Raw genomic sequence first — 57,671 nt, 5'->3', positions numbered from 1 at the left:
CTATTAAAAATTGAGAACGGAAATTTATTAAAATTATTTTAAAAGTTGAGACTCAACAAAATTGAGAATATCTTTTGCTACATCATCCTTGGATTTCAGATTGAATTCCTTCTTCTCTGTTTTGGTAAATATCTTGATTTTATTGGTATCATTTTTAAAACCGGCTCCTTCATCGCGTAGAGAATTGAGAACAATCATATCCAGATTTTTCTTTTCCAGCTTTCCCTTCGCATTTTCTTCTTCATTCTGGGTTTCCAGCGCAAATCCTACCAAAAACTGATGGGTTTTCTTTTCTCCCATAGTTTTAAGAATATCCGGATTTTTAACCAATTCTATCGTGAGGTTTTCATCATTCTTTTTGATTTTTTCCTTCGCAACTTCTTTGGGAGCATAGTCTGCTACTGCAGCACTGGCAATTCCTATGTCTATGCTGTCGTAAAATTCAAATACTTTTGTCAGCATTTCTTTGGCTGAAGTCACTTTATGAAGTTCAACGTTCGGATCATTGATGGTTTGAAAACTCGGTCCTGATATAAGAATTACTTTGGCTCCTCTTTTTGAAGCTTCTTCTGCAAGAGAGAATCCCATTTTTCCAGATGAATGATTTCCGATGAATCTTACCGGATCTATAGCTTCATAGGTAGGTCCGGCAGTAATTAATACCGTTTTTCCTTCAAGGCTTCGGGGATTGTTTGAATTAAAATAATGTTCAACATCATTAAAAATTGTTGCCGGCTCTGCCATTCTTCCCTGTCCGATCAGTCCGCTGGCCAGCTCTCCGTTTTCTGCAGGAATAATCCTATGTCCAAAGCTTTCAGCCAGCTCCAGATTTTTTCTTGTAGAAGGGTGTGCATACATATCAAGATCCATGGCAGGCGCAACGAATACAGGACATTTTGCAGACATATAGGTGGCAATAACAAGGTTATCACACATTCCGTGAACCATTTTTGACAGTGTATTGGCTGTACATGGGGCAACGATCATCACATCCGCCCAAAGCGCCATTTCCACATGACTGTTCCACGTTCCGTTATCACTATAAAAATCCGAATACACCGGTTTTTTGGATAAGGTAGACAGACTTAGTTTCGTTACAAAGTTTTCTGCATCAGGAGTCATTATAACCTGTACTTCGGCACCTTTCTTCACAAAGTCTCTGATCAGAAAGTGGATTTTGTAAGCCGCGATTCCTCCAGAGACAGCGATAAGTATCTTTTTACCGGAAACACTCATTTAGTTCTAATTTTTTGAAATACTAAAGTACTTATTTTTTCCCACACAATGAGGCTTTAAAACAACAAAGGTCATAAAAGAAGTGAATTCCTTTATGACCTTGATTTATTAAAATACAGAAGATTACTTTCTCTCTTCTGTTTTTCTGAAATAAACATCTTCGTTTAACCATTCTTCAATAGCAATTGAAGTTGGTTTTGGAAGCTTTTCGTAATGTTTAGAGATCTCAATTTGTTCTCTGTTTTCGAAAACCTCTTCTAATGTAGAATTGTGAACGGCAAATTCATCCAATTTGTTGTGAAGTTCCGTACGGATCTCCGCATTGATCTGCTCTGCTCTCTTTCCCATGATAACAATAGCTTCATAGATTGAACCTACTTTATCTTCAATCTTATCTTTGTCGTAAGTAATAGTATTTACTTCTGCTTTTGTATCTTTTACACTCATTTTGAGAAAATTATTTTTATTTTAAGATGGCAAATTTACGAATTATCTTTGAATTTTGAAAGTCGCCGCAGGAGGAGGTGTCTTAAGTGCTGCACTGTCCCTCTGTAACTGCATTGCTTTCTTTTCGTTGCTGATCTGATCTTTGATTTGCTGCTCAGTTTTATCTTTATCTGCCAGTTTTTCAGCTTCTTTTTTCTGTCTGGCAGTTAAAGCCGCCATTCTTGCCTCCGTTTGTTTTTTAACAACTACGAAGTTCTGTTTTTCTTTTTCCAGCTTTTCTCTAAGATCTACCGCTGTTTTAGAATATTCTGTGTTGGGAAGTTCTTTCTCTACAACCTTTGTATAGGTAAGTGCACTCTCAATACGCTCATCTTTAAGATTATATATGGATTTCATCGCTAATTCATAACGTGATTTCATGATATAGTCATAAATTTTAGAACGAAGTTTTGTACTTGGAAAATCTTCCAAAACATTTTCAAATGCTACAGTTGCTGCTTTATATTCACCCATTTTGTAGTATTGTCTTCCATTCTCATAAGCTTTAAATTCAAGCTTATAGGACAATTCATCAATTAACTGGCTGATATTTTTAGATCTTTCAGAGTTGGGATAATTATTCAGGAATTCCTGAAGTTCATTGATGGCCAATTCTGTACTTGACTGATCCAGGTTATAATCCATTGACCCTTCATAGTAGCATAATGCAGACATATAAGCTGCTTCTTCTGCTCTCGGATCTTTAGGGAAACTGACTGCGAAATTTTTAAACTGATGCCCTGCCAGTTTATAACTTTTGTCATAATAGTTGGCATAAGCTGTGTTGAAACCTACGTTAGGAAAATCATCTGTTCCTGCCACAAGATTGGCAAGCCTGTCGTAAAGAGCCAATGCATTTTTCCACTTTTTCTTAGCAAAATTTTCATTAGCTGCTTTTAAGATAAATTCTTTATCAGCACTTCTCATTGCTCTTTCCTGCTGGCTTACACAAGAAGTAACCACCGCTACAGCAAAAAGACCTAAAATATATTTTTTCATATATAAAATTCAACAGTTTTCGGATTATACAGCCGATTTACTAATTTGCAAAAATATAACTTTTTTGCCAATAGATTTTTTTTTATGAATATTTAACGTAATTTTAGTCTGCAGCGTATCCCAAAATCGCAAAAACACTTAATAAAAGATTCATTCTCACCTTTTTTTCCGCTTCTTTGGCATAGGTTTCCTCATTTTTGCTCGGAACATAGAGCTCATAGAAATTTTTATTCCTTATAACAAATAAAGTAGACCCGATGATCATGGTAAGAATGTCTTCAGGTTTGGGTGTAAAAGTGAAAACTCCTGATGCAACACCTTTTTTTATGACTTCATCCAGTTTTTTCACAAATAACTGATAGAAATCCAGCAGTTCATCTTTCAGATTCTCTGTATGGCGGAGTTCCTGGGTCACAAAACCATGGAAATAATTATACTTGAAAAGCTGAGAAACGATATACTTTATCATTTCCCGCAATTGCATTTCAGGCTTACCTTCCTTGATGGTATCTGCAAATTCTGAAAAATTCTCTCTGGTTTTCAGTACTCTGTACTGATAGAGATAAGACATCATTTTCTCTTTAGAACCGAAGTAATAAGAGATCATGGCGACGTTGATATTTGCTTTAGAACAAATATCCCTTACAGAAGTTCCCTCATATCCTTTCTTCGCGATAAGCTCTTCTGCAATATCCAGTATGTGAATCTGTTTTTCTGTAAATTTTTTTTTCATGAAGTGTACTTTGAGTAAAGTTAAGAAATTTTTAACACATTTATAAACGATCGTTTAATAATTTTAAATTAATTCTGAAAATACTTACTTTTGAATATGGAATTTTTTGATTTTCATCATCATAAGAACTATATAATAAACGGGATTTACAATCTGAACAAAGAAGAAAATCCGCCCGGCATCCCTTATTCTATTGGAATTCATCCGCAGGATATTGATGTTAACAATCTTGAACAGCAATTTTCATGGATGAAAAATATGATGTTTCAAAACTGCTTTGCTATTGGTGAATGCGGCTTGGATTCTCTGGTTTCTGTTGATCAGAAAATTCAGGAAGAAGTTTTTTTAAGACAGATTAAAATAGCAAATGAGGTAAAAAAACCTATGATCATTCATTGTGTGAGAAAATTTTATGAGGTGATTTCATTTAAAAAGAAGGCCGAACAGCCTATGATTATTCATGGTTTTAATAAAAAACGTCAAATTGCTGAAGACCTTCTTGCCAATAATTTTTACCTGAGTTTTGGAAAAGCTGTTTTGTATAATTTATCTTTGCAGGATATTTTGAAAAACACTCCACTCAATAAAATCTTTTTGGAAACTGACAATGAAGACTTTAACATCGAAGAATTGTACCTTAAAGTTTCCGAAATAAAAGAAATGTCTCTGGAGCAACTTAATGAACAAATTTTAGAAAATTTACACAGAATAAAAAATGGATAAATACTGGCTGGAAAGAACTGAACTTTTGATAAAAGAAGATGGATTGGATAAGCTGATCAAAGCCAATGTGCTTGTAGTAGGCTTAGGCGGAGTAGGTTCTTTTGCCGCAGAATTTCTTGCAAGAGCCGGCGTAGGAAATATGACTATTGTAGATGGTGATACGGTAGATATTACGAACATCAACAGACAGCTTCCTGCTTTGCATTCTACTGTTGGAAAACATAAAGTAGAGGTTGTCGCTGAAAGGCTTCTTGATATCAATCCTGAACTTCAATTAATCAAAATAAACGAGTTTCTGAATCCGGAAAGAATGGATGAAGTCCTTGATTCAGGAAAGTTTGACTATGTCCTTGACTGTATCGACAGTGTTACGCCAAAAATCTGTTTAATAAAAGCTGCCAGAAGAAGAAAAATCAAGATTGTAAGTTCTATGGGTGCGGGAGGAAAAATAGATCCGAGTATGGTAATGGTAAGAGATATCAGCAAAACCCACAATTGTTTCCTAGCCAAACAGGTGAGAAAAAGGCTGAAGAAAGAAAAAATCAATAAAGGGATCAGGTGTGTATTCTCCAATGAAATTCAGAAGGAAGAAAGTCTTAAAATGACCGATGGAAGTAACTTCAAAAAGTCTTTCTATGGCACCATTAGTTTTATTCCAGCTATTTTTGGTCTGTACGCTGCTGCTGAAGTAATTAATCATTTAGTGAAAAAGACAAAAGATTAATGCAGAACTTTACTTATCCAAGAGCAGAAAAGCTCAAAAAAAACACAGAGATCAGTTTGCTTTTTGAAAAAGGCAAATGGAGAACGAGTGGAAATCTTAGAATCATTATTCTGAAAGACAAACCCAACCTTCCGATAGAAGCTCCAAGGTTTGGAGTTTCTGTTTCCAAAAGATATTTCAAAAGAGCCGTCCACAGAAATCGTATCAAAAGATTACTGAGAGAATGCTATCGTCTGAATAAAGATCTTTTCAGGCAAGCCTTTGGAGAAAAAACGATGGCGATGCTCTTTTGGGTTTCTCCTGAGATGCCTCCGAAATTTCAGGATGTAGAGGCTCAGTTTATAAAGCTTTGTGAAGCTCAGAAAAAGTAATTTTTTTCCTTAAAATAAAAAGATCTGTGAGGCATTTTCTTAAAGATCTTTTCATTTTCCATAGATCGCAAGATTGTCACAGATAAGTAGATATAAAATATTTTTTACTCCACAACAAATCACGCATTGTAAAGCTCAAAACCTCGTACCCGCATCGCGTATCTGGAGCTTCGAAATCAACAACACTTCAAATATCATATAGTTTTTGTATTTTTAGGGAAAACAATAAATCTGAAAATTAATATGTTAGACAATATTCCCTACTTTTCTTATATAATCAGTGCATTTATTGGTATCGGATTGGCAGCGGCTACAGGCTTCCGGGTATTTCTTCCCATGTTTATGGTAAGTCTTGCGTCTTACTTCAACTGGATTCCTATGAATGAGCATTTTGAATGGCTTGCGGGACTTCCTACGCTTATTACCACGGGAATAGCAACTATTATTGAGATCCTCGCTTATTATATCCCTTTCGTTGATCATTTACTCGATACGGTTTCCATCCCTATGGCAACTGTTGCCGGCTCCCTATTATTTGCCAGTCAGTTTGCTGATCTTGGAACTTTCCCGCAATGGGCTTTGGCATTAATTGCCGGTGGGGGTACAGCAGCTACGATCAGCTCTGGATTTGCAGGAATAAGGGCCGCTTCTACTGCGACGACCGGAGGTCTGGGAAATTCAATGGTTGGAACAACCGAGACAGCAGGGGCAGGTATTATGTCTGTTCTCGCAATGGCTGCACCGGTTATTGCAGCAATATTTACCATCATCACATTAATTGTGGTTATTGTATTTGGGCGAAAAGCCTGGAAAAAATTAAGAAGTAACAAAGGTACTTCTCAGAAATTATAAAATAAAAAGGTACTGATTTTGAACAGTACCTTTTTTATTTTTAATTTTTACTTCTGAAGTCTTTAATATCCTGAATTTTGGATTCAAAATATTCTTTTTTCTCCGGACTCTTTTTGATAAGTATTTCAAACGCTTTTATGGCCTTTGTATAAAGTTTCTGTTCAAAATAAAGATTAGCCAATGTCTCTGTCATCAGATGCGAGATATCATCATTCTTTTCTTTTACCACATATGTACTTTCTTCTTTTAACTGACTGATTCTAGGATTATTTTCAATAAAGGTTTCTATAGCCTTTTCTTTAATTTCTGATTTTTCCTTTTCAACCTCCTCTGTTCTGTCAATCTTAAGCCAGCTCTGCCATGTATTGATAAAACCCGGAACATTGCTGTCTATGGTCGATTGAGTCGTATTTTTCATAGGAACCTCCTGTACTTTTTCCACAGGTTCTTCTTTCTTTTCTTCCTGCTTTTCTTCAACCTTAAGGGTAGAAATATCTGTTCCAAAGAAGGAAACATTCATGACAGGAACATCTTCTTTTATAGTTTCAGTAAAAGCCTTTCCTTCTTCAACAGATTCAGAAAGATTTTTTTCAGCTTCAGAAGTTTCTTTCTCCAGCGGCTGAATATCTTCCTGAGCAGCTTCCGCAATAATTTCAGGGGCCTCAACTGAATTTGGCTCTTCAGTGATCACTTCCGGTTCTTTAACAAGAGCTGACTCTACTGCCGGAGATTGTATTTCAGGAGATAATGACTGTTCAGATTTACTGATTAAAGAATCGGGCATATTGGATTCCACACTCATTGGTTTCCATACAGCCTGGACTTCAGGAGCTTTTTCTTCTGTTTTTTCTGCAGCTTCCGCATTAGCTTCTTCTACCGGAGATTGGTCTTCAACAACTTCTTCCTGTACTGGCTCTTCTTTTACTTCTTCAGGTTTATCATCACTTGTCGACCAGAAATGGAAGCTTTGAGTATCAGCGAAGCTGATTTCATGATCTTCAACGTTTTCGGGTTCTATTTCTTCCTCTTGCGGAACAAGTTTAGTTTCCTTCATTTTTTTCTCAACCTCTTCAATCAGGCGTCTCATTTCCTCCTCGTGCTTATTGACATTCGGTTGGGAAATTTCAGCAGGCTCCGCTATCTCCTCGCTGTTAGTCTGGATTTTAACGTCCGGCATAAACGATTCTGTTCCGTGGAAGCTGACTTCCGCATCAGATAATTCTACAGAAGACAACTCTTGATCACCATTTCCATCTTCTTTTTGGATAGAAATCTGATCTTTATCGATGATCGTTTCTGGAGTAAAGCTTTCTCCGGCCTCCTCTTCTGCTTCAGCTTTTATTTCTTCGTGGTGAACAGATTCTTCCCCGGAAACCAATTTTTCTTCATGAGCTGCTTCTGCAGGATCTTCTGCTGTTGCCTCATTATTTATTTCCGGTACTAAAGGTGCTACTTCATGGAAGCTTGTATTTTGTTCTTCTTCAATCTTTTCTTCCTCATTTTCTGAAGAAATCTGATCTTCGTGAATGATAGTTTCCGGTGTAAAGTTCTCTCCGTCATTCTTCTCAGCTTCAACTTGTCCGGATTCTACTTTCTCCTGAACCGGTTCTTCAGCTATAGGCTCAGTCTTCTGGGTTACCAGAGTTCCGGATTCAAGGGTAGATTCAATATCTATGGTCTCGGAATTTTCTTCATCCAGGAAGTTTTCTTCTCCTTCAAATAAAATTCTGTTTCGTTCACCGTTTACATAAATGTGCTTCACATCCTGTAAAGTGGGTAAAATACAGGTATTCTCTTTTTCCTCTGATGGTCTTTCCAAAGAAATCTCTTCTTCTCTTTTGATAGGGAAAGATTTGGCTTTCGGGATTAATTGAGCTGGTTTTTCAATTGTTTTAGAGATTTTTTTCTCTTCAACAACCTCTGATTTGAGCTCTTGTTTGATCTTTCCATTGATCAGCTGATATAAAATCTTTTTATCAGTAGTATATGCTGCTGTAGTAGAAAGCTCTTTCTGATAGTTTTCTTTTTCGTACAGGTGCACACCATACAAGTGAAGTGCCCTGATATTCTGAATATAAGGAAAAGTGTGAATCTCTTCTTTCAAAAGACCAAGGTCTTCTAACTGAATATTTTTCGGATTTTTTATTAATTCTAAAACTCTCGGATTCATCTTACCAATTCGCTACAATGTCGTTAAATATCTTATTAATAATTCTATCTGTTACCAGTTTTACCTGCTGGTCTTCGATCTGACTTAGGGATACATCACTGTTGAAAGCTGCTTCGTCAGAATACGTTCTGTCAAAGCTTGCATCCGGGTGGATTTTATTTTCATAATGTACCTTTACTGTAATCGTAAGTTTATTCTGCGCCTGCTGAATCACTCCACCGGAAGGGTTGGTCTGGGTATTGGAACTGATTGTGGTAGGGGTAATGGAATAGTCTGTAATTTCTCCTTCTATCAGGATATCCGGATTTTCTTTTGTTCCTTTCAAAGTGGTTCTCTGAAGGAATCTGTTTTGTATTGCAGTAGAAAACTGTTGTGATAACGCCGGGTTTACAAGAGGTGCATTATTGGGAAATTCATTTATCTGAACTGTTTTCTCGTCTGTAAGGGACGATCCCGTAAAGCTGTAGCATGAATTTAAAACTCCCAGCAATGCAAAAAGCATTCCCGTGAACAGTGATTGTTTCAAGCTGATATTGTTAATTTTAAAGTTCATTTTTAGATCCGATTTCAATAATTTCATCATACTCAATCTGTTGAATAGCATCTTCATAAGCAAAATAGTTTGCCGTGTATAAGAACGGTAAGGTAAGAAAAATTCCTATCCCGCAGGCAATAATACCAATCTGAGCCAATATACTTACTACCAATGAGAAAAGAAAAATTGACAACAAATTTCCTTTAGTCATTATCTTTGAAATATTCCAAGCTTCTTTTATTTCTTTGATTCCTTTAAGACTGATTAACGGAATGATGTAAAAGCCTTTTAGTACAAAATAATATATAGCTGCTATTATTAAAAATACATAGGGAAACACAAATAATGCAACCATTGGATTAGGTTCATCCCTTCCCGAAATTGAACCTGATATACCCAGGACAGCAAATAAAGGAATGTAAAGCAGTAAAACACCACCAAAAACAATTAACTGCAGCATAAAATAAGGCATGAAGTCTTTAAAATCAAAAATATCTCCGGGACTTGCAGGCTGGTTTCTGTTCAGCCTTTGAAGGTATTTGTATAAATTACCCATTGCTAATAATCCGCAGAATGGAATAATAGACATGATAAAGCATACTAAAAATGCTATAAAAATATTCCCGAAATCTTTCTTTAAAAGTTCGAAACCTTTGTTTATATATTCTCCGAGTTTAAAATTGATCGGCTTAGGTGTTAAATTGACTTTCATTATTTATGTTTTGTTAATCTTCCAGGTTATATTGTTTTATTTTTCTGTATAAAGTTCTTTGTGAAATTCCCAGCTCATCTGCAGCTCTGTTTCTACGTCCTTTATGCTTCTCCAAAGCCTTGATAATCAAATCTTTTTCATTGTTCTGAAGAGAAAGAGATTCTGGCCTGTTTTCCTCAATTTCGATATCTTCAATATCTTCATAGCTGTCCTCAGGTGTCGAAATAATTGTAGGAGTCTGAACTGCCGGCGTATCATTATTATTTTCAAAATATAACATTGATCCGGAATTCACCTGCGGCTGACTATCAGAAGTATAAATCCTGTTGATCAGGTTTTTCTCATGGTTGCTCAGATCTGCTGTTCCTCTGTTCTTGATCAGTTCCGAAGTTAAGGATTTTAAATCATTAATATCATTCCTCATATCGAACAGAATTTTATACATGATTTCCCTTTCATTTCCGAAATCGCTCTGCTTAGGCGTGCTTTGTGTATTGACCACCATTGGAAGGTGTGTTTCCATAGGAATATATTCGGCAAGCTTCTCAGCAGTGATATTTCTGTTCCTTTCCACAACGGTCATCTGCTCTACTAAGTTTCTTAGCTGGCGGACGTTCCCCGGGAAAGAATAACTTTCAATGTAATGAACAGCACTCTGCTCCAGTTCCAGTTCCGGCATTCTGTATTTTTCTGCAAAGTCTATCGCAAATTTTCTGAATAGCAAATGGATATCTCCTTTTCTTTCTCTCAAAGGCGGCATATCAATCTGAACGGTATTCAAACGGTAATACAAATCCTCACGGAATCTTCCATCATGGATGGCTTTCATCATATTAACGTTGGTAGCGGCCACAATTCTCACATTGGTTTTCTGCACCTGCGAAGAACCTACTTTCATAAATTCACCACTTTCCAGCACTCTTAAAAGACGAACCTGAGTCTGCAGAGGAAGTTCTCCCACCTCATCCAAAAAGATGGTTCCGCCGTCTGCTACTTCAAAATATCCTTTTCTTGTCGCTGTAGCTCCTGTAAAAGCTCCTTTTTCGTGTCCGAACAATTCAGAGTCTATAGTTCCTTCCGGAATCGCTCCACAGTTTACGACGATATAAGGCTGATGTTTTCTTCTGGATTCTGAATGAATGATTTTCGGAATAAATTCTTTTCCTACCCCACTTTCTCCAATCACAAGTACAGAGATATCTGTAGGTGCCACCTGGATAGATTTTTCGAGGGCACGATTGAGTGCAGGAAAGTTTCCGATAATTCCGAAACGGTTTTTTATGTTTTGTAGCTCGTTGCTCATAAGTAAATTTTTGATTATTGACTGAATGTTAATCTTCTACAGCGCTTCAATTTCTTTTCTGTAGACTTTGTTAAAGTGATGAGTGTAGACATCTTTCATAGTCTTTCCTTCATCATACGTTTGCAGGGCTAACATTTTTAAATCCAAATAATCTTTGTTTCTGATCTTAGAAACTTTACTTTTAAAGTATATATTCTCGGCAAAGTCGTACTCTTTGCTTTGTTTTTCAAAATTTTCCAGGGCTCTGTCATATCTTCCCAGCTCGAAATAGGTAACTCCCAGCTGATAATGATCGAACATTCCCTTCACATAACCTCTGGTAGCCAAAAGTCTTTCTATAATCCCAGCCGCTTTTTCTTTCTGTCCCAAAGCACTGTAGGACATAGCTCTTACTATGTCCAGATTATAGTCTCCGTCCTGAGATCTTCCTAAGTCTCCGGGCTCATATTTTTTTAATCCTTCTAAATCCTGAATGGCTCCTTTATAGTCTCTTAAGAACTGAAACTTTGTCCGGCCCCGGTAGCTAAGGTGCATTTTGGGATTTAAAGCAACGGCTTTATCAATTAGAATCTTCCAGGTTACAAAATCTCCTTTTTTAAGAAATGGAATGGCTTTTTCCATGTAACCATGGGAAAAATCGGGACGTAGCTCTAAGGCATTAGCAAAGCCTTCCTGAGATTCTGCAAAACCTTGTAAATCTGAAGCCCAGTTGTATAACTCACACGCTTTTTTACAGTTCTCACCCTCTACTGCATTACAGCTGACCTGTGCAATAGTATTGGTGTAAACGATAAGTAACAAAAAGCTAAGGTAATACCTCTGAAACTTTTCCATTTTTAATTTTATAGGTTAAATACTGATAGTAAACTACTTGTAAACCTTCTATCTCTTTCAGACCTGGGCTTATATACCATAATCTGAACAGTACTGTCTTTCCTTCACAATTTACTAAAAATCTTACGGTAATATACCCGTTGATCTTTTTTTAAGAATATATATTTTCTTTTTTTAAGTTTTTCAGTGATGGTAACTTAATTTTATTCCGCTGTTCTCCCTAAAAGTGTGCCTTGTGTATTGTCATACACAAAAACGTTCACAATGTCACCTATTTTCTGTCCTTCCAGTTTATCAAAGACACATACCGCATTCTGAGAGTTTCTTCCTTTCCATTGATTTTTGTTCTTCTTGGAAATACCTTCAATCAGAATCTGATGCTCTCTTCCTACATAGGATTTCATTCTTTGTTTTGAAAGCTCACCCTGAAGTGCAATAACTTCAGCAAGACGTCTCTGCTTCACATCAGCCGGAATATTGTCTTCCATTTTCTTGTGAGCCGGAGTCCCCGGTCTTTCAGAGTAGGCAAACATATAACCGTAGTCATATTCTACTTCTCTCATCAGGCTTAAAGTATCCTGGTGATCTTCTTCAGATTCATTACAGAATCCAACAATCATATCCTGAGAGAATGCTACTTCCGGAACAATTTCTTTTGCTTTTCTGATCAGATCAAGATATTCTTCGCGGGTATGCTGTCTGTTCATCGCTTCAAGCATATTATTGCTTCCGCTTTGTACAGGAAGGTGAACATATTTACAGATATTGTCATACTTTGCCATCATTTTGAATACATCCAGACTCATATCCTGCGGATTTGAGGTAGAGAATCGGATTCTCAGTTCCGGAACGGCTTTAGCCACTAAATCAAGAAGCTGAGCAAAATTAACGGCTGTTGCTTTCTGCATTTCAGAAGCTTTGGCAAAGTCTTTTTTAGGTCCTCCTCCATACCAAAGGTAGGAATCTACGTTTTGCCCTAAAAGGGTAATTTCTTTATATCCGTTGTTGGCAAGATCTTTACATTCTTCAATAATAGAGTGTGGATCACGGCTTCTTTCTCTTCCTCTGGTAAAAGGAACCACACAGAATGTACACATATTATCGCAACCTCTGGTAATGGTAACAAATGCGGTAACACCGTTTCCTCCTAAACGAACAGGGTTGATATCTGCATATGTTTCTTCTTTGGAAAGAATTACGTTGATCGCATCTCTTCCATCATCGGTTTCTTTTAAAAGGTTCGGCAAGTCTCTGTAGGCATCCGGGCCAACAACAAGGTCAACCAATTGTTCTTCTTCTAAGAACTTGGTTTTCAATCTTTCTGCCATACATCCCAGAACTCCTACCGTCATATTCGGTCTTTCTTTTTTCAGATTTTTGAACTGAGAAAGACGCATTCTTACAGTCTGCTCTGCTTTTTCACGGATGGAACAGGTATTTAAAAGAATCAGGTCAGCTTCTTCAACTTTCATTGTTGTATTATAGCCCTGTTCATTAAGAATGGATGCAACAATCTCAGAGTCAGAGAAGTTCATCTGACAACCATAGCTTTCTAAAAACAGCTTTTTAGAGTTCTCCGGTCTTTCTGCAATAGCAAAAGCTTCGCCCTGTTTTGTTTCGTCTATATATTTTTCCTGCACGATAATCGATTTAAGGTTCGCAATTTTAAATTACGAACGAATAAGTTTGCAAAGATACAAAATATTGTGACAGAATGTCAGGATTATCTTTCAGTAAATGTTATTGAAAACTGTACCGGAAATGAAATCCTTTCCACAATCGGAATATCTTTATAAAAAGCTGGTATCCAGGTCTTTTTCATCCTTGCGAGAGTCCGCATAAAATCAGTATTAAAATTTTGATTGTAAACTTCAGGATAAACTCTGGGATTAATAATATGACCGTCTTTGCTGATATAAAATTCCAGATTTACCTTTCCGTTAAGCTGATAATCTGAAAAAATCGTCATAAAATTATCATGAAATAAAGTATGAAAAACTTTCGATCCTTCAGGGTATTTGGTATGCGCTACAAATTTATTGGCATCATAACCCGGCTGGTAATTACTCATTACATCTTTTGGATATAAAATAAACTCGGTAATAGCCCCAATTTTCCAGCCTTTGGCTTCAGCCGGCTTCCATTTCTTAAGGTTTTTAAGAAGCTCCCTGGACATATTGTATGCACATTTGTTCCTTGCAATATTAGCCGTATCAGAATCTTTGATGAATTTAACTTCAGCTTTTTCTGTTACAATAATTCTTGGCTGATAAATCTCTTTTTCATCACACTCCTTAAATTTATTATTAACAAGATATTCATGAACATCTTTGTAAAAATTAACCATTCCTCCTTCATAAAAGCTTTGTTTCTCCGGATATTCATCAAGTATCTGCGCTTTATACAGAGAGACAAAAGCCAGAAAAAATAAAAAAAAAGTATTTTTCATTATTGTGTTTGTATTATTTAATCAATATCCACGGACATTGAAGAGAAGTTCATTTTAACTTTAATCTGTGAAGCTACAGGCTGTCCGCCACAAGATGCCGGAGTCCAGTTTTTCTTTATTCTTCTTACCACATATTGCATATCATCAAAAAAAACTTCACTGTTCTGTACTTTAGGCATTCCTTTCACATCTACTACTTTTCCTTTAGCATCAAGCACTAAGGTAAATGTAAAATCTCCGGTCAAAGCATAGAAATCTGAATTCAGGTAGGCATACATATATTTGTTGAGAATTTCTTTATAGGCCACGACACCTCCTTCGAAAGCAGCAGGTTTAAAATCATTACATTTTACAGCCACCTGCATAAAAGGTTCTTTGATGTCTATTTTCAGAACATTTTTATTGCTCTCCCTGATGAAAGAATCATCGCGGTCTTCCTGATCCTGCGCCAATGAAAAATTCATTACACATAAGGCTAAAAATAAAAGTACCGTTCTCATAATCTTGTTTACTAATAATAAACAAAGGTAAATATTTAGCTTATTTATAAAAAACAAAACTTCACGCAAAGCATGAAGTTTTATAATTTAAATATTGTGAATTCAAGGCAGGTTTTAAAATTATTGCACCTTAATCCTATAGCAGACCCTTAATGTGTTTATAATTGCTTTTGACGGTTTCAAAAACCTCATCCATTTTCCCTCCCAGCATCAGCTGTGCCATAGATTTGCTCATTCCCATGATCTGGTCAAATTCAATCTTGGGAGGAAGAGCCAGCGCATTGGGATTGGTGAAAATATTCAGAAGATAAGGCCCGTCATGATCCAGACATTCTTTGATAGCACCTTCTACTTCTTCGGGAAGATGAACGTTTTTTCCGGGATAGCCCATTGCATGTGCTACCATAGCAAAATCCGGATTAATCATATCTGTTTCATTGTCGGGCATTCCACCAACCTCCATTTCCAGTTTTACCATTCCTAACGTTCTGTTGTTGAAAACAATCAGTTTCACAGGGAGTTTATACTGAAAAATAGTAGCCATATCCCCTAAAAGCATAGACAATCCTCCGTCACCACATAGAGCAATTACCTGTTTCTCAGGATGCGCTAAAGCTGCCCCGATAGCCATTGGCATCGCATTCGCCATTGATCCGTGGTTAAACGATCCCAGCATTTTCCTTTCGCCTGTTCCTGTAATAAATCTTGCTCCCCAAACGCAGCACATTCCGGTATCTACGGTAAAAATAGCATCATGTTTAGCAAGTTTGTCTAAAGTGTGGGCCACATATTCCGGCTGAATAGCATTCTCTTTTCCAGAATCTTTTACATATTCCAACTGGCTTTCTTTCACTTTATCATAAAATGCCAGCTGCTCGTTCAGGAAATGAACATCAGTTTTTTCGTCAAGTAAAGGTAATAATGCTTTAATGGTTTCTTTGACATCTCCGGCAAGTCCTAGCTCGAGTTTTGCTCTTCTTCCTAATCTTTCAGGACTTTCATCAATCTGGACTATTTTATTTTTTACAGGCATGAATTTCTGATAAGGAAAATCCGTTCCCAGGAGAATAACGAGATCAGCTTCATGCATAGCGTGATAGGCTGAAGGAAATCCTAACAGCCCTGTAAGTCCCACTTCATTTGGGTTATTGGGGTGAATAGCCATTTTTCCCCTAAATGAATATCCTACAGGTGCTTTTAACAGATTGGACAAAGCAATCACTTCATCGCGTGCTTCAGCGGCACCTATTCCGCAATAGATTGTTACTTTTTTACTGTTATTTATTAATGTTGACAAGCTTTTCAACTCGTCATCCGAAGGTCTTATGACAGGATTGGTTTTAAAAATCTGGGTGGAGGTAGAGCCTTCTTCGGCATCTAATTCAGAAACATCTCCCGGTAGGCCTATCACCGCAACTCCTTTTTTGGAGATCGCATGTTGGATAGCCGTTTGCACAGTTCTCTGCACCTGCTCCGGCCGGGTAATCATTTGATTATAGTAACTACAGTCGTCAAACAGTTTTATCGTATTGGTTTCCTGAAAGTAGTCCATTCCCATTTCATCACTGGGAATCGTTGAAGCAATCACCAGCATTGGAACATGAGAGCGATGTGCTTCATACACTCCATTGATGAGATGAACATGTCCGGGACCGCAGCTTCCGGCACATACTGCCAACCCATCAAGCTCAGCCTCCGCAGCGGCAGCATAAGCTCCTACTTCTTCGTGTCTTACATGAATCCATTGAATACTGCTTTTTTTGACCGCAATATTCAGATGGTTAAGACTGTCGCCGGTTACTGCATAAATTCTTTTCACATTGGCATTTTCGAGCATTTCAACAATCTGCTCTGCTATGTTTTTCGCCATAATTAGTCTGTTTTGGTGGTTGTTTTTGGTGAAAATAGTATTTGAGAAGAAGAAAATCTTCCTATCTCTATCAAATTTAGCTAATAAAGTTGAGACTCTATCCCTAACTCGATGTTAAAAAATTGTAATTTAATTTTGAATTCTTTTTCTATTAAAACCTCACGGGTTTTCAAAACCCGTGAGGTTTAATTCCCCTGTAAAACAAAACAGCCACCCAAAAGGCGGCTGTTTATATCGTATGTTTCAGATTTTACATCACTATTTCAATCTGATTTCTCAACAGATCTTCAAATTCATCTCTTTTACGGATCAAATGAGCTTTTCCATCTAAGAATAATACTTCAGCAGGTTTTAATCTTGAGTTGAAGTTTGAACTCATTTCAAAACCGTAAGCTCCTGCATTATGGAAAGCAAGGATATCTCCTTCTCTTACTTCATTCAGCTTTCTGTCCCAGGCAAATGTGTCTGTTTCGCAGATATTTCCTACTACCGTATAAATCCTTTCTGCTCCTTTGGGATTGGAAAGGTTTTCAATCAGATGGTAAGAGTCGTAGAACATAGGACGGATAAGGTGGTTAAATCCGGAATTCACCCCAACAAAAACAGTAGCCGTCGTCTGCTTGATCACATTAGCTTTCACTAATAAATATCCACTTTTCCCCACCAGGAATTTTCCAGGCTCAAACCATAATTCGAATTTTTTTCCTGTAGATTTTGAAAATTCAGAAATTACTTTCTCTACTTTTTTACCTAATGTTTTCACATCAGTTTCTTCTTCACTATCCTGGTAAGGGATTTTGAAACCGCTTCCCATATCAAGATATTTAAGGTTCGGGAAATGCTCAGAAAGTTCCAGCATAATCTCCAAAGCCTGAAGGAATACCTCCGGATCTTTTATTTCACTTCCCGTATGCATGTGAAGACCTTCAACATTCAGGTTAGTACTTTTCATCACTCTTTCGATGTGACGAACCTGGTGAATGGAAATCCCGAATTTACTATCGATATGCCCCGTTGAGATCTTATAATTACCGCCGGCAAAAATATGGGGGTTGATTCTTACTAAAATAGGATACGTATTTCCATATTTATTCCCGAATTGTTCAAGAATAGAAATGTTATCAATGTTAATATGAACTCCAAAAGTCATTGCTTCTTCTATTTCCGCCAGGTCAACACAATTGGGAGTAAACAATATCTTTTCTTTCGAAAATCCTGCCTTCAATCCAAGTTTAACTTCGTTTATAGATACACAATCCAAAGATGCACCCAGGTTCTTGACATACTTAAGAATATTGATATTCGTTAAAGCCTTCGCCGCATAGAAGAACTTCGTATGTTTTAAAAATGAAGAGGTAAGTTTTTCGTATTGAATTTTGATAGACTCAGCATCATAAACGTACACTGGTGTGCCAAACTCATTGGCAATTTTTAATAATTCTTTTGAATTCATAATTTCATTTTAACATAAAAAAAGGCAGATTCTTCAGAAAAGAGCCTGCCACATTGATTATTTTTTATGCAAGACAACTCTTTTAAATATTCCAAACCTTAGAGAACTTTACAGTTCCCTTTTTTCCAGTTTTATTTTGTTTAAAATTTTGCATTGCTTATATTTATTTTTTGCAAAAATACTACTTATTTTTTACTTTTTAAAAATTGATTTTACGAGTATTGCCTTCAAGACAACTTGTAACGTATAGACATTCTTTTACTTGGGCAACGGTAATGTCTCAAAATCCCCGCGAAGCAGGGCCAATTGCAATTCGTTATTCAGATCTGTGGAAGATAACGGAAGATCAATTTTCAACTTCGCCAGTTTACTGAGTGTCTGAATCTGCGTAAACAACTCATAGAATCCGAACGAAACCACTTTCCCGTTTTCTATGATTAAAAATAACTTTTCTCCTAATTTTCTTCCTGGTCCCAGCCAGAGTTCATTTCTTTTTCTGAATTCAATTTTTTGTTTCAAGACAGCAAAATCCTTAAATTCTTCCTGAGATCCAATAAACTGAACAGCTTTTGTTCCCTGGGTAAATGACCTGAATTTCAAGACCGGTTTCTCGGTTTTATTGAGTTTATTTTTCTCAACCACATATTTATTATTCCTGAAATATAGCCCGAAAGGCAAAACTTCTTTCTTTTTAATATTCTTCGAATTCAGGATCAGTTTGGCAATAATATCTGTTCCGGTAAGCTCAAAATTAATCTGTTCAACATCTTTCTGAATCTGTTCCCATTTTTTTGATTTGGAATTGAAAACCTTTTTGGAAAACTTGTTGATATCCTGAACATAATCTGAGAACATAATACGCCCGGCTTCATCCTGAAAGTATACAAAACCTTTATCATTAGGAAGATCCTGAGTCAGTTCTTTGATCTTATTGATATACGTTTTGGCGTTAGACTCATCGTGTTGCTTCTGAATAATCTCATTTTCAGTATCCTTTGAAATCAGAAGCTTGAAAAGTTCTAATGTAGCTCTTGCATCGCCTTCTGCCCTGTGATGGTTGGTCAATGGGATACCTAATGATTTTACCAGTTTTCCCAGGGAATAACTTACTTCGTCAGGAATCAGTTTTTTTGCTAACGGAATTGTATCTAAAGTATTGATTTTAAAATCATAACCAAGCCTTTTGAATGACTGGCGAAGCATCCTGTAATCAAAATCAATATTATGACCTACCAAAGTTGTATTCTGAGTAATTTCTATCACTCTTTTGGCAATTTCATGAAATTTCGGAGCAGTTTTGACCATTTTCGGGGTAATACTGGTCAGTTTCTGTACAAAAGGAGTGATATCACCTTCAGGGTTTACCAGCGATATAAACTGGTCTATAATTTTCTGACCGTCATATCTGTAAATGGCGATATCTATAATGCATTCATTTCTATAACCTGCACCATTACTTTCTATATCTATAATTGAATACATGAATGTGTGTTAACTGCTGTTTTTCTAGTTTAATATTCAAAACCGGCCTCCTATTCCCCAATAAAATGCGGCTCTATTTTTTACTGTTAAGTAAAGATAACCTGCTAAAATAACAAAAAATATATCAAAACACAGCAGGTTAACTTTCAAAATTATCTTCTTCTGCCTCCCAGACCAAACATTCCAAGAATTGCTTTTGCCCCTTCTCTCATTAATGTAGAGGTAAAAGTACGGCCAGCTTTACTCTGCAATACCTGTTCAAACATTCCCGGTTCTTCTTTTACAGGTTTTGTTTTTTGGGTGGGTGAAGGATTTTGTGCTGCCTGTTCCATCCTGTTGGTAAGCATTTCGTAAGCAGATTCTCTGTCAATGGCCTGCTCATATTTTGCAACAAGTGCTGATCTTGAAGTCAGATCAGAAATTTCCGCGTCATTCAAAACATCCATTCTTGATTCCGGAGAAATTAGGTACGTATGCACTAATGGTGTCGGAATCCCTTTTTCATCAAGAGCCGTAACAAATGCTTCTCCAATTCCCAGATTCTGGATCAGACTGGAAGCATTATAGTATTCTGTCGTAGGATAGTTTTCAACGGCTTTGGTAATTTCTTTTTTATCTTTTGCGGTAAATCCTCTTAAGGCATGCTGTATTTTTAACCCTAATTGGGAAAGAACATTTTCAGGGACATCACCTGGAATCTGTGTAATGAAATAGATCCCTACTCCTTTGGAACGGATCAGCTTTACCATCGTTTCAATTTGTGAAAGAAGGGCTTTGGAAGCTTCATCAAAAATCAGGTGGGCTTCATCAATAAATAATACCAGCTTCGGCTTTCCGCTATCTCCTTCCTCCGGAAATGTCATATAAATTTCAGCAAAAAGCGAAAGCATGAATGTGGAGAAAAGCTGTGGCTTATTCTGGATATCTGCCACTCTTAAAATATTAACCACACCTTTTCCGTCTCTTGTTTCCAGTAAATCATGAACATCAAAGCTCAGCTCACCGAAGAAGCCTGCTGCTCCCTGTTGTTCCAGGGCCACAATAGATCTTAAGATAGCGCCAAGAGATGCTGGTGCAATAGATCCGTAATTGGCTGCAAGTTCAGCTTTTCCCTGTGCGTTATCCGTCACATATTGAAGTACTTTCTTCAAATCGTTAAGATCAATCAAAGGAAGTCCTTTATCATCACAGTATTTGAAGACGATAGACATGATACTTTGCTGTGTATCATTTAATTCAAGGATCTTGCTTAATAAAACAGGTCCGAATTCTGTCACCGTAGCTCTCAGCTTCACTCCTTTTCCTCCGGAAATACTCATGAGTTCTACCGGAAAACCTTGTGGATTATAAGGAAGCTGTGTTTTGGCATACCTTTCTTCAATAACAGAATTCATCTGGCCCGCTTCTGCAATCCCGGAGAAATCTCCTTTAATATCGAGAACCAAAGAAGGGATCCCTGCGTGAGAAAGCTGTTCTGCAAAGACCTGTAATGTTTTTGTTTTACCGGTTCCGGTAGCTCCGGCAATAAGGCCGTGGCGGTTAATCGTTTTCAAGGGAATGGTTACGTTCACTTCTGTGACTACTTCTCCGTCCAGCATTCCTTTTCCTAATATTATATGCTCACCCTTAGGAGTGTATCTAGCGTTAAGTTCTTCAATAAATTGTGTTTTATCTGCCATTTGCTCGCTTTTTTAACTTATAAATATAAAATTTTTTATAAAATATGTAAAGATATTTTCTGAAGAACTTCTCTCTGTTTCTTTCGAAAATAAATTTGTCCTTCAATAATCAAATTTTAAACCACGATAATTATTTTTTTTGTACCAGGAAGGATACAGGAACTAAACATGATATAAAACAGCATTTACCATTATCTTTATGTAAGGCATTCTTTTTGCTGAAAAAAACAACATATACTAAACGTACGTTTAACAAAGTATTGAAAGAAACTATCAATGGAATTTAACATTTCATTTAGAATTGATCTAATACTTCGTATCTTTAACTCATAAAAAAAAGACCCAATGAAAATTGAACAAATATATACGGGCTGTCTGGCTCAGGGTGCCTATTATATTGTATCAGAGAATGAAGCTGTCATTATTGATCCACTAAGAGAAGTAAAACCTTATCTGGATCGTCTGGAAAAAGACAATGTCACTTTAAAATATATTTTTGAAACTCACTTCCATGCAGATTTTGTATCAGGACATTTGGATTTAAGCAAAAAAACAGGCGCTCCAATTGTTTACGGACCTACTGCTGTTCCGGAATTTGATGCTATTATTGCTGAAGACAATCAGATTTTTGAGATTGGAAAAGTGAAAATAAAGGTCATGCACACTCCCGGACATACGATGGAAAGCAGCACTTACCTTTTAATCGATGAAAATGGTGTTGAAACTGCAATTTTTACAGGTGATACCCTATTTTTAGGAGATGTGGGAAGACCGGATCTTGCACAGAAAGCCACTAACCTTACACAGGAAGATCTTGCAGGAATTCTTTACGACAGTCTTCAGAACAAAATTATGCCGTTGGATGACAGCATCACAGTTTATCCAGCTCACGGAGCCGGATCTGCGTGCGGAAAAAATATGCAGAAGGAAACGGTAGACATTTTAGGAAATCAAAAGAAGACCAACTATGCACTTAATCAACCGGATAAAGAGTCTTTCATCAGAGAAGTTCTGGACGGCTTAACAGCTCCACCGAAATACTTTGGGATGAATGTCGCTTTAAATAAAGGCGGGTATGAAAGTCTGGACGTTGTGATGAACAAAGGATTACAGCCTGTTGAGCCTGAAGATTTCGAAGCACTGGCAGAGGAAACAGGAGCATTAATTTTAGATACAAGAGGAGCTGCGGACTTCCATAAAGGATTTGTTCCGAACTCTATCAATATAGGACTGAAAGGAGATTTTGCCCCATGGGTAGGAACGCTTATTGTAGATGTAAAACATCCTTTATTATTAGTTACTGATGAAGGAACTGAAGAGGAAGTGATCACGCGACTAAGCCGAGTAGGATTTGACAATGTGATTGGATACCTGAAAGGAAGTTTTGAAGCATGGAAAAATGCAGGAAAAGAAACAGATGAGATCAAAAGAATTACTCCTGTCGAATTTGCAGAACAATTCACAGAAGATGCTACCGTAATTGATGTAAGAAAACTTACTGAGTATTCGGCAGAACACATTGATAATGCTTACAATAAGCCATTGGATACGATCAGCGACTGGGCACGTACCATTGATGACTCTGAACACTTCTTCATTCACTGTGCTGGCGGATACAGAAGCATGATTGCAGCAAGCATCCTTAACTCACACGGAATCAGAAACTTTACTGAAATCGAAGGAGGCTTTAACGGAATCAAAAAAACGGAAAAACTTCCAACCACAGATTTTGTATGCCAATCTAAGACCCTGTAAGACATGAAAATTAAGCTTTTCGGATTATTTTTAGCATTGACATTTACGCTAAGTGCCTGTAAGACAAACTCTACAGCAACCGTTTCTAGAGCTAACATCAAAGAAGTGGTTAACAGCTCTGATGTAACATTGGTAGATGTCAGAATTCCGGAGCAATATGCTGCAGGAACAGCAAAAAATGCCATCAACATTCCTTTGGCAGATATTCAAAACAATATAGAAACTCTAAAAGGTAAAAAAGTTGTAGTGTTTTGCAATAAAGGAATCCAGGCAGATCAGGCCATGGAAATTCTGAAGAAAAATGGTGTGGAAGCTTATGATGGGACGAGCTGGAAGAATGTAAAGGCGATCCAGGACGAAACAAACAAAAAAGCAAACTAATAAACGCTAAATTATGTCACAAAAATTTCAGGAAATCATTGATTCCGAAAGACCTGTACTTATCGATTTTTTTGCAACGTGGTGTCAGCCTTGTAAAGTACAGTCTTCGGTATTAAATACAGTAAAGGAAAATATTGGCGAAGGAGCCAGAATTATAAAAGTAGATGTAGATCAATATCCTGCACTGGCAGCTCAGTATGGAGTGCGTGGAGTTCCTACACTGGCCATTTTCAAAAAAGGAGAAATGCTGTGGAAGGAAAGCGGTGTTCATGACGTGAATACCCTCACACAACTTTTACAAGAATATGCTTAAAACTGTGATTTTTCACAGTTTTTTTTAATTCCCACAGATCGCACGGATTTTCACAGATGATTATACTTATTTTATATTATATAGAAATTAAAATCTGTGAAGATCTGCGAAATCAGTGGGAAAATCTAAAATTCAATAGAAAAAGAATCTCTGTCATTCAAAAACTGGAAATGTTTTCTAAAATCTTTCAATTCTTCCATATGGAGTTCTGCAGATACAAGATTTCCCTGTTTCTGAGAAATTTCTTTTCCATCCCCAAAGAAGCAATGAGAGCTCTCCTGATACAACAGATCATTTCCATCGGTCCCGATTCTGTTTAAACCAAATACAAAAGATAAATTTTCAATGGCTCTGGCTTTCAACAGATGTTCCCATGCTCCTACCCTTTTCTCGGGCCAGTTGGCAACATATAAAATGGCATCATAATCATCATTATTCCTTGCAAAGACAGGAAAACGAAGATCATAACATATCTGAAGCAGGAAACGTATTCCTTTATATTCAACGATTACTCTTTCCTTTCCTGGCGTGTATACTTTATCTTCTCCGGAAAATGAAAACAAATGCCTCTTATCATAAAAAGAGATTTCGCCATCAGGCTTTACAAAGAACATTCTGTTGTAAAAATTGCCGTCCTGTTCTACCGGAGCACTTCCGCAAAACGCTGCATTTTTCTCTTTTGAGATTTTTTTCAAAAACTCCAGTGATTCATTATTTCTGTCCGAAACTTCAGAAGCATCCATACAGAAGCCTGTTGAAAACATTTCGGGAAGCAGAAACAGATCTGCCTCCGCATTCAGCAGTTCGCTTTCTATACTAGCAAAGTTCCCAGTTTTATTTTTCCAGATGATATCTAAATTAAGCCCTACAACTTTCATCTTTTATTCTTTTAAATTATTTCATATATGAAGTATAAAAATACAGCTTTTACCTTTACGAAAGTAGAATTAAATAGTTGAATAGATGCTTTAGTACCAAAAACAGGATTTATTTCTTAATATTTATTAAAGTCAACCATTTTTATAATATTGTCGTTCTTTCGGTTTCATTTTTGATAGAAATATTTTTTATTATTATCCTTAAAATTAAAAATTTATGAAGAAATTGTTTTTTATGGTGACGATCTTATTTTTTGGCGCTATGGCTAACGCTCAGGCCTGGACAGGAAAGGGAGATCAGAAAATACAACTGGGGCTGAGTGCCTGGGGATATGGAACCGGGATCACGGGAACTTACGACTATGGTCTCAATAAACTTATTTCAGTAGGAGCCGGGATTAATGGCTACTTTGATAATTATAAAAACAACGATAAGGATAATCGTGTTTTTGTTTTCGGGAGACTAAACTTTCACTTGCAGGAAGCATTAAATCTTCCTTCCAAATGGGATATCTACCCTGGTGTAGACCTTGGAGTTGTAGGGAGAGACTTTGGAGTAGGAGCTCACATCGGAGCCCGCTATTTCTTCACAGAGAAAATTGGAGTCTTTGCAGAGGTCGGTAATAATGGCAGCCTTGGTGTTTCTTTCAATTTATAATCAAATCGTCTTTAAATATGACAAAGCTTCTTGTTTCGGGAAGCTTTTTTATTTGGCATAGTTTTGATAATTGTTACCTTTGCAAATTAAAATCTAAAATTTATTAATGGAAATAGCAATCAAACTTTTTCAGTTCATTCTGAGCATCTCTATACTTGTGCTTCTTCATGAGCTTGGGCACTTTTTACCGGCCATATGGTTTAAGACCAGAGCAGAGAAGTTTTTCCTGTTTTTTGATCCGTACTTCTCCATATTCTCTATGAAGAAAATCAACGGAAAATGGCAGTATAAATTCTTATCAAAGAACTTACCGGATTCTGAAGTAATAGAGGTAAACGGAAAGAAGGAAGAGGTTCCTATCGATATATCAAAACTTCCGGACAACGACTGGAGAAAACACCCTGAACAAACCAAATACGGTATCGGGTGGCTTCCTTTCGGAGGATACGTGAAGATTGCGGGAATGGTGGATGAGAGTATGGATACTGCCCAAATGAAAAAACCGGCAGAACCATGGGAATTCAGATCAAAACCGGCCTGGCAGCGACTGATCATTATGTTGGGAGGAGTCACCGTTAACTTTTTCCTTGCATGGTTAATCTACAGCTGTTTATCATTCTTTAACGGAGAAACGTATACAGATATCACAAAATTCGACAACGGTATTGAAGCTACTTCCGCAGGAAAGAAAATGGGATTCCAGAATGGTGACAAAATCATCAGTGTAGATGGAAAACCAGCGGAAAGACTTGAAAATACTTCAATCAATATTCTTTTAGGAGATCATGTAACGGTAAACAGAAACGGGCAGGAAGTTACTTTTCCGGTGAATGCTGACGGTGTTGCAGATGTTCTTAAGCAGAGAGAAGCAAAATTATATATCACTCCAAGAGTTCCTATGGTTGTAGATTCACTAGCTACTCCTTCTTCTCAGGCATCTGGTCTTGCAAAAGGAGATAAAATTGTTGGGATCAACGGTAAGAAAGCAGCATTCTTTGATGAAGTAAGTGCTCTTTTAAGTGAAAATAAAGGTAAAACAATTTCTGTAGACGTTGAAAGAAACGGAGCTGTACAGACATTACCGGCAGTTTCTGTAGATAAAAACGGAAAACTGGGTATCGCAATTGACACAAAAAGTATTGCAAAAGATATTGTAACGAATAAGAAATATTCTTTCGGTGAGGCTATTCCAAGAGGATTTACCAGAACTATTGAAGCATTAACTACTCAGGTTAAGCAGTTCAAAATTATGTTCAACTCTAAAGTTCAGGGGTATAAAAACGTTGGAGGTCCTATTGCTATTGTAAAGAATATGCCTGTAGATAAAGATGCGGATGGAAGTGTTAAGATCAACTGGGTGGCGTTCTGGAGCTTTACAGCAATGTTCTCCGTATGGTTGGCATTCCTGAACCTTATTCCTATTCCGGGACTTGATGGTGGACACGTTTTATTTACTTTATATGAAATGATTGTAGGGAAACCTGTTCCGCAGAAAGTTTTGGAAAACGCACAGATGATTGGAGTTATCTTCCTGTTAGGATTGATGTTACTGATCTTCGGAAGCGACATCTTCAAAGTATTTATGGGTAAATTATAAAATTTTTTAAATTTTTCTTAAAAATATTTGTAGGGTATAAATATTCGTCCTATATTTGCACCACTTAAAACAAAGGACATTCCTCCTTAGCTCAGTTGGTTAGAGCATCTGACTGTTAATCAGAGGGTCGCTGGTTCGAGCCCAGCAGGAGGAGCAGAAAGACTTACAGAAATGTGAGTCTTTTTTTGTGCCTTAAACTGGACCAATTCTTAACTACACCTAATCCTGCTTTTCTTCAACTTAGATTTAACGCAAAGGCTTTGTATCTGACAGTTTACTTTTAAGAAAGCAAAGACAGGAATCAACAAAGTTGATTCTTTCGAAGTGTACGCATAACCGCTTAAGCTTCATCAGCGACATTGTCGGCATCTTAGCTTTCTTAACAATAAGATAAATGAATATAATCTTTGCGTTTTTACCATAATTAAGATTAATACCTAAAAAAGATCGATATTTTCAAATTACCTTCCGTTTTCATGAAATATTGATCTATTTCATTGAATTTTATAAGTCTTTAAAGCATTTTACCTGTAACTATTTCGCCAATACTCCGACTATTCTTTTTTAGAGTAATTTATATTGAGAAAATTCTCAGAATACAACTACTTCTCTACAATAACAAAGAATAACAAAGAATAATAAAAAAAAATATATCGTATTGTATAAATACCTAATTGTACCATGAAGAAAACTATTATTTCGCTATTCACAGCATTTTCTATTATAGGGATTTCAGCGCAGGAAAAGTCTTATTTTTTATCAAGCCCCTCGTTAAGCTCTGATGGAAAGACAGCTTACTTCGCTTTTGATGGTGATATATGGAAAGCAGATTCCAATGGAGGAAATGCTTCAAGAATTACCGCACTGGATGGGGAAGAAATCAATCCCCGCCTTTCTCCGGATGGGAAATGGCTTGCATTCAGTTCTAACCAATATGGCAATTATGATGTGTATGTAATGCCCGCAGGAGGCGGAACGATCAAGCAGCTGACTTTCCATACTGGAAGAGACGAAATGGAAAGCTGGGCATGGGACAGTAAAACGATTTATTTTACTTCTACCAGAAATAATAATTTCGGAAGTTTTAAAACGACAATTGAAGGAAAAACTCCAGAAAAACTTTTCAATAATTACTTTAATTATACCAATGGACTTGTGGAAACTCCTGCAGGAGAATATCTTTTCACAAGCTCATCTGAAAGTGCCCACCAGGTACAACGTAAACGTTATAAAGGAGAAAACAATCCTGACATTCTTGGATATAATCCAAAAAGTAATTCTTTCAAACAATACACGAACTACGAAGGAAAAGACTTCAACCCAAGTGTAGATAAAAATGGTATTATCTATTTTATTTCTGATGAGAACAATGGAGAATACAATCTTTATAAAATCGAAAATGGTAAAAAAACTGCTTTAACGCAATTTGATACTTCTATTAAAAAACCTTTTGTCTCAGCAGACGGATCCAAAGTTATTTTTGAGAAGGATTATCAGCTTTATACTTATGATGTAGCCTCAAAAAAAACTAGCCCGATCAACATCAGTCTGAATACCAATAAAACCCTCGAAAAAGCTCAGAATTTTAATGTGGAAAATAATATTTCCTATTATGATGTATCTCCGGACGGTAAAAAAATGGCGTTCATAAGCCGTGGTATTATATTCGTTTCTGATATTGAAGGAAAGTTTGCCCAGCAGGTTTCTGACGGTAAAGAGCGTGCTATGGAAGTAAAATGGCTGAAAGACAACCGTACTTTACTTTACAATCAGACTTATAACGGCTATCAAAACTGGTTTACGATTCAGGCAGACGGAAAAGGACAGCCAAAGCAATTAACCGAAGATTTACGAAATAACCGCAGCATCACCCTGAACAGCGACCTTTCAAAAGCCGTTTACTTAAGCGGGAGAGATGAAGTAAGATTATTGGATTTAAAAAGTTTCAAATCCACTACCATTGTAAAAGATGAAATCTGGGCATTCCAAAACTCAAGACCTTCTTTCTCGCCAAACAATGAATATGTTTTGTTCTCTGCCAAAAGGAACTTTGAGCTGGATATTTTCATCTATAATATCAAAAAAGCACAGACTTTAAACCTTACCAACACTGGAGTTTCAGAGGAAGATCCTGTATGGTCTTCCAATGGAAAATATATTTATTTTGCCAGCGACAGAACCAATCCGTCTTACCCTTTAGGCATGCAGAAATCTAACATTTACCGCATGGCTCTGGATTGGTTTGATGAGCCTTATAAATCTGAAAAATTTGACAGTCTTTTCATTGAAGAAAAGAAGGAAGCAAAGTCTTCGGATAAAGAGAAGGATAAAGATAAGAAGGACAAAAAAGGAGAAGACAAGAACAAAGAGGACAAAGAGAAAAAAGAAGAAAAAGAACCGGTAATCAAAGAGCTGAAAGTAAATCCTGAAGATACTCTGGACAGAATTGAGCTGGTTACCGACCGATATGGATATCAGGATGATCCGGCCGTTTTCGCTGATGATAAAAAAGAGATTCTATTATTTAATTCTAATCAGGATAACGGAAAAAGACAACTGTACAAAAAGGTGTTTACCGATTTTGAGCCTGCCAAATCTGAAAAAGTGTTTGATAAAGCAGCTTATTATTTAACCAAAAATGAGAAAAACCTATTTGCTCTGATTGAAGGTAATATCTACAAAACAACCGTTGCCGCATTAAAGCCCGAAAAAATCAATATCCAGTATAGTTTCGATAAAGATCTGGCCTCAGAATTTACGCAGATGTATGCTGAAGCATGGACGGGTGTGGAGGAAAACTTCTACGACGAAAAATTCCATGGGATCGACTGGAAAGCTAAAAAGGAACAGTATGCAAAGTACCTTCCATATGTAAATAACAGAAATGATCTGCGGATTTTATTGAATGATCTTCTGGGTGAGCTTAATTCTTCACACACCGGATTTTCTTCTACCGGAAAGGAGGAAACCGTATTTCTGAATTATTTCACTAACGAAACAGGAATTATCTTCAAAAAAGATCAGCCTTATACGGTAGAAAGCATTCTGAGAAAATCTCCTGCTTACCGTTCAGGAGTTGACATCAAACCTGGTGATCAACTGACTACTGTAAACGGAAAGAAGATTGATCTAAACGAAAATATCGAAACGTATTTCACAAGCCCTAAAAAACAGGATGAACTTATTCTTACCTTCAACCGTGATGGTAAAACTGTAACCACCAAAGTACATCCGATTTCTAACGGGGAATTAAAAGGATTACTTTACGATGATTGGATCTATAACAATCATCAGCGTGTAGACAAGCTTAGCAACAACCGTATTGCCTACTCTTGTATGAAAAACATGTCTACGGATGAGCTGGACCGATTCCTTCTGGATATGGTAGAACAGGAGAACAGAAAAGACGCTGTTATTCTTGATTTACGCTACAACACCGGTGGAAACGTTCATGACAAAGTATTGAATTTCCTTTCTCAGAGACCTTATCTGCAATGGAAATACCGTGAAGGAAAAATAACAACACAACCAAATTTTGCACCTTCCGGAAAACCTATTGTTCTTCTGATTAATGAAGCTTCATTAAGTGATGCCGAAATGACAGCAGCCGGGTTCAAAGCTCTAAAGCTGGGTAAAATTATCGGTCAGGATACTTATCGATGGATTATTTTCACTTCAGCAAAAGGGTTGGTAGACGGCTCTTCTTACAGACTTCCTTCATGGGGAACTTACACATTAGACGGACAGAACCTTGAAAAAACAGGTGTAAAACCTGATATTTATGTAAAAAACACCTTTATGGACCGTCTTCAGAACAATGATCCACAACTGGAAAGAGCTGTTCAGGAAATTCTTAAAGATTTAAAGAAATAAAAATTTCAGAACCATAAAAAATAAGAAGACTTACATTGCTGTAGGTCTTTTTTGTTTCTTTTTATAAAACCAGGCCTAAAAATCTATTGCTTACAGCGTAAAATCTATAACATTCTGAATAACCTCTTCCATCACAGAAAAATATTTAAAATTTAATTTATTGAAAAATAAACCAATAGCTTTTTTCGTTCAATATTCAGGAACAAAAACTTGCTTGGTACGGATATTCCTATTATATTTGCACCACTTAAAACAAAGGAAATTCCTCCTTAGCTCAGTTGGTTAGAGCATCTGACTGTTAATCAGAGGGTCGCTGGTTCGAGCCCAGCAGGAGGAGCAAAAAGACTTACAGAAATGTAAGTCTTTTTTTCATTTTATTCGTTCCTCAAAAAAATACCAAAATCACTCTTAAAACGGATCAGTTTCATCTTCTTTTAATCCCCTGATTATTATATTTTAAGCATTAAAACTTCCCGAGTAATTTTTAACCCATACATATATAATTTTCGCTACTTTTGTCGTTTTATAGGATAGAATAAAAATATTTTATTTTTTCACCTATTTTTTAAATAAACTGCATGCTTTTTGTTTATGCTAAATGCCTGAAGAAACGAATGATGTTAAACAATAACTCCCAAAAACACTATCTTTTATTTTTCTTTCTGATTCTCGCTGGTTCCGTATGTGCTCAAAACAAAGCCATCGGTAAGGTGGTTGACGAAAAGAACAGTAAAGAACTCAATAAAGTTGATATCTTTATCAACGACAGTAAAACACCTGCCCTGACGACAACTTCAGGCAGCTTCATCATTGAGTCTGATAGCATCATCCATCAGTTAAGATTTTCCAGAAAAAATTATACTACAGAAACCTTCGATATCACTCCCGAAAATGCTGACAATATTTTCGTACAGCTTTCGCAGGCTAAAGTGAGCGACATTCAGGAAATTGTTCTTCAAAGCGGAAAAACAAAATACAAAAGCAAGAAAGAAAATCCGGCCTATGCAATTATGCAGAAGGTATGGGCACAAAAAAGAAATAACGGACTGGAAAAATTCGACACCTATTCTTATAAAGAGTATGAAAAAACGCAGTTTGACCTGAACAATCTTGACAGTGCATTCATGAAGAAAAAGATTTTCAACAAACTGGATTTCATTTTCGACTATGCAGATTCCACAGCAAGCGGAAGACTTGGACTTCCTATTTTTCTGAACGAAGCCGTTTACGAAAATTATGGTAAAAACAAACCGGAAAAGGATAGCAAAAGAACATTAGTAGCCCAGAAGACTTCAGGTTTTCAGGACAATCAGGTGATTACAGTTTCTGCTAAAAATTTATACCGTGATATCAATATCTACGACAATACTCTGAATTATTTCGATATCGGATTCCAGAGCCCTGTCGGAAGTGATGGTTTCAGTACGTATGATTATAGCCTTATGGACACCATTACGATTCGTGGGGAGAAAGCCTTCCAGATAAGATACCAGCCGAAGAGAAAAGATGTCCTTGCATTTCAGGGAAACCTTTATATTGATACCGATACTTATGCTGTTTTAGGAGCAACATTGAAGTCAACACAGAAGATCAACGTCAACTTTGTCAACAGTGTGTATACTCAGGTAGAATACGACAATCCTGATGACGCTACGTTTCTTCCTAAAAAACTGGTCACCGAATTTGAAATGAGTCCTTTCTCAAAAAAGAAAGGTGCTAAAAGTATCATCGCCAAAAGATCTGTAGATTATTCCGATTATCAGTTCAACAAGCCTCTTGACCCTAAAGTATTCAAACGTACTGAAGAAGAATACGAAGACAAGTTCACCAATAAGGATGAGGCATACTGGACTAAAGCGAGACCTGACACTTTATCAAAAGCAGAACAGGGCGTTTATAACATGCTTGATCAGCTTCAGCAGACTCCGAAATTCAACCGAATGGTAAAGCTGTTTGAAACGCTTGGTTCACGTTATTATAATGCCTTCAAAGGGATTGATATTGGTCCTATTTTCTCAATTTACGGAAGAAATGAAGTAGAAGGAGACAGAATAAGATTAGGAGCAAGAACCTATTTCGGATTGAATGATACCTGGAGAGCGCAGTTTTACACAGCATATGGGTTCAAAGATCAACAGTTTAAATATGGCGTAGAAGCAAGATATATGTTCAATAAGCTTAACCGCTTTATGATTGGAGCCGGAACCAGCAGAGATATTGTACAGCTTGGCGGGCAGCTTACATCAGGTGATGGTGTTACGCCGCAATCTTCGTCTACCAGTACCTTTTTCGCAAGAGGAGAAAACATTTCCTTAAGCTCTGTAAATAAAACAAGTTTTTTTGCTGCTATTGAACCCTGGAAGAACTTCCAGATCAGAGTAGATGGAGTAATGCAGAGTATTAAATCAGCTATTCCTGAGAAATTCAATCTGATGTATTATAAAGACGGGCATTTGAGACAAACCGTTAATGACTCGCACGTTACCATCAGTTTAATAGCAAAACCTGGCGCCAAGTTCTCTCAAACCGGTATTGACCGTTACCAGGCCAGAAACTTAGCTCCAACTATTGTTTTAAGATATACACGAGGTATTGAAGGTTTATTCAATGCTGATTTTAATTATGACAAACTCCAGTTTATGCTGTACAAGCCATTTTTAATTGGAAGTATGGGAAAATTAGTGGTTAATTTCGAAGCCGGAAAGAACTTTAATACAGTTCCTTTGGCATTACAGAATATTATTCCGGCCAACCTTTCCTATGGTCTGGTTCCGAATACATTCTCTCAGCTTAACTATTATGAGTTTGTGACGGATGCGTATACCACTCTTCAATTAGAACATCATTTTAACGGTAAGATCCTTTCTTATATCCCTTTGATTAAAAAGCTGAAATTAAGAGAAGTTGCATTTATCAGAGGGGCATATGGAACACTTAGCGATGCTTCCAAAGCAATCAATGTAGAAGGTTTTAAATATTCTGCACCAAGCGAACACATCTATTATGAATATGGATTCGGGATTGAAAATATAGGAATCGGAAATCTTAGAATTTTCAGAGTAGACTTCAACTGGAGAGGAAATTATCTGGATAGACCGGATATCTCAAAATTCGGTGTTAAAGCAGGATTCCAGGTAGGATTTTAGATAGCACATTAAATAAAACATTTTCGGCGGCTTCAAAGAAGCCGCCGAAAATGTTTTTATTCTAATAGTATCAGGTATTAAAACAAAAGTTTAAAAGCACTCACAGCCTTCTACATCAAGCAGGCAGCGCATTTTCTGTTCCTTTGTAAGTCCGCACCATACACTGCATGATGTAATGGGTTTTGCCGGACACCATACTTCTCCTCCGTTAATAGTTCTCAGCCTGCTTTTGGTTAATTTTCGTAAATTCTTCATGATTGTTTAGTTTTATTTGTCGCCTACTCTCTTTGCTTTTCGGCTTCTGCAATATTTTTTTATTGATTACACACAAATATATCAATATTTCACATTAAAGAGATATGATTTAACGTTTTTTAATAATTAAAAAAACTGAACACTTAATAGTGTTCAGCCCTATTGTTACCTTAAAGAAAATACGGTTTATACTTTCTGATATTATTCAAAACATTCTGTACATGGCTGGGAAAGCATGCAATGTGCTTTCTGCCATGGAGACCATCTGCACCATTCATCACACGATTGAAACATGGAAGGACACTCTGCCGCCACACCACCAGTTATTTCTTTTAAATTCTTTCTCGTTAATTTTCTAACATTTTTCATAGATATTTTGTTTTAATATTGCCTACTCTTTATGCTTTTCGGCTTTCGCAACTGACTCAGAACTGGACAATTAACAAATATAAAATATTTCACGAATAAATGAATATACTGACAGCTAGTAAATAAAAAAACCTCAGTAAAAACTGAGGTTTTAATTTTTATAAAACGCTTAAATTATGCGTTTGGCTCTACAGATACGAAAGATCTGTTGTTTGCTTTCTTTCTGAAAACTACTTTACCATCTACTAATGCAAACAAAGTGTGATCTTTACCGATTCCCACGTTATCACCTGGGTGGTGCTGAGTACCTCTTTGTCTAACAATAATATTTCCGGCAATAGCTTCTTGTCCTCCGAAAATCTTCACACCTAATCTTTTAGAGTGAGACTCTCTACCGTTCTTGGAACTACCGACTCCTTTCTTGTGTGCCATTTTATTACTGGATTATTTATTAAGTGCTTTAAATTGATCGATATTCTTGATGATAGCAGCATCTACTTCTTCATGAGTAAGAATATTCTTTTCTAATTCAACTTTAACTGCTTTACCTAAAGTAATTAAAGTTTCTCTGTTCTCTTTAGACTGAGACAAGTTGTTTTTCTTTAAGTGGTAGTTCAACTCGTGATCTTCACCAAAGTTAACAGTTGCGTTGTCTGAAAGAACTTCACCTTTCACAGTTTCTTTTTTAGCAGCAGCTTTTTTAGCTCCACCTTCAAAACCAGTAATACCAGTGATTACGATTTGAGTTAAAGATTGTCTGTGACCGTTTTTCACTTTGTAACCTTTTCTTCTTTTCTTTTTGAAAACGATTACTTTATCAGCTTTAACGTGGTCAAGGATCTCTGCTTCTACAGTGATTCCGTTTACAGCTGGGGCGCCTACAGTGATTGCACCGTTTACAGTAAGAAGAACTTTATCGAAAGAAACTTTTCCTCCTTTGTCTCCTTTTAAACGGTTTACAAACAACTTCTGGTCTTGCTCAACTTTGTATTGAAGCCCTGCTATTTCTACAATTGCAAACATTGTTTATAAATTTTTAGTTATTTCGAGGTGCAAATATACATATAAATTTCTAAATAGCTTACAATCAAAGCAATGTTTTTTTAATTATTATTCTACTCACACTATTTTGAATAATTTTTTTCATTAAAATACTCACAATTAAGAGATAATTTCATAAATTCGCCTTACCAAATTGATATTATATATGAAAAGAAACTTTAATCTCTGCTTTCTAGCAGGTGCCATTGCTGTTACTTCATTAACAGCATGTAGTGATGACCAAATGGACAACAATGTTCAACCTCAGCAAGAAGCACTAAGTGCAAAAATTGATCAGCCTGGGGATCTTGAAAAAATCTGTTCTTATGTAGACAACAATTGGAGTACTAACTCAGTTTTACTGACAGGACTTCAAAACTCCACAGACACCAATTTTATGAATGCGCAAATGACTAAAATTGCAAGCATGTGGGGTAGAAGCAATCCTCTTTTACGATTTGTAAATGACCCTACTAATTTTAATTCTACCTACAACGCCATATCTTATGGTAATGGAAGAATTTATTACGGTTATGCTATCTATTATGATGCAAAATCAAAGGGTGGCGATATTGTAAATGCGATGATCCTTGCTCATGAATACGGACACCAGTTACAGTACATCTTCAACCTTCCTTCGGTATCAGAATCAACGTACAGACCGAATGAGCTTGAAGCAGATGGTTTTGCAGGATACTATCTGAGAAGACCAAACGGATACAACAAAACCAGCTTTGCAGAAATTGCAGCAGCTTATGAATTTGCTCAAAGTATCGGTGACTATCAGACAAACAACGTAAACCATCACGGGACCCCTGCTCAAAGAAGATCAGCGGTACGTTTAGGATTTCTTTTAGGACAGTATAATTTTAGTGCATCCGATTTCGACTACAATTTCTTCTATTACTATCAGGGAGTTTTAAACGGAACCTATAAGATGGGCAAAAATACAGTAAATCCTGAAATTGACGCATACATGAGTCAATATATAGACGAGCTGAGAAAAATTCAGTCGGGAGAAATCTCTGCAGAAGAATTTAAACATCTCCAATAAACGAGAACATTCATTTTTAGCATATTTAAGAAAGGAGGCGGGCAGTATGTTCCGCCCCTTTTTTTGTTTTTAAAAGCTTTTATGTTTTAAACAATCAATTTGTTTGTATTTTTGAACCTATAAGAAAAGAACTTCCAACCCATCTATAATGAACAGAGATCTCTATATTGATTTCGCCAAAGGACTGGCAACACTTTCCATCATATTTATCCATACCGCTTTCTGGTCCGGACAGTTTTACATTCCGGCAGAAGTAAGAGTTTTATCTCTGGTTTTTGATGTGGCACTCTTTTATGCACTGAGCGGCATCACTTCCGGCGCCAATATAGAAAAAACATTATACCGTCTTCTGAAACTCCAGATTACCTATATGATTTTTGTGACTTTCCTGTTCTTTTTAGATTACTTCTTTAAAGTCTTTGGACTGACTTTCTTTTCCATGGAATGGCTCCAAAGTTTTTATTCAACATTTGGTTCAAAATATTCCGCAACCAGTGTTTCAATATATCCTCAATGGGAAAACCTGGGAAACTGGTATCTTCATCAATACACCAATGCTGATACTTTTCCGGTAGTAATGGGAAGTTTCTGGTATTTAAAAGTCTATTATGTACTTACCGTTTTCGGAGTGCTCATCCTAAGATTTTTCCCAAAACATATCAATTGGTTCATCGGACTCTGCATTACCTTAACCTTATTATTCAACATCTTCCCGGAGTATTATCCAACGGGACAAGTTGGATACGTTGCATTTTATCTTGCTGTATTTTTAATCGGCCACACAATGCGCGGAAAAAAGATTCCTACTAAAGCAATACCTGTATTATACGGACTTGTAGGTGCAGCACTTATATGGATGTTCTGGTACTATGGAGGAGACATCTTCTATAAAATCAATAAAAATAAATTTCCACCAAAAGTTCCTTACATCATCTGGGCATTATTCTCTCTCACAACCTTATTTGTTCTTTACAACCGACTGAAAATCACAAAAGAAAATTTCATCACCTACATCGGAAAAAATGCTATTTTCTTCTATTTTGCACAGGGAATCAGCTCTTCACTCGTTTATTTTCTGGTAGTTCCGTTAAAAGAAAATATGCCATGGTGGCTTTTGATGATCATAATTTATGGGATTAATATCATGTTAGCTTTCATTATTTCTGCAGGATTGAAAAAAGTAGATACTTCAGGGTGGAATATTCTGGAATTCTTAAGAAAAAAGACCGCATCTTAGGACTTTAAGGATCAAATTGAAATAAAGTCACATTTCTTACTTCAATTTGCTTAAATTTACAAAAATTTTACAACATGTTTAAGTTGAAACTCCCTACCGATCCAAGGTGGGCAAATATTGCAGAAGGAAACATTGGAGAAATTTTAACGGATCATGCCTGGTGCGAGCAAAAAGCAGCTACCAATGCTATAGGTCTGATCACGATGCTTCCGGAATATCCTGAGATTGTGACTGAACTTCTTGCCATTGCACAAGAGGAACTGGATCACTTCAATCAGGTACATGAAATCATTAAAAAAAGAGGTTTTACTTTTGGAAGAGCAAGAAAAGATGATTATGTGAATGAACTGGCAAAATTTATTGTACAGGGCAGCAGAGAAGACCTCATCGTAGACAAAATGCTTTTTGCGGCTATGATTGAAGCCAGAAGCTGTGAAAGATTCAAAGTTCTTACGGAAAACATCAAAGACGAAGAGCTTAAAGTTTTCTACAAAGAACTGATGATTTCTGAAGCCAATCATTATACTACTTTCATCGGATTTGCAAGACAGCTCGGAGATCCTGAAAAAGTAAACAAACGTTGGGAAGAATGGCTGGAATATGAAGCTAATATTATTAAATCCTACGGAAATAAAGAAACCATCCACGGTTAAAATAAGAATAGTAAAGAATACACCTTGAAGAAGCCAAGCTTTGAAAATATCGCCAATATGTTCCTGAAAAACTTTTTCCAGGGACTGGTTATTATTGGTCCTATCGGGCTTACCATCTTTGTAATCTGGTATATTGTAAGTGCGATAGACAATCTTGTTCCGTCTCTTGCCAAGCAGATTCCTGGTCTTGTATTCGTATCTATCATTCTTTTTACTGCTATTTTAGGATATTTGGGAAATAAATTCGTGGTCGGAAGATTCTTTTTCGATACGATGGACAGCTTACTGGAGAAAACTCCAGGGATAAAACACATTTACACTCCTACGAAAGACGTCATGTCTTCATTCGTAGGCGACAAGAAAAAATTCAACGATCCTGTATGGGTAAAAACCAACGAGAACCCGGAAATCTGGAGAATCGGCTTTTTAACTCAAAAAGAAATGTCGGACGTTGACAAGCATAATTACGTTGCGGTATACCTTCCCCACTCGTACGCCATCTCGGGCTGGGTAATTGTTACTGAAGAAAAAAACATCAAACCTGTAGTGGGAATGACAGCAGCTTCTGCCATGAAGTTTGCAGTAAGCGGCGGTGTAGCCGGATTCCATTCTGATGAAAATATATTTAAGGCTCCGGAATAATCCCTTTTTCCGACTTATTTATACATTGATGAATTTTGAAAAATTATTTTCAAGCACATTTTCTTTACAAACAATTTAAAACATAATTTAACTCATGAATTTACCGTACGCGGAACCTTTCCGCATTAAAATGGTGGAAGAAATCTATCAGTCCACCAGAGAAGAAAGAGAGCAATGGCTTAAAGAAGCTAATTATAACCTTTTCAACCTAAGATCTTCACATGTTTATATTGACCTGCTTACCGATTCAGGGACGGGAGCAATGTCCGACAGACAATGGTCTGCTTTGATGACCGGAGACGAAAGCTATGCCGGATCCCGTTCTTTTGAGCAGCTACAGAAAACCGTTGAAAAAATCACAGGATTCAAATATTTATTACCAACACACCAGGGAAGAGCTGCTGAAAACGTCCTTTTCTCAGTATTGGTAAAAGAAGGTGATGTAGTTCCGGGGAACTCGCATTTTGACACAACAAAAGGACATATCGAAATCAGAAAAGCACATGCTATTGATTGTACGATAGACGAAGCTTTTGATATTAATGATCTTCACCCATTCAAAGGAAATATCAACCTTGAAAAACTGGAAGAAGTTTATAAAAGTCATCCAAAAGAAAATATTCCTTTCTGTTTAATTACCATTACCTGCAACTCTTCCGGAGGACAGCCCGTTTCTTTGGAAAACATGAAAGCTGTAAAAGCATTATCTGACCAATACGGAATTCCTGTATTCTTTGATTCAGCAAGATTTGCAGAGAATGCGTACTTCATCAAAAAAAGAGAATCAGGACAGGAAAACAGAAGCATTAAGGAAATCTGTAAAGAAATTTTTTCTTACGGAGACGGAATGACAATGAGTTCCAAAAAAGATGGTTTAGTGAACATCGGAGGATTCATTGCTTTGAATAATGAAGAAGTTTTCAGAAAGGCCTCTAACTTCACCATCATTTATGAAGGATTCATTACTTATGGAGGAATGGCCGGAAGAGATATGGCAGCATTGGCCGTAGGTCTTGATGAAGCTACAGAGTTTGCTTACCTTGAAAGCAGAATTTCTCAGGTTGAATATCTTGGAAATAAACTGATTGAATATGGAATTCCTGTTCAGAAACCTATCGGAGGACACGCTGTATTCATCGATTCTTTGAACTTCCTTCCGAATGTTTCCCGTGAAGAATATCCGGCTCAGACATTAGGGCTGGAAATTTATAAGGAAGCAGGGATCAGAACTGTAGAAATCGGGACTTTACTGGCAGACAGAGATCCTGATACAAGAGAAAACCGTTATCCGAAGTTAGAACTGGTACGTCTGGCAATTCCTAGGAGAACTTACACCAACAACCATATGGATTATATCGCTGCTGCTATCAAAAACGTATACGAAAGACGTGAAGAAATAGCAAAAGGATACAAGATCACGTGGGAACCGGAAATCTTAAGACACTTTACTGTTCAGCTTGAAAAAGCTTAATCATACAACCGGAATTTTTTCCGGTTTTTTTATGCCCAAAAACTCAAAGCTAGTGAAGCTAAAAACAATCTTGTTCTTTACGTTCTCAATACAAACCATCGATTAAACTACTAAAAATCATTAAGATATTGAAAACAAACACCTTTTATAAACAAATATAAATTAGTCATATTTTTTTATCATATAGTATATCTTATGTTTTTCATTTTATTTTTCATGAAATCAAAATTAAATTGATTTATTTTTTGAAATAGTGAAGGTTTTTAATTTTAATTTTGTATTTACCCGAGGGTGATTAAAAAAATACTTAAAAAACCAACCTGAAAAACACTTTATTCCGAAAATGAAGAAAATTGCTGTCGTGGGTGCCGGTATTTCCGGCTTGAGCATGGCGAATTACTTGGAAAAGCACAAGATCGACTACCACATATATGAAAGGAGAAAAAAAGAAGATCTGGCAGGTCACGGTTTTCTCATTCCACAGGAAGGAATGGACTATCTTTATCAGATCATTGATTCTGAGCTTCTTCTCCAACATGGAAATTTCCTGAAAAAATACATTCAATATTCCCACACCGGAAAAATTCTTGCAGAAAAAGAACTGAACAATGTCTTTGCCATTTCAAGACACTCACTGATCAATCTTTTGGCACAAAACATTGCTCCGGAAAAGATAACCTACGAAGAAACCATCATTCCTGATGAGCAGCAGGACGGAAAACTGAAGCTATCTGATGGAACTGATATTGATGCTGATATCGCTGTTATCTCTGATGGCTCCAGAAGCCGAATCAGAAGGAGTCTATTTAAAAATGAAACCATGAGGATGGTAAGAGAAAGTGAAGTAGTGAATATCATTCAGAATAAAGCAATTGCAGATGCTATTGATAATGACTTTATGAAGTTTCACCACGAGGAAGGCGGGCTGACTTTTGGTATTCTAAAGCTTGCCGATGATACCGTTCTCTGGTATTCACAGTTTGACAACCAGAAATATATGATCAATGAATGTTCTGCAGAGAACTTAAAGAAATATATGGTTGACGTTTTTAAAAACTGGCATCCTTTAGTCCCGGAAATCATACAGAAATCACACTACAACAATGTACATTTATGGAATGTATATGAACTGGAGGAGTTAAACCCTTTTTACAAAAATAATGTTGTATTCATCGGGGATGCAGCACATCCATTGATTCCATTTACCAGCCAGGGAGTCACCTCTGCTTTGAAAGACTCTTTCTCATTAACGAAATATTTAGTTGAAGAAGAAAATACAGAAACAGCTTTCAATAAATATGAAACGGAAAGAAAGCCGGAAATTGAGTTTCACATCCGTAATGGAAGGACACTGCTTAAGCAGTTTTTACTCCCTCTTCACCAACAGACAGAAAACATTTTACCCATATCTTATAAATAAATATGTTTACCAATAACGATATCAACTTTGAAGCCCTTAAGAGAAAAGCCTACAACGGAAGATGGGCAACCCTTGAGGATGGCATTATTCCCCTTACTGCAGCTGATCCCGATTTCAGAACGGCTCCTGAAATAGAACAGGGAATTATAGAATACCTGAAAGACGGTTACCTCAGCTACGGCCCTTTTTCCGGACTTCCTGAATTTAAGAAAAGCGTAGCAGATCATTTTAACCTGGAAAAACATGGAAGTTTCTCACCGGAAAATGTTCTGGCTGTCAACAGTGCTGCTCAGGGAATGTTTCTTATCGCATCCTACGTTCTTAACCCCGGAGATGAAGCCATTATTCTGGATCCTGTAGATTTTCTTTTCAAAAAATCAGTCGAAACTGCAGGTGGTAAAGTAATGCTCTGCCCTGTAGATACTACAACAGGAGAAATTGATTTTGAAAAACTGGTTTCTTTAATCAATCCCAGAACTAAACTTATCGGCATATGCAATCCTCACAATCCGCTCGGAAAAGTTTATTCTAAAGAAGTATTGGTAAAAATAGCAGAAATTGCATCTGCTCATGATCTTTGGGTGATGAGTGATGAAATCTGGAGTGATATTATTTATGATCATAAAGACTTTCATACGTATTCTTCCTTTTCAGAGAAGGCAAAGAGAAAGAGCTTTACCGTGTACGGATTTTCAAAATCATTCGGAATAGCAGGATTGAGAATTGGAGCTGTACTCTGTAATGATCACGATATCCTTGAAGACTTCACAGAAAAATCCAATTTCAATTCCACCATAGAAGGGGTTTCTACGCTGTCTCAGATTGCCGGAAGTGTAGCACTGGAGAAGGCAAAACCATGGTACAAAGAATTTTTGACTCACTTGCAGAGCAATAGAGATCTTGCTTTCAGATTATTAGACCGTTCAGAAATTGTAACACCTAATCTCCCGGAGGCAACTTTTGTATTGTTTCCAAAGATTAAAAACGGAATGACAAGTGACGAATTTGCCCAGCATGTCTTAACTCGCGGGAAAGTCGCCATTGTTCCGGGATCAGAAAGATGGTTCGGAAAAGGAGCGGAAGGACATATCAGAATTTGCTTCTCTACCTCCCAGGAAATTTTAGAAGAAGGAATTAACAGAATCATTACCAGCTTTTAACATTAAAAATTTTAATTAAATTCAAATAATAGATTATTATTATTCCGAATTTATCACAAATCGATACGAAATTAAGATATTCATACTAAATATTTTATTTTCGTATTGATTTAAAAATAAATATTGATAATTTTGATTGAATCATCACGTAAAATTATTAATATGAAAATAAAATACATCAGCATTATTTTCCTTGGAGTTTCTGCCTTCTCTTATGCCCAGCAGGTAAAAGATACTTTGAAAGAATCAAAAATTGACGAAGTCGCCATTACCGGAAGCCGAAACAAGAAAAGAACAGTGGTAAACACACCCGTTCCCATCGATATCATTGACATTAAACAAGTAAGCCAGTCAACAGGGCAGGTGGAAATCAACCAGCTTTTACAATTTTCTGCACCTTCTTTCAACTCCAATAAACAATCAGGATCCGACGGTGCTGATGCTGTAGATCCCGCTACTTTAAGAGGTCTTGGCCCTGACCAGACCTTACTTTTGTTAAATGGAAAAAGATATCATCAGTCTTCACTGATTAACCTTTTCGGAACGAAAGGAAGAGGAAATACGGGATATGACATGAATACAATCCCGATTGGCGCCATAAAAAGAGTGGAAGTTCTTCGTGACGGAGCATCAGCCCAATACGGATCAGATGCTATCGCAGGAGTTATCAATGTTATTTTGAATGACAGAGACAAAGGTTTTGAAGGAAATCTATTCACAGGTATGAATCTTTTCAAAAGTCCAGGTAATAATGATGTTGTTTCAGATCACAAAGTGGATGGAACCACCTTTGATTTCAATGGAAACTTAGGAACTAAAATAGGTTCAAAAGGCGGTTTCGGAAATTTCACCGTAGAGTTTGTGAATAAAGATTATGCTATACGAAATGCAAATCCGGATATTTATACTTCTCCCAGACAGCGTTTCGGAGATGCAAAAGCTCAGAACATTTACTTTTTCGGAAATATTGAAGTCCCGTTATCTGATGGACTGAAGTTTTATTCCCGCCAGGGTTTTTCGCATAGAAATACGAAGGCTTATGCATGGACCAGAACCCCTGATGCAGACGGTAATATTCCGGAAGTTTACCCTACAGGATTTAACCCGATTGAAAATACCAGCATTACAGATTTCACGTTTGACAACGGATTAAAGTTCAAAGTTGCTGACTGGGATGTCGATTTTTATAATGCTTTTGGGAACAACAGATTCACTTATCAGATAGACAATACTATTAATGCCACTTTAGGAGTCAAATCTCCTACAAGCTTTAATGCAGGAGGACATTCTCTGCTGCAGAACACAACCGGGTTTAATGCTGTGAAACAGTTTAAAGTACTGGAAGGGCTTAACGTTGCTTTCGGATCAGAATTCAGATATGAAAAATTTGATATCATAAAAGGAGAAGAGGCTTCTTACGCCATGTATGATATCAATGGAAATGTAGTTACAAAAGATACTCCTCAAAATTTATGGGTAACAGTTCCTGGCTCTGATCCTATACGTTATCGTCCGGGGGGATCACAAGGTTTTCCAGGCTATTCTATTGATTTTGGCAAGAGCAGAAACAACTTTGCGGCCTATGTAGATACTGAATTGGATGTTACCAAAAACTGGATGATAAGCATTGCCGGAAGGTTTGAAAATTATAATGATTTCGGAAGTACTCTGAATGGTAAGTTTGCCACAAGATATGCGATCACGCCACAGTTTGCTTTCCGTGGGTCTGTTTCTACGGGATTCAGAGCTCCTTCTCTGGCTCAGAAATACTACAGTCAGCAGTTTACCAATTTCCAGGGTGGTCAATTGGTCACTATCCAGCTGGCCTCTAATGACAGCAAAATTGCAAGCAGCCTGGGAATTCCTCAACTGAAGCAGGAAACTTCTGTGAATGGAAGTGCCGGATTTACTTTCAATACCGGAAAGTTCACAGCCACCATAGATGGTTATTACATTCGTGTTAAAGACAGAATCGTTCTTACCGGATATTTTGCACAAGCAGACTTACCGGCAGATGTTCAGGCAGAAAATCCATTTATCGATCAAGTACAGTTCTTTTCCAATGCCATTGATACCAAAACAAAAGGAGTTGATGTGATCTTAAGCTATACTGAAAATATCGGTTCCGGAAAACTGACCGCTACCTTGGCCGGAAACTATAATGATATGGAAATCACAAAAGTAAATACTTCAGAACAGCTGGCAGGGAAAGAAGATATTTACCTGAGCGCAAGAGAAAAAGCATTTATTCTTGCTTCTGCTCCGAAAACAAAAGTGAATTTAAACCTTAATTACAGACTCAACAAATTCAATGTAAACCTGCAGATGGTAAGGTTTGATAAAGTAACCCTGATTGGCTATGATGACTCGGAACAGGTTTATAATCCAAAAGTAACCACCGATCTTTCTTTCGGCTATGAATTCTGCAAGAATTTGAATCTGACTTTAGGAAGTAAAAACCTGTTCAACAGATATCCTACTTTACAGACCACACATGTATCCGACGGAAATACAGAAGCCGGAGGTATTTTTGATCCTGTACAGATGGGTTTTGCCGGAAGACAGGTTTTCGCCAGACTTAACTTTAAGTTTTAAGAGAATAAAAAGAAACTGTATCAAAGGTTAATAATTTCACCTTTGTCATTCTGACGAAGGAAGAATCTCATTTATAAACCAATAACATAAGATTCTTCACTACATTTCATTTCGTTCAGAATGACATTTTGATACAGTTTTTTTTTATTTTTTTGAAATTTTATAAAGCTTACCACTATCTGTTACCGCATACAGATTCCCATCCATCCCGTTTAATACATCGCGGAAACGTTCTTTCTGATCTGCAAGAAGACGTTCTTCTCCTACCACTTTATTATCTTTCATGACAATTCTGTTAATGTGTTCACCACTCAGGCATCCGATCATGAGATTTCCTTTCCATTCCTCAATATTCCCTGTATAGAAAGTAATTCCACTTGGTGAGATCACAGGATCCCAATAATAGACAGGCTGTTCGGTTCCTTCTTTTTGGGTGATGCCCTGTCCTACCTTATCTCCTGAATATTCAATACCATAGGTTACATCTCCCCAGCCGTAATTTTTTCCCGGTTGAATCAGATTGATTTCATCACCCCCTCTTGGCCCCATTTCCACATCCCAAAGATTACCGTTAGGATCTATCGCCATTCCCTGGGGATTTCGGATCCCGTAAGCATATATTTCCGGTTTATAGCCGGATTTTCCAATAAAAGGATTTCCCGGAGCAGGTTTACCATCTTTGGTAATCTTCAAAATTTTTCCAAGATAATTATCTGTTTTCTGCGCATATACGCGGGTAACCTTATCTGACCTTTCTCCTGTACTGACAAATAAATTTCCGTCCTTATCAAATGCCAGACGGCTTCCGTAGTGCTTATCACCGTCATAGGAAGGTTCAGCACGGAAAATAACTTTTGCTTCTGAAATATTTTTAAGATCAGCAGACAGCTTTCCCTTCGCTACAGATGTTAAATTCCCTTTTCCAAAAGGCTCAGAAAAACTGAAGTAAATAATACTATTGGTTTTAAAATCAGGATCCAGAGCAACATCCAGCATTCCGCCCTGTCCTTTTGAATCTACTTTTGGAAAGCCTTCAATTTTTGATACTTGTTTTCCATCTGTTGAAACCACATTCATATACCCTTTCTTATCTGTGATGAGAAATTTTCCGTCAGGTAAATTGATAATTCCCCAGGGTCTTCCAAGGTCTTTATTCAATATTTCTATGGCATAGGGTGTTGTTGTTTTTACAGCCTTGATTCTTGTCTGCCCTTTAAATGCCGGCTTATAGTCAGAATTGGGATTTTCCGTTTCCACACTTCCATCATTCCCTGTCTTCTGAGCATTGGCATGATTCTCTTTGCAAGAAGATAAAAAAAGAAAAAGACTTACTACAGGAATATAAAATTGATTGATTTTCATAGTATTATGATTAGGTGATTGTAGGCTATGAATGGAAAAATAATGCCACAAAAGATGATATGGCCTAATAATTTCTTTCGTATTTTTGTTGTATACATCTTTTCTATGGATTTTAAGCTTCAATCAGAATATAAACCTACCGGAGATCAGCCCCAAGCTATTGAAAAACTTACTGAAGGAATAGAGATCGGTGAGAAATATCAAACGCTTCTTGGGGTAACAGGTTCCGGAAAAACCTTTACTGTTGCGAATGTTATACAAAAAGTACAACGTCCCACTCTGGTACTGGCACACAACAAAACGCTTGCTGCCCAGCTCTTCATGGAGTTTAAAGAGTTTTTTCCCGAAAACGCAGTGGAATACTTTGTCAGCTACTATGATTACTACCAACCCGAGGCTTATATTGCTACAACGGGAACTTATATTGAAAAAGACCTGAGCATCAATGAAGAAGTTGAAAAATTACGTCTTTCTGCAACTGCCAGCCTTCTTTCGGGAAGAAGAGACGTTTTGATTGTGGCTTCTGTTTCATGTATTTACGGTATCGGGAATCCTACGGAATTTCATAAATCTTTGATTTCTATCGCCATTGGTGAGAAAGTGACTAGAACTGCACTTCTCCATTCATTAGTTAACGCACTATACGCGAGAACGCTGAATGAATTCCAGAGAGGAACATTCCGTGTGAAAGGAGATGTTATTGATGTTTTCCCTGCATATACTGATAATGCGATCAGAATTCAGTTTTTTGGAGATGAAATTGAGAAAATTCAAAGTTTTGATCCGGTAACAGGAAATGTAGAGGATAATTTTGATCAGATACAGATTTACCCTGCCAATCTTTTTGTAACATCGAAGGAGACCTTAAATGGTGCCATTAAAGACATCCAGGATGACATGGTAAAACAGGTGGATTTCTTTAGCTCAGTCGGAAAACCATTAGAAGCCAAACGACTTCAGGAAAGAACAGAACTGGATCTTGAAATGATTAAAGAACTGGGTTATTGCTCAGGGATTGAGAACTACTCAAGGTATCTGGATGGTCGTCTTCCGGGAACAAGACCTTTCTGCCTTATTGATTATTTCCCTAAAGATTTTTTAATGGTTATTGATGAAAGTCACGTAACCGTTCCACAAGTTCATGCCATGTACGGCGGAGATCGAAGCAGAAAAGAAGCACTGGTGGAGTACGGTTTCAGACTTCCTGCAGCAATGGACAACAGACCCTTAAAGTTTGAAGAGTTTGAAGCCATTCAGAATCAGGTTATTTATGTTTCTGCGACACCTGCAGATTATGAACTGGAAAAAACCGGAGGGGCTTATATTGAACAAATCATCCGTCCTACCGGGCTTCTTGACCCGATCATTGAAGTAAGACCTTCACTGAACCAGATCGATGATCTGATGGAAGAAATCCAGAAAAGAGCCGATGTTGATGAAAGGGTACTGGTAACTACTTTAACCAAGAAAATGGCAGAGGAACTTACAAAATACTTTACCAAGTTCGGAATCAGAACAAGGTATATTCACTCGGATGTTGAAACATTGGAACGTATTCAGATTATGCAGGATCTTCGTTTAGGACTTTTTGATGTATTGATTGGGGTTAACTTATTGAGAGAAGGATTGGATTTACCTGAAGTTTCATTAGTTGCTATTCTGGATGCTGATAAAGAAGGAATGCTGAGAAGCAGAAGATCAATGATCCAAACTGTAGGACGTGCCGCAAGGAACGTGAACGGAAAAGCAATCATGTACGCTGACAAGATCACGAAATCCATGCAGGCTACTTTGGATGAAACTGAATACCGCCGCGCTAAACAAATGCAGTACAATGATGAGCATGGTCTGAAGCCAACAGCTTTAAATAAAAAGATTTCTGAAAATCTTGTGGGAAGGAGCAAAGACTTCCCTGATGAAAAATATACCCAAAAAGAAATTCTTCAGAAAGTTGCCGAGACAAAAGCAACTTATGCCACTGAGGATATTGAGAAAATGATTGCTCAGAAACAGAAAGAAATGGAAGCTGCAGCAAAAAATCTTGACTTTATTAAAGCTGCCAAGTTGAGAGATGAAATTTCAGCTTTGAAAGCTTAAAAGGATTAATGATAGAATAATTTCGGCGGCATCTTCGATGCCGCCGAAATTATATAAAAATGGTCTATTTAATTTTTATAATCCATTCCTTACTGTTGCTCTGATGGGAGTCAAAAGATCCATAAGTCCGTTTAACTTGATCTCATAAACTGTTGAAAGCTGCATTCCCAGTTTTCCTTTTGGCATTCCGTTTTTATTAAACCATTCCAGATAGCTGATCGGAAGATCCACCAGAACCGTTCCTTCATATTTGCCGAAAGGCATTTTCAAGACACAGATTTCTTTTAATATCTCAGGATTAATTCCTTCCACGTTTTTATATAATTAAATTAATTTTTCTTTAATATCATCCTGACCGGGCAGCTCAAGGTCCGGAGGAGTATCTTCATCCGAAAATTCGTTTCTGTATACCTGAACCAGTAGAAGGGTCAGTGAGATCAGAATAGGTCCGAAAATAAGTCCCATGAAACCAAACAGATTCATTCCCATGATGATTCCGAATACGGTATTCAATGGATGAATATCTTCAAGTTTCTTTAAAAGGGTAAACCTAAGGAGGTTATCAGTAAGTCCTACCACCACAAGACAGTAGATGGCCAAACCAATTCCTTGTCCGGTATTACCTTCCGCAATCATAAATATACACACCGGAACATAGATAATAGCGGTTCCTACGACAGGAATTACAGATGCCGCAGCCGTTAGTGCGAAAAGCAATGCTGCTCCCGGTGCTCCAAAAATCAGATAGCCGATAAGCGCAACAATCCCCTGCCCTACAGCCACAACCGGAATTCCTATGGCATTGGCCATGATTAATTTTCTCATTTTATCGCCGATCAGAGAGATGTTTGCTCTCTTCAGCGGGGCGGAAGAAGTAAGAATCTTTTCAAAAAGTCTCGGTCTCTCCAGCATAAAATAGAGAATAAAATACATAGACATTACTACGGTAAGGGTATTGAATGTCCCACTGACTGCAGAAGTAGAAAATTTTCCTACATTATCTTTCAGCTTGGCCATATTTTCTTTGCTCAGAATATCAAACCCTGTTTTTGAGAAAATATAAGAATGTATTTTGTCCAGGAAAACATTGAATTTAGCCATGTAAGCCTGGGCATTTCCCAGTTTATCAATAATGAGATCGGCAATAAAATAAATCGGAAGAATAAGAACGATAAGACTTGCAAACATCAATGCAAAGGCTGCCAGTGACGGTTTCCATTTTTTCTCTTCCTGCAGATAAAAATTATACTTTCTGCAGACTACATAAATGGTAATTGCTCCCAAAACAGAGGGAATAAACAATGCGAGATTAAAACAGATCAATCCGGTCAATACCAGAATGATGGCCAGTAACGACATCTGCTTTATCGCAACACTGCTTATTTGTTTGTCCTTATTCATCATGTATTTTATATTTTATTTGCTGTACATAATCTGTCTTGGTTTTCCTAAGAAAGCACAATAGGTAGAGTACATTACGACCATAATAAACGGAGCCGTTAAGATGATACCGATTCCACAAAGAATAATTCCTGCAGCAGAAATCAGGCCTCCTAAAAGTCCGGTTAATAAAAAAGTTCCATAGTTTTCTTTAGCAATATTAAACGACTTTGATAAAGCTTCTGTAGCTGAAGCATTTTCAAATAACAGAATCGGATATCCTATTAAAAGGAAAGGATATACAAAAATGATAGGCAAAACGCACAATGCCAGAGCAATTGAGGAAATGATCCAGGCAAGAAGACTATAAATCAAAATGTTTACAAAATTCTGGCGGTATCCGATAAAAAGATCAGAAAATTCAATCGGGCTTTTGGTATTGTATTTATTGACCATATAGATCAATCCTACATACAAAGGAGATAATAAAAGACCGAAAAGGCTGGACGCTCCCATATATAAAGGAAGTCCCGGAGCACTCCAATAATTAAAATCTCCTCCTGATTTCATTTCTTCCACCATAGAAGCAGAGTCAAACCCGGTAAGCATTTGAATAACAGAACCTCCGATCAGGTAGATGATCATAGCTACAATTCCGTAACCGAAAACGCCTTTGTACATTTCAAAAGCATGAGAAATTATTGATCCCGTTTCTCTGTTGGGTACAGAGCCCTGCTGATCAAATTCGTTAAATTCAGACATAGTTTAAATATTTAATGATTTTACCAAATTTACTTTTTTTTAGTAAAAAATCCCATTAAACACGAATGAATTTTAACTTTTCTCGGAAAAGACTGTTTTATACAATGAATAAATCATCGCATTCCAAAAAGGAAAAGTGAAAAGCCCGCCTATCAGAAACAAGGCAAAACCTAAGTACTTAAATAGAAAAGCAACGATCACGCACACCATGATTTCAACAAAATACATTTTAAGAGCTTTAAAATTCAGGGAAATAGCTTCAAAAATTCTTTTATTGGTAAAGAACATCAATGGAGCTACAAAGATGGTTACAGCAACCCAGATTATAGCCAATACAACAGTAGGAATGGTAAACCTGTAAATAAAGAACCAGAAAAGAAAATATCCCACATACTTAAAAAAGTTAAGCCCGTTGTACCCTGCAAAAAGATCTCCTATCACAATATTCTCTTTAAGATCCATCTTACGGAAGATCTGGAACATTCCAAGATTTAAAGGATACAGAAATGCCGTGGTTGCCCAGATTGCCAATGTAAACATCTGATAATTTTCGGTAGCTGTTATTTCCTCCATTTTTTTCAGATAAACCTGAGTGCCCTGCATAAAGGCTTCCTGCAATTCTTTATTATAAGAAAAAATATTATACTTCTCTCCGAAAAGCATTACTCCGGTAAGCAATATTCCAAAAAAGACGATGGAAAACATCAACTGAAAAACGAGTGTCTTATTCCAATAAAAAAATGCCTGCTTCAATATAAAATCTATTCCCGGTTTCTGAGGATATTTATTCTGCATCATAAAAAAATTTATGCAAAAGTAAACATCAATAAGTACTTTTGTAGAATGTTTTCAGTGAATCATCAAAAATTTATCGAAATGGACGAGCTTTCCCTTCAGAAGGTTCCCTATTTTTTCATCATCGACTTTCTCTCGGAGAATGTTGAAATCTATCAGGAGCATGAAATTGAAAAAGAAGGTTTAATTATTGATTTTCAATACTTTTCAAACACAAAAGAGACACATAAACTGGACAAAAAAGTAGTCTGGAAATCCTTTCCTGAAACATTGGAGAGTTTTCAGATTGGTTTCGATAAGGTTCAAAAAAACATTCGCCTGGGAAACTCTTACTTAGTAAATTATACTAGAAAAACGAAGATAGAGACCAATTTAACCTTAGAAGAAATTTTTTACCACTCAAATGCAAAGTACAAAGTTTTTTATAAAGATTTTTTTGTATTTTTTTCTCCTGAAACTTTTGTAAAGATCATTGACGGAAAAATTTTCACCTATCCTATGAAAGGAACAATTGACGCATCTATTGAAAATGCAGCAGAAATTCTGAAGAATGACAGAAAGGAGAAGGCAGAACATTACACCGTAGTAGATCTTCTCCGGAATGATCTGAGTATGGTCGCTGATGAAGTAAAGGTGGACCAGTTCCAGCATATTGACTTTATCAAAACCCAGCAAAAGGATTTATATGCAATGAGTTCTGAAATTTCAGGAATGATAAAACCTGAATATGAGAGAAAAGTAGGAAGCATTATGAAGAAACTTCTTCCTGCGGGATCTATTTTAGGAGCTCCCAAGCCTAAAACACTGGAAATAATTCTGGATGCGGAAGGATATGACAGAGGATATTACACGGGAATTTGCGGCTGGTTTGACGGCCAGAATGTAGACAGCTGTGTGATGATACGCTTTATTGAAAAAGAAGGAGAACAATTATACTTCAAAAGCGGAGGCGGTATAACGCACATGAGTAAACTAGAAGACGAGTATCAGGAAATGAAAAATAAAATCTATGTCCCAATTCATTGAAAGCATTAAAGTAGAAGATAAGGAGGTTTTTCTATTGGATCTACATCAGAAACGTGTCAATCAAACATTTTCCCACTTCGGGAAGGAAGACTCTATAGACCTGGCCAAAATCTATAAAAATCTGCAGCATGATGAGGATGGTCTTTTCAAGCTGAGAATTGCCTATGATCTTGATAAAAGAATCAGGACACAGATGATTCCCTACGCTATTCCTGAAATACAGGATTTTCAGCTGGTAGAAAACAACAGCTTTGATTATTCATTCAAATTTGAAGATCGTAAGGAACTGGATAAAATGAAAATGAAATCCAAGGCAGAAGAAATCATCATTGTTAAAAACAACCATATCACCGATACTTCTTTCTCTAACCTTTTATTTTTAAAAGGAAAAGATTGGTTTACACCTTCTACTTATCTGCTGAACGGAGTACAAAGACAGCATCTTTTAAAGCAAAAAAAGATCAAAGAAACGGAGATTACTTTACAGAACGTAAAGCAATTCACCCATTTCCAGATCATTAATGCGTTGAATGATTTTGATGATATGTTTATCTATCCTGTCGACAGAATTATCAATCTGCCGGGGAATGAAGAATATCTTGATCTTTAAATCTATTTCATAAACTCAAAATACGACTTCAGTACATCTGCACTATTCTTCCCGTGAGTATTTACTTCCAGGATTTTTGGCTGTGCATCAGGTTTGAAGAAATTCTCAAGAACCCTGTCCAGCGTAAGTTCATCCTCTACTCTGATATAGGAGAATCCAAAATGTTTCGCCAGAGATTCTGCATTTTTACGGTGTTTTGTCGCAATAAATTCGTCCAGAGTATTCGGATTGGCATTTCCAGGTCCGGGAATGATTTTAAAGATATTTCCTTCACCATTATTGAAGATCATAATTCTTACAAATGGTGGAATATATTGGTTCCAAAGACCATTGATATCATAGAAGAAACTCAGGTCTCCTGTGATCAATAAAGTTGGGTTTTCATTTTTGATGGCAAATCCCATTGCTGTAGAAGTAGATCCATCAATACCACTTGTTCCTCGGTTACAATACATTTTTCTCTTTCCGAAATCAAACAGCTGGGCATATCTGATCCCAGATGAATTACTGAAATGAATATTATAATTTTCAGGAATCGTCTGTGATGCTTTATTGAAGAAATAAAAATCTGAAAAATCAATTGTATTTATAAACTGCTCGTGTTTAGCATCTTTTTTATCCCTTAAAACATCCCAAAGATTAAAATAAGGTCTTGGTTCCAGATTGATAAACTTCAGTAATTTTGAGAAGAAAACCTCAGGTTTTACCTCTATCTTTTCTGTCAGTGAGAAATAAGTATCAGGCTGCCATACTTCATCCAGATGCCAGTGCTGTTTCGGGCGTGCACTTCTCAGGAATTGTTTTACCTTTTTGGAAACCACATTCTGTCCTACTGTAATCAACAGATCAGGAGCATATGTTTTATAATCCTCTTCCGTAAAATTGAAAATATAGCGGTCTATATGTTTGAAGAACTTCTCATGGTGTAAATTTGAATTGGCTTCACTCAATACCACCACAGAATGGTTTTTCACCAACTGAGTCAGCTGGTTTTCCAGTTCCGGACTGTAATCTCTTGTTCCCACCAACAGCATAATTCTTTGTGAAGTATGCCATTCCGCAATCAGATTGGACGGAATTTCATACTCTTTATGTTTAATCGTTTTCTCCACAGTTGGAAAAGTAGGAAGCTCAGACACCAGCTCATACAAAGGTTCTTCCAAAGGAATATTAATATGTACCGGACCCTGTTTTTCAAAACAAAGTTCAATCGCTTTTTTAATGATATCAAAATTAATATCTTCTGCATTCTCCTTGCTGTCTTCCAAAAGCTGGAAATCACCATAGGAATGCTGATGAAAAACATCCTTCTGCCTTATCGTCTGTCCATCGAATATATCCACGAAATCAGTCGGCCGGTCTGCCGTCAGTACCAAAAGAGGTACATTCTGATAGAAAGCTTCGGTAATCGCCGGATAATAATTAACGACGGCTGATCCGCTCGTACAGGTAATCGCGGCAGGCTTTTTCTCACTTTTTGCCATTCCCATTGCCACGAAAGCAGCACTTCTTTCGTCTACAATGCTGTAGCAGTTGAAACTATCTACCTCTGAAAAATGGATGGCCAAAGGAGCATTTCTTGACCCCGGAGAAATTACGATATCTGCAATTCCGTACTGCTGAAGAAGATGTGCAAGTATTTGGATACTTCTCTTAGAAGAATATTTTTTCATACAGCAAATTTAACTTATAAATAATGATTTTAAAATCATTTAAATTAAAAAAAATGTAATTTTGCTGTTCGTAAATTTCTAAAAATGGATAAAATACCTAGTGTAGACCTGCGTGATTTCCTTTCGGGCAACCCGGAACGCAAACAGAAATTTGTAAATGAAATCGGAAAAGCTTATGAAGAAATTGGTTTTGTAGCCTTAAAAGGCCACTTTCTTGATGACAACCTAGTAGAAGATTTGTATGGAGAGGTGAAAAACTTTTTTGAACAGCCAGTGGAAACGAAACAAAAGTATGAGATTCCAGGAATTGGTGGCCAGAGAGGTTATGTAGGATTCGGTAAAGAAACTGCTAAAGGTTTCAAAAAAGGAGACTTAAAAGAATTTTGGCATTTTGGACAGTATCTGTCTGATGACTCAAAATACAGAACTGAGTATCCGGACAACGTAATCGTTGATGAACTTCCAAAATTCAACGAAGTTGGTAAAGAAGCATTTCAAATGCTTGAGAAAACAGGACAGTATGTGTTAAGAGCCTTAGCATTACACCTTGGTTTGGATGAATTTTATTTTGATGACAAAATCGCAGAAGGAAATTCTATTTTAAGACCTATTCACTACCCGCCAATTACTGAAGAGCCAGATGATGCGGTAAGAGCAGCAGCTCACGGAGACATCAACCTTATCACTCTTTTAATGGGAGCACAGGGGAAAGGTCTTCAGGTTCAAAATCACAACGGAGAATGGATTGATGCCATTGCAGAACCAGATGAACTAATGATCAATGTTGGAGATATGCTTTCAAGACACACCAACAACAAATTGAAATCTACCATTCACAGAGTGGTAAACCCACCAAGAGAAATGTGGAGTACTTCAAGATATTCAATTCCTTTCTTTATGCATCCTATCAGTGCAATGTCTTTAAATGCACTTGAAAATTGTGTAGATGAAAACAATCCAAAATTATACGAAGATACGACTGCAGGAGAATTCCTGCATGAAAGATTGATCGAACTGGGATTGATTAAAAAATAAAAAAGAAACGGCTGCCTCTGATTTGAGACAGCCGTTTTTACTATATTACATTCCAGTTAAACAGGAAACGCGTGTACATAACATTGTACAGCTATTCATTCTGTAACAACCATTATTTTGATTATTCAATTCCTGACAAGGATCATCAGGAGAATCCCTCAGATCATAACACTTATCAATTCCTCCTGAAATACTTTTCAATTCCTTTCTCTCAATTTTCTTTAAATTTTTCATAGTTATAGTTTTAGTTTTTCCTACTCTATAAGCTTTTCGGATAACTCTAGCTAAAAATAACATTTATTTTATTAGCAATCAAACATGTAGATAAAAATCATTGATCATATAACCCTCAAAACTGCTTATTCTATTAATTTTTTATTTTTAATGTAATAAACATTATTAATTAAAAATATTTTAACTATTTTTACTTTACTTACAAATTTTCAATTAAAACCATATGAAAAATCTAAAAAAACTAAAAAAAGACCAATTAAAAAACATTTCAGGAGGTGCTACCCTTCCCGAAACAGAATTCTGCATGTATTATTGTAATGGAACCATTGTTTGTGCAACCTGCAGCGATGATTTCAAATGCCCGGACACCAACAGTGATATGTAAGATTAAAATCAAAATGTAACCCATAAGAACCGTTTCTTTAGAGGAGCGGTTTTTTTATTTCATCCAGGTTAAAATAACATAGATTCCGGAGCTTAAAGACTTGTGACAAACATATGGCAAGTTTTGTATATTATAAGCCATTTATGGGCCTAAAATGAAAGCCTGTGAATACTCCTTTTCCGGGTTATATAATAAGAGTGTTACAAGATTCCGAGTTTCGGGTTTCGGGTTACGGGTTATGAATGCGAAGTATCATTTCAGACTTTTTCAATTCCTATGGAATGGATGATGCATCAATAGTTTTTCATCCTTTGTGTCATTCTCTATCTCTAGGAATCAAGGTTTATTTATGAGAGTTTTAAGGATGTAAAATGACAGGATAATATGTAAGGTTATTTAGCCGTTAGTGTTAGCATTGTCATGCTGAGCGGAGTCGAAGCATTTTAATAAAGAAGAACTCTGTTTAGACTCCTACGGAGTGACCATTGGAGTGTGTGCTGTGCGTTATCATTGATAAGTGATCAATGAGAAATGACAAGTGATGAATGATGAATAATCGATGTAGTGCTCATTACTCATTACTCATTACTCATGAATTGAGCTGGGTATAAAACAAAAAAACCTTTATCGTAAAGATAAAGGTTTTTTAAAAATAAAATAAAAACTGGCGGCGGCCTACTCTCCCGCGTTAGCAGTACCATCG

51 protein-coding genes and 2 tRNA genes are annotated in these 57,671 nt (G+C 36.8%); 26 read left to right on the top strand and 27 right to left on the bottom strand.

From position 1 onward, the window contains the following. Positions 1 to 33 precede the first annotated feature (33 nt). From coaBC to RAH34_RS15035, 4 genes are all read right to left on the bottom strand, one after another. On the bottom strand, positions 34 to 1,236 hold the full coding sequence (gene coaBC, locus RAH34_RS15050) for a bifunctional phosphopantothenoylcysteine decarboxylase/phosphopantothenate--cysteine ligase CoaBC (RefSeq protein ID WP_306596656.1): 1,203 nt from the start codon (positions 1,234 to 1,236) through the stop codon (positions 34 to 36). A gap of 123 nt (positions 1,237 to 1,359) precedes the next feature. Next, positions 1,360 to 1,683, bottom strand: a complete 324-nt coding sequence (locus tag RAH34_RS15045) for a DNA-directed RNA polymerase subunit omega (RefSeq protein ID WP_034681463.1) — start codon at positions 1,681 to 1,683, stop codon at positions 1,360 to 1,362. 42 nt (positions 1,684 to 1,725) lie between these two features. Beyond that, positions 1,726 to 2,721 carry an outer membrane protein assembly factor BamD gene (locus RAH34_RS15040; RefSeq protein WP_114822074.1) on the bottom strand — a complete coding sequence of 332 codons (996 nt, stop codon included), beginning with the start codon at positions 2,719 to 2,721 and terminating at the stop codon, positions 1,726 to 1,728. A 103-nt stretch (positions 2,722 to 2,824) separates the two neighbouring features. Next, positions 2,825 to 3,454 (bottom strand): TetR/AcrR family transcriptional regulator, encoded by a 630-nt coding sequence (locus RAH34_RS15035; protein ID WP_034692722.1) that lies wholly within the window; start codon positions 3,452 to 3,454, stop codon positions 2,825 to 2,827. A 96-nt stretch (positions 3,455 to 3,550) separates the two neighbouring features. Here RAH34_RS15035 and RAH34_RS15030 point away from each other — a divergent pair, with 96 nt between their 5' ends. The 4 genes from RAH34_RS15030 (at position 3,551) to RAH34_RS15015 (ending at position 6,124) form a co-directional block, all read left to right on the top strand. Then, positions 3,551 to 4,177, top strand: coding sequence for a TatD family hydrolase (locus RAH34_RS15030; RefSeq protein WP_306596655.1), 627 nt, complete (start codon positions 3,551 to 3,553; stop codon positions 4,175 to 4,177). Continuing rightward, complete coding sequence (locus RAH34_RS15025; RefSeq protein ID WP_114822071.1) at positions 4,170 to 4,901, top strand: ThiF family adenylyltransferase; 732 nt, start codon at positions 4,170 to 4,172, stop codon at positions 4,899 to 4,901. The genes RAH34_RS15030 and RAH34_RS15025 overlap by 8 nt, the downstream gene beginning before the upstream one ends. After that, positions 4,901 to 5,272, top strand: coding sequence for a ribonuclease P protein component (gene rnpA, locus RAH34_RS15020; protein WP_114822070.1), 372 nt, complete (start codon positions 4,901 to 4,903; stop codon positions 5,270 to 5,272). The genes RAH34_RS15025 and rnpA overlap by 1 nt, the downstream gene beginning before the upstream one ends. 243 nt (positions 5,273 to 5,515) lie before the next feature. Further along, positions 5,516 to 6,124 (top strand): DUF4126 domain-containing protein, encoded by a 609-nt coding sequence (locus RAH34_RS15015; protein WP_114822069.1) that lies wholly within the window; start codon positions 5,516 to 5,518, stop codon positions 6,122 to 6,124. 40 nt (positions 6,125 to 6,164) lie between these two features. On the opposite strand, the gene RAH34_RS15010 is transcribed toward RAH34_RS15015, so the two are convergent. From RAH34_RS15010 to RAH34_RS14955, 12 genes are all read right to left on the bottom strand, one after another. Then, positions 6,165 to 8,294 (bottom strand): hypothetical protein, encoded by a 2,130-nt coding sequence (locus tag RAH34_RS15010; RefSeq protein ID WP_306596654.1) that lies wholly within the window; start codon positions 8,292 to 8,294, stop codon positions 6,165 to 6,167. Between the two features lies 1 nt (position 8,295). Continuing rightward, positions 8,296 to 8,847: an LptE family protein gene (locus RAH34_RS15005; RefSeq protein ID WP_306596653.1), complete on the bottom strand. Its 552-nt coding sequence runs from the start codon at positions 8,845 to 8,847 to the stop codon at positions 8,296 to 8,298. Continuing rightward, a complete protein-coding gene (locus tag RAH34_RS15000; protein WP_306596652.1) occupies positions 8,837 to 9,541 on the bottom strand; it encodes a hypothetical protein in 705 nt (234 codons plus the stop codon). The genes RAH34_RS15005 and RAH34_RS15000 overlap by 11 nt, the downstream gene beginning before the upstream one ends. A 13-nt stretch (positions 9,542 to 9,554) precedes the next feature. Next, entirely contained in the window at positions 9,555 to 10,844 is a 1,290-nt protein-coding gene (locus RAH34_RS14995; protein WP_306596651.1) for a sigma-54-dependent Fis family transcriptional regulator, read from the bottom strand. A 36-nt stretch (positions 10,845 to 10,880) separates the two neighbouring features. Continuing rightward, positions 10,881 to 11,678 (bottom strand): tetratricopeptide repeat protein, encoded by a 798-nt coding sequence (locus tag RAH34_RS14990; RefSeq protein WP_306596650.1) that lies wholly within the window; start codon positions 11,676 to 11,678, stop codon positions 10,881 to 10,883. A gap of 203 nt (positions 11,679 to 11,881) precedes the next feature. Next, positions 11,882 to 13,318 carry a tRNA (N6-isopentenyl adenosine(37)-C2)-methylthiotransferase MiaB gene (gene miaB, locus RAH34_RS14985; RefSeq protein WP_306596649.1) on the bottom strand — a complete coding sequence of 479 codons (1,437 nt, stop codon included), beginning with the start codon at positions 13,316 to 13,318 and terminating at the stop codon, positions 11,882 to 11,884. 83 nt (positions 13,319 to 13,401) lie between these two features. Then, positions 13,402 to 14,127, bottom strand: a complete 726-nt coding sequence (locus tag RAH34_RS14980) for an energy transducer TonB (protein WP_306596648.1) — start codon at positions 14,125 to 14,127, stop codon at positions 13,402 to 13,404. Between the two features lie 17 nt (positions 14,128 to 14,144). After that, a complete protein-coding gene (locus RAH34_RS14975; RefSeq protein WP_228412043.1) occupies positions 14,145 to 14,627 on the bottom strand; it encodes a hypothetical protein in 483 nt (160 codons plus the stop codon). A 136-nt stretch (positions 14,628 to 14,763) separates the two neighbouring features. After that, positions 14,764 to 16,497 (bottom strand): thiamine pyrophosphate-dependent enzyme, encoded by a 1,734-nt coding sequence (locus RAH34_RS14970; RefSeq protein ID WP_306596647.1) that lies wholly within the window; start codon positions 16,495 to 16,497, stop codon positions 14,764 to 14,766. A 250-nt stretch (positions 16,498 to 16,747) separates the two neighbouring features. Further along, positions 16,748 to 17,950 (bottom strand): diaminopimelate decarboxylase, encoded by a 1,203-nt coding sequence (lysA, locus tag RAH34_RS14965; protein WP_306596646.1) that lies wholly within the window; start codon positions 17,948 to 17,950, stop codon positions 16,748 to 16,750. Between the two features lie 258 nt (positions 17,951 to 18,208). Then, complete coding sequence (locus RAH34_RS14960; protein WP_114822060.1) at positions 18,209 to 19,432, bottom strand: PolC-type DNA polymerase III; 1,224 nt, start codon at positions 19,430 to 19,432, stop codon at positions 18,209 to 18,211. Positions 19,433 to 19,584: 152 nt separating this feature from the next. Continuing rightward, a complete protein-coding gene (locus RAH34_RS14955; protein ID WP_114822059.1) occupies positions 19,585 to 21,111 on the bottom strand; it encodes a helicase HerA-like domain-containing protein in 1,527 nt (508 codons plus the stop codon). Positions 21,112 to 21,456: 345 nt separating this feature from the next. On the opposite strand from RAH34_RS14955, the gene RAH34_RS14950 reads away from it, so the two are divergent. The 3 genes from RAH34_RS14950 to RAH34_RS14940 are packed head-to-tail and all read left to right on the top strand — an operon-like array spanning position 21,457 to position 23,560. Then, positions 21,457 to 22,866: a rhodanese-like domain-containing protein gene (locus RAH34_RS14950; protein WP_306596645.1), complete on the top strand. Its 1,410-nt coding sequence runs from the start codon at positions 21,457 to 21,459 to the stop codon at positions 22,864 to 22,866. A 3-nt stretch (positions 22,867 to 22,869) separates the two neighbouring features. Beyond that, positions 22,870 to 23,247, top strand: coding sequence for a rhodanese-like domain-containing protein (locus RAH34_RS14945; RefSeq protein ID WP_114822057.1), 378 nt, complete (start codon positions 22,870 to 22,872; stop codon positions 23,245 to 23,247). 13 nt (positions 23,248 to 23,260) lie between these two features. Continuing rightward, positions 23,261 to 23,560, top strand: coding sequence for a co-chaperone YbbN (locus RAH34_RS14940; RefSeq protein ID WP_034692844.1), 300 nt, complete (start codon positions 23,261 to 23,263; stop codon positions 23,558 to 23,560). A gap of 125 nt (positions 23,561 to 23,685) precedes the next feature. Here RAH34_RS14940 and RAH34_RS14935 read toward each other — a convergent pair whose 3' ends face one another. Further along, positions 23,686 to 24,438 carry a nitrilase-related carbon-nitrogen hydrolase gene (locus RAH34_RS14935; protein WP_306596644.1) on the bottom strand — a complete coding sequence of 251 codons (753 nt, stop codon included), beginning with the start codon at positions 24,436 to 24,438 and terminating at the stop codon, positions 23,686 to 23,688. Between the two features lie 217 nt (positions 24,439 to 24,655). Between RAH34_RS14935 and RAH34_RS14930 the strand changes: the two genes are divergently transcribed. From RAH34_RS14930 to RAH34_RS14905, 6 genes are all read left to right on the top strand, one after another. Further along, entirely contained in the window at positions 24,656 to 25,096 is a 441-nt protein-coding gene (locus tag RAH34_RS14930) for a DUF6646 family protein (protein WP_114822054.1), read from the top strand. Between the two features lie 106 nt (positions 25,097 to 25,202). Further along, complete coding sequence (gene rseP / locus RAH34_RS14925; protein WP_306596643.1) at positions 25,203 to 26,693, top strand: RIP metalloprotease RseP; 1,491 nt, start codon at positions 25,203 to 25,205, stop codon at positions 26,691 to 26,693. An 80-nt stretch (positions 26,694 to 26,773) separates the two neighbouring features. Continuing rightward, positions 26,774 to 26,847: transfer RNA gene (locus RAH34_RS14920), tRNA-Asn, on the top strand. 527 nt (positions 26,848 to 27,374) lie between these two features. Then, on the top strand, positions 27,375 to 30,566 hold the full coding sequence (locus RAH34_RS14915; RefSeq protein ID WP_306596642.1) for a S41 family peptidase: 3,192 nt from the start codon (positions 27,375 to 27,377) through the stop codon (positions 30,564 to 30,566). Between the two features lie 263 nt (positions 30,567 to 30,829). Continuing rightward, positions 30,830 to 30,903 (top strand) — tRNA-Asn (locus RAH34_RS14910). A 277-nt stretch (positions 30,904 to 31,180) separates the two neighbouring features. After that, a complete protein-coding gene (locus tag RAH34_RS14905; protein ID WP_306596641.1) occupies positions 31,181 to 33,712 on the top strand; it encodes a DUF5686 family protein in 2,532 nt (843 codons plus the stop codon). A 90-nt stretch (positions 33,713 to 33,802) separates the two neighbouring features. Here RAH34_RS14905 and RAH34_RS14900 read toward each other — a convergent pair whose 3' ends face one another. The 4 genes from RAH34_RS14900 to rplU form a co-directional block, all read right to left on the bottom strand. Then, the gene (locus tag RAH34_RS14900) at positions 33,803 to 33,967 is read right to left on the bottom strand and encodes a hypothetical protein (RefSeq protein WP_306596640.1); all 165 of its coding nucleotides are present in this window, start codon (positions 33,965 to 33,967) and stop codon (positions 33,803 to 33,805) included. A 201-nt stretch (positions 33,968 to 34,168) separates the two neighbouring features. Further along, entirely contained in the window at positions 34,169 to 34,336 is a 168-nt protein-coding gene (locus RAH34_RS14895) for a hypothetical protein (RefSeq protein WP_306596639.1), read from the bottom strand. A 174-nt stretch (positions 34,337 to 34,510) separates the two neighbouring features. After that, positions 34,511 to 34,768, bottom strand: coding sequence for a 50S ribosomal protein L27 (rpmA, locus tag RAH34_RS14890; protein WP_002984034.1), 258 nt, complete (start codon positions 34,766 to 34,768; stop codon positions 34,511 to 34,513). 12 nt (positions 34,769 to 34,780) lie between these two features. Next, positions 34,781 to 35,359, bottom strand: a complete 579-nt coding sequence (gene rplU, locus RAH34_RS14885) for a 50S ribosomal protein L21 (RefSeq protein WP_076597840.1) — start codon at positions 35,357 to 35,359, stop codon at positions 34,781 to 34,783. Positions 35,360 to 35,543: 184 nt separating this feature from the next. Between rplU and RAH34_RS14880 the strand changes: the two genes are divergently transcribed. From RAH34_RS14880 to RAH34_RS14845, 8 genes are all read left to right on the top strand, one after another. Then, positions 35,544 to 36,431 (top strand): metalloprotease, encoded by an 888-nt coding sequence (locus RAH34_RS14880; RefSeq protein WP_114822051.1) that lies wholly within the window; start codon positions 35,544 to 35,546, stop codon positions 36,429 to 36,431. 148 nt (positions 36,432 to 36,579) lie between these two features. Continuing rightward, positions 36,580 to 37,668 (top strand): acyltransferase family protein, encoded by a 1,089-nt coding sequence (locus RAH34_RS14875; protein ID WP_306596638.1) that lies wholly within the window; start codon positions 36,580 to 36,582, stop codon positions 37,666 to 37,668. 74 nt (positions 37,669 to 37,742) lie between these two features. Further along, on the top strand, positions 37,743 to 38,321 hold the full coding sequence (locus RAH34_RS14870) for a tRNA-(ms[2]io[6]A)-hydroxylase (protein WP_062676098.1): 579 nt from the start codon (positions 37,743 to 37,745) through the stop codon (positions 38,319 to 38,321). 24 nt (positions 38,322 to 38,345) lie between these two features. Continuing rightward, complete coding sequence (locus RAH34_RS14865; protein ID WP_114822049.1) at positions 38,346 to 38,963, top strand: DUF502 domain-containing protein; 618 nt, start codon at positions 38,346 to 38,348, stop codon at positions 38,961 to 38,963. A gap of 94 nt (positions 38,964 to 39,057) precedes the next feature. Next, a complete protein-coding gene (locus tag RAH34_RS14860; protein WP_306596636.1) occupies positions 39,058 to 40,434 on the top strand; it encodes a tryptophanase in 1,377 nt (458 codons plus the stop codon). Positions 40,435 to 40,777: 343 nt separating this feature from the next. After that, positions 40,778 to 41,854: an FAD-dependent monooxygenase gene (locus tag RAH34_RS14855; protein ID WP_306596635.1), complete on the top strand. Its 1,077-nt coding sequence runs from the start codon at positions 40,778 to 40,780 to the stop codon at positions 41,852 to 41,854. 2 nt (positions 41,855 to 41,856) lie between these two features. Next, positions 41,857 to 43,014 (top strand): pyridoxal phosphate-dependent aminotransferase, encoded by a 1,158-nt coding sequence (locus RAH34_RS14850; RefSeq protein WP_306596634.1) that lies wholly within the window; start codon positions 41,857 to 41,859, stop codon positions 43,012 to 43,014. A gap of 162 nt (positions 43,015 to 43,176) precedes the next feature. Further along, positions 43,177 to 45,609, top strand: a complete 2,433-nt coding sequence (locus tag RAH34_RS14845; protein ID WP_306596633.1) for a TonB-dependent siderophore receptor — start codon at positions 43,177 to 43,179, stop codon at positions 45,607 to 45,609. 144 nt (positions 45,610 to 45,753) lie between these two features. Here RAH34_RS14845 and RAH34_RS14840 read toward each other — a convergent pair whose 3' ends face one another. Next, complete coding sequence (locus RAH34_RS14840) at positions 45,754 to 46,971, bottom strand: PQQ-dependent sugar dehydrogenase (RefSeq protein WP_114822044.1); 1,218 nt, start codon at positions 46,969 to 46,971, stop codon at positions 45,754 to 45,756. 105 nt (positions 46,972 to 47,076) lie between these two features. Between RAH34_RS14840 and uvrB the strand changes: the two genes are divergently transcribed. Beyond that, positions 47,077 to 49,068, top strand: coding sequence for an excinuclease ABC subunit UvrB (uvrB, locus tag RAH34_RS14835; RefSeq protein ID WP_114822119.1), 1,992 nt, complete (start codon positions 47,077 to 47,079; stop codon positions 49,066 to 49,068). 75 nt (positions 49,069 to 49,143) lie between these two features. On the opposite strand, the gene RAH34_RS14830 is transcribed toward uvrB, so the two are convergent. The 4 genes from RAH34_RS14830 to RAH34_RS14815 all read right to left on the bottom strand — a co-directional run bounded on the left by RAH34_RS14830 (position 49,144) and on the right by RAH34_RS14815 (position 52,008). Continuing rightward, entirely contained in the window at positions 49,144 to 49,371 is a 228-nt protein-coding gene (locus tag RAH34_RS14830) for a DUF3820 family protein (protein WP_306596760.1), read from the bottom strand. Between the two features lie 21 nt (positions 49,372 to 49,392). Continuing rightward, positions 49,393 to 50,472 carry an AI-2E family transporter gene (locus RAH34_RS14825; RefSeq protein ID WP_114822043.1) on the bottom strand — a complete coding sequence of 360 codons (1,080 nt, stop codon included), beginning with the start codon at positions 50,470 to 50,472 and terminating at the stop codon, positions 49,393 to 49,395. A gap of 12 nt (positions 50,473 to 50,484) precedes the next feature. Next, complete coding sequence (locus tag RAH34_RS14820; protein WP_114822042.1) at positions 50,485 to 51,210, bottom strand: beta-carotene 15,15'-monooxygenase; 726 nt, start codon at positions 51,208 to 51,210, stop codon at positions 50,485 to 50,487. 72 nt (positions 51,211 to 51,282) lie between these two features. After that, a complete protein-coding gene (locus tag RAH34_RS14815; protein WP_306596632.1) occupies positions 51,283 to 52,008 on the bottom strand; it encodes a hypothetical protein in 726 nt (241 codons plus the stop codon). A 45-nt stretch (positions 52,009 to 52,053) separates the two neighbouring features. Between RAH34_RS14815 and RAH34_RS14810 the strand changes: the two genes are divergently transcribed. Continuing rightward, positions 52,054 to 53,031 (top strand): aminodeoxychorismate synthase component I, encoded by a 978-nt coding sequence (locus RAH34_RS14810; RefSeq protein WP_306596631.1) that lies wholly within the window; start codon positions 52,054 to 52,056, stop codon positions 53,029 to 53,031. Beyond that, on the top strand, positions 53,015 to 53,641 hold the full coding sequence (locus tag RAH34_RS14805; protein ID WP_306596630.1) for an aminotransferase class IV: 627 nt from the start codon (positions 53,015 to 53,017) through the stop codon (positions 53,639 to 53,641). Before RAH34_RS14810 ends, RAH34_RS14805 begins: the two co-directional genes overlap by 17 nt. A 2-nt stretch (positions 53,642 to 53,643) precedes the next feature. Here the strand turns inward: RAH34_RS14805 and menD are convergent, their stop codons facing one another. Further along, on the bottom strand, positions 53,644 to 55,314 hold the full coding sequence (gene menD, locus RAH34_RS14800) for a 2-succinyl-5-enolpyruvyl-6-hydroxy-3-cyclohexene-1-carboxylic-acid synthase (RefSeq protein ID WP_114822039.1): 1,671 nt from the start codon (positions 55,312 to 55,314) through the stop codon (positions 53,644 to 53,646). 84 nt (positions 55,315 to 55,398) lie between these two features. Here menD and RAH34_RS14795 point away from each other — a divergent pair, with 84 nt between their 5' ends. Both RAH34_RS14795 and RAH34_RS14790 read left to right on the top strand, forming a co-directional pair. Continuing rightward, positions 55,399 to 56,349: an isopenicillin N synthase family oxygenase gene (locus tag RAH34_RS14795; RefSeq protein ID WP_114822038.1), complete on the top strand. Its 951-nt coding sequence runs from the start codon at positions 55,399 to 55,401 to the stop codon at positions 56,347 to 56,349. 457 nt (positions 56,350 to 56,806) lie between these two features. Next, on the top strand, positions 56,807 to 56,968 hold the full coding sequence (locus RAH34_RS14790) for a hypothetical protein (RefSeq protein ID WP_306596629.1): 162 nt from the start codon (positions 56,807 to 56,809) through the stop codon (positions 56,966 to 56,968). Positions 56,969 to 57,671 lie beyond the last annotated feature (703 nt).

This window comes from Chryseobacterium sp. WLY505 (genome assembly GCF_030846215.1).
Taxonomy (GTDB): Bacteria; Bacteroidota; Bacteroidia; order Flavobacteriales; family Weeksellaceae; genus Chryseobacterium.
Note: the sequence above shows the minus strand (reverse complement) of the source record. Positions and strands in the feature narration are given on the sequence as shown.

Excerpts from the sequence above, each read along its gene's own strand:
- coaBC (WP_306596656.1), bottom strand. The coding sequence starts at position 1,236 with ATGAGTGTTTCCGGTAAAAAGATACTTATCGCTGTCTCTGGAGGAATC.
- RAH34_RS15045 (WP_034681463.1), bottom strand. The coding sequence starts at position 1,683 with ATGAGTGTAAAAGATACAAAAGCAGAAGTAAATACTATTACTTACGAC.
- RAH34_RS15040 (WP_114822074.1), bottom strand. The coding sequence starts at position 2,721 with ATGAAAAAATATATTTTAGGTCTTTTTGCTGTAGCGGTGGTTACTTCT.
- RAH34_RS15035 (WP_034692722.1), bottom strand. The coding sequence starts at position 3,454 with ATGAAAAAAAAATTTACAGAAAAACAGATTCACATACTGGATATTGCA.
- RAH34_RS15030 (WP_306596655.1), top strand. The coding sequence starts at position 3,551 with ATGGAATTTTTTGATTTTCATCATCATAAGAACTATATAATAAACGGG.
- RAH34_RS15025 (WP_114822071.1), top strand. The coding sequence starts at position 4,170 with ATGGATAAATACTGGCTGGAAAGAACTGAACTTTTGATAAAAGAAGAT.
- rnpA (WP_114822070.1), top strand. The coding sequence starts at position 4,901 with ATGCAGAACTTTACTTATCCAAGAGCAGAAAAGCTCAAAAAAAACACA.
- RAH34_RS15015 (WP_114822069.1), top strand. The coding sequence starts at position 5,516 with ATGTTAGACAATATTCCCTACTTTTCTTATATAATCAGTGCATTTATT.
- RAH34_RS15010 (WP_306596654.1), bottom strand. The coding sequence starts at position 8,294 with ATGAATCCGAGAGTTTTAGAATTAATAAAAAATCCGAAAAATATTCAG.
- RAH34_RS15005 (WP_306596653.1), bottom strand. The coding sequence starts at position 8,847 with ATGAACTTTAAAATTAACAATATCAGCTTGAAACAATCACTGTTCACG.
- RAH34_RS15000 (WP_306596652.1), bottom strand. The coding sequence starts at position 9,541 with ATGAAAGTCAATTTAACACCTAAGCCGATCAATTTTAAACTCGGAGAA.
- RAH34_RS14995 (WP_306596651.1), bottom strand. The coding sequence starts at position 10,844 with ATGAGCAACGAGCTACAAAACATAAAAAACCGTTTCGGAATTATCGGA.
- RAH34_RS14990 (WP_306596650.1), bottom strand. The coding sequence starts at position 11,678 with ATGGAAAAGTTTCAGAGGTATTACCTTAGCTTTTTGTTACTTATCGTT.
- RAH34_RS14980 (WP_306596648.1), bottom strand. The coding sequence starts at position 14,127 with ATGAAAAATACTTTTTTTTTATTTTTTCTGGCTTTTGTCTCTCTGTAT.
- RAH34_RS14975 (WP_228412043.1), bottom strand. The coding sequence starts at position 14,627 with ATGAGAACGGTACTTTTATTTTTAGCCTTATGTGTAATGAATTTTTCA.
- RAH34_RS14970 (WP_306596647.1), bottom strand. The coding sequence starts at position 16,497 with ATGGCGAAAAACATAGCAGAGCAGATTGTTGAAATGCTCGAAAATGCC.
- lysA (WP_306596646.1), bottom strand. The coding sequence starts at position 17,950 with ATGAATTCAAAAGAATTATTAAAAATTGCCAATGAGTTTGGCACACCA.
- RAH34_RS14960 (WP_114822060.1), bottom strand. The coding sequence starts at position 19,432 with ATGTATTCAATTATAGATATAGAAAGTAATGGTGCAGGTTATAGAAAT.
- RAH34_RS14955 (WP_114822059.1), bottom strand. The coding sequence starts at position 21,111 with ATGGCAGATAAAACACAATTTATTGAAGAACTTAACGCTAGATACACT.
- RAH34_RS14950 (WP_306596645.1), top strand. The coding sequence starts at position 21,457 with ATGAAAATTGAACAAATATATACGGGCTGTCTGGCTCAGGGTGCCTAT.
- RAH34_RS14945 (WP_114822057.1), top strand. The coding sequence starts at position 22,870 with ATGAAAATTAAGCTTTTCGGATTATTTTTAGCATTGACATTTACGCTA.
- RAH34_RS14940 (WP_034692844.1), top strand. The coding sequence starts at position 23,261 with ATGTCACAAAAATTTCAGGAAATCATTGATTCCGAAAGACCTGTACTT.
- RAH34_RS14935 (WP_306596644.1), bottom strand. The coding sequence starts at position 24,438 with ATGAAAGTTGTAGGGCTTAATTTAGATATCATCTGGAAAAATAAAACT.
- RAH34_RS14930 (WP_114822054.1), top strand. The coding sequence starts at position 24,656 with ATGAAGAAATTGTTTTTTATGGTGACGATCTTATTTTTTGGCGCTATG.
- rseP (WP_306596643.1), top strand. The coding sequence starts at position 25,203 with ATGGAAATAGCAATCAAACTTTTTCAGTTCATTCTGAGCATCTCTATA.
- RAH34_RS14915 (WP_306596642.1), top strand. The coding sequence starts at position 27,375 with ATGAAGAAAACTATTATTTCGCTATTCACAGCATTTTCTATTATAGGG.
- RAH34_RS14905 (WP_306596641.1), top strand. The coding sequence starts at position 31,181 with ATGATGTTAAACAATAACTCCCAAAAACACTATCTTTTATTTTTCTTT.
- RAH34_RS14900 (WP_306596640.1), bottom strand. The coding sequence starts at position 33,967 with ATGAAGAATTTACGAAAATTAACCAAAAGCAGGCTGAGAACTATTAAC.
- RAH34_RS14895 (WP_306596639.1), bottom strand. The coding sequence starts at position 34,336 with ATGAAAAATGTTAGAAAATTAACGAGAAAGAATTTAAAAGAAATAACT.
- rpmA (WP_002984034.1), bottom strand. The coding sequence starts at position 34,768 with ATGGCACACAAGAAAGGAGTCGGTAGTTCCAAGAACGGTAGAGAGTCT.
- rplU (WP_076597840.1), bottom strand. The coding sequence starts at position 35,359 with ATGTTTGCAATTGTAGAAATAGCAGGGCTTCAATACAAAGTTGAGCAA.
- RAH34_RS14880 (WP_114822051.1), top strand. The coding sequence starts at position 35,544 with ATGAAAAGAAACTTTAATCTCTGCTTTCTAGCAGGTGCCATTGCTGTT.
- RAH34_RS14875 (WP_306596638.1), top strand. The coding sequence starts at position 36,580 with ATGAACAGAGATCTCTATATTGATTTCGCCAAAGGACTGGCAACACTT.
- RAH34_RS14870 (WP_062676098.1), top strand. The coding sequence starts at position 37,743 with ATGTTTAAGTTGAAACTCCCTACCGATCCAAGGTGGGCAAATATTGCA.
- RAH34_RS14860 (WP_306596636.1), top strand. The coding sequence starts at position 39,058 with ATGAATTTACCGTACGCGGAACCTTTCCGCATTAAAATGGTGGAAGAA.
- RAH34_RS14855 (WP_306596635.1), top strand. The coding sequence starts at position 40,778 with ATGAAGAAAATTGCTGTCGTGGGTGCCGGTATTTCCGGCTTGAGCATG.
- RAH34_RS14850 (WP_306596634.1), top strand. The coding sequence starts at position 41,857 with ATGTTTACCAATAACGATATCAACTTTGAAGCCCTTAAGAGAAAAGCC.
- RAH34_RS14845 (WP_306596633.1), top strand. The coding sequence starts at position 43,177 with ATGAAAATAAAATACATCAGCATTATTTTCCTTGGAGTTTCTGCCTTC.
- RAH34_RS14840 (WP_114822044.1), bottom strand. The coding sequence starts at position 46,971 with ATGAAAATCAATCAATTTTATATTCCTGTAGTAAGTCTTTTTCTTTTT.
- uvrB (WP_114822119.1), top strand. The coding sequence starts at position 47,077 with ATGGATTTTAAGCTTCAATCAGAATATAAACCTACCGGAGATCAGCCC.
- RAH34_RS14825 (WP_114822043.1), bottom strand. The coding sequence starts at position 50,472 with ATGATGAATAAGGACAAACAAATAAGCAGTGTTGCGATAAAGCAGATG.
- RAH34_RS14820 (WP_114822042.1), bottom strand. The coding sequence starts at position 51,210 with ATGTCTGAATTTAACGAATTTGATCAGCAGGGCTCTGTACCCAACAGA.
- RAH34_RS14815 (WP_306596632.1), bottom strand. The coding sequence starts at position 52,008 with ATGATGCAGAATAAATATCCTCAGAAACCGGGAATAGATTTTATATTG.
- RAH34_RS14810 (WP_306596631.1), top strand. The coding sequence starts at position 52,054 with ATGTTTTCAGTGAATCATCAAAAATTTATCGAAATGGACGAGCTTTCC.
- RAH34_RS14805 (WP_306596630.1), top strand. The coding sequence starts at position 53,015 with ATGTCCCAATTCATTGAAAGCATTAAAGTAGAAGATAAGGAGGTTTTT.
- menD (WP_114822039.1), bottom strand. The coding sequence starts at position 55,314 with ATGAAAAAATATTCTTCTAAGAGAAGTATCCAAATACTTGCACATCTT.
- RAH34_RS14795 (WP_114822038.1), top strand. The coding sequence starts at position 55,399 with ATGGATAAAATACCTAGTGTAGACCTGCGTGATTTCCTTTCGGGCAAC.
- RAH34_RS14790 (WP_306596629.1), top strand. The coding sequence starts at position 56,807 with ATGAAAAATCTAAAAAAACTAAAAAAAGACCAATTAAAAAACATTTCA.